Source organism: Terrimonas sp. (assembly GCF_003075435.1).
Lineage (GTDB): Bacteria > Bacteroidota > Bacteroidia > Chitinophagales > Chitinophagaceae > Agriterribacter.
Map to the genome: position 1 here is coordinate 1 of NZ_QCZJ01000002.1, position 57,671 is coordinate 57,671.

Genomic DNA, 57,671 nt, shown 5'->3' on the forward strand with positions numbered 1-57,671 from the left:
TAGCTGTAAATCAAATAAGTTTATAATAATCCACAATTAAAATGTGGATTGTAAAAAGAAAAAAAGTAACAAAAAAAAGAAAAAGGGTAATAGTAGTAATAGTGTCTACTTTTTTCAGGACATGACAATAAGGTCAAACGGTAAAACAGGCTGTATACCTTTTAACGAAGTATAAGGTGTAAGGTATCTTTGTCGTGTTAAACCTGCTAACGGCTGATACCTGACGGCTGATAGCTATCGGCTGGCCGCTATCTTTTCACAAATTTCAATACTACCGAACGTTCCGGTAAGTACAGTTTGAGAAAATACACTCCGGTTGGCAAAAAGCTCACATCAATCTTAGAGGAAAATAAATTGCCTGGTATTACACGGATTATCCGCCCGTTTATATCAATAATTTTACCTTGTGTAACACTATTGGCAGGTAAGCCGGGTTGTAAAAACAAATCGTTGCTTACAGGGTTTGGAAACAATTTAATTTGTAAGCTGTCAGCATTGCCCGCCATTACTGCCGATGGAGATGTACTGACAGCAGTACCTTTTAACTTTCCGTCTATTGAATTGGCAGTAATTTTAAACCAAATGCTATCATCATTGGAAAGGCTGGAATTATTCCATAGATAAAAAGTATCTTTTACCCCCTGTGCAATTGGTGTAAAGGTTACCTTGTTGTTTACACTGTATTCAATATCGTAGGTTACAGGGCGTCCTTCATCGGGATTCAGCAATTGCCACGAAATGGGCAAAGCAGCGTTAAATATTTCACCGGCGGGTTTTTTAATAGCAAGCGCCGGATGTTCATAAGGATGCAATAGTTCGGCAAAGCCAATGCCCGTAACGGCCTGTCCATTTACTGTTCCGGTAATGGTGGTGGCTCCTTCAAAAAACCTGAAAGGCAATGTAATTTCACTATTATTATTATTTGATGTGATCGTTAAATCGAGGTTGTTTTTCGCAGAAGTCAGCCTCCATTTAGCTGAGTAGCACATGGCGCTGTCGGGCATCCAGTTAAAAGCCAGTCGCTCAATTGTAAAATCGCTGATGGTGTATTGGGTAGATTCATCAACATAGGCTGCCAATATCCGGTATTTTTCATTATCGGGTATTGTATTTTCAACGGTAAAAATATTCCATAGATTTATATCCATGCCATTTGATAACTGCAACTGGAACCATTCATACTTTTCTCCCGTAAACGGGTTGAAATTTCCATATTGCCTGTCAATCCAGGAGGTCCCGGTCACGTCTTCGGTAATTCCGTTAAGGGTTAATTTCCCGGTAACCGTATTACGGGTTTGGGAATAATAGTAGGTGTAATTCTCGGCGCCCTGATCAAGATACCCATCATCACCAGGCAGTAAGGGACGTTTTAAACTTTTACAATCCAAATTCAATCCACCGCTTGCAGATGCTGCCTTGATAGTATATTCAAACGGAATTAAATTACCATTACCATCTGTTTTATTACTCCAGCTTTCATTAGCCCTGTTATAAACCGATGCCTGAATATCAAGGTGTGTGGTAGACAGTGTGGTGTAATGAAGCGGCCTTGTTTCTTCATAAACTTTTCCTGAAGCATCATCTTCGATATTCAATATCCTGAAACCATCAAAACCGCTTGCCGGAAAGTAAAAATAAGTCAGCATGTAACTGTAGGTCTTGCCGGAATTAACTCCTTTAAGCTGCCCTGAAGTATACCACCATTCCACAGGTTCTGTACTGTGCCGCCCCTCATCCTTAGGAAAAGAAACCTTACTTCCGGCAGGTGTATAAGGAAATGTTTTCCAGTCCTGTGAATAACTATATGAGCTTAAGAATGTTGTTGCAATTAAAAGGAGGTAAATACATTTCATTCAAAACAGTTTTCAGATAGTGCATTAATGGTAAAATAATTGCAATCATTTTACTATTCGTACGGCGGCACTAAGGTACTACGACTAAAGGAGATTTTATAGGATTACGGGTGTTTTATTCAAAGCTGTGGTGTATGTGTCATGTTTTCGTATTCAAAAATATGTGCTGGCATCGTCCAGTCCTCTCCTTAGGTCGGGGTAACAAGCTATAGTACAATGTTGAGCATTAGTACAAATATTAAACAATCGTACTAATGTTCAGCAGAATTTCTACAGCTTGACACCCCGACCTAAGGAGGGGGCTATACCCGGCACAGCCTTACATATGTTAAATTCTTAAACAGGCATTGCATAAATAGCCTGGCTATTATTATAGTGAGACAAGTAATGCTTAGGCAGCAGGTCAACCAACACATAACGCCAGTGCCGCAGACCATACTTGCCTTTTTAAAGAAAAGCTGGTTATATTTACATAACAACCTTACATATGATCAAAAATCCGATAATCACCGTAGTGTTTCTTTTATTAATCCTGATATCCTGCACGAAACAAAATGATGATCCTCCTCCTGTGCAAAATGTAGACTCCCTGGGGGTTGGATGGAAAAAAGTTGCAATTGGTGAGGGGAGACAAACAAGTGATATCTGGTTTTCTGGCAATACCGGATTTTTGGTTGGAGGACATGAAATTCTGAAGTCGGATGATTCCGGCGATACATGGAATGTTGTGCTGAATACAAAATCCCCGGTTTTTAATGTAAGCATGGGCGGTCCACAGAATATTATGGCCATTGGCTACCCCCAAACGATTTATTATTCCAACGATGCAGGGGCATCATTTGATAGTATAGCGTTACAGGACAAACAACTGAACGAAATATTTTGTATCAATTCAACGGTTGCATATGCAATTGGATATGATCTCTGGAAGACATCTGATGCCGGAAAGAATTGGCAAAAAATATATAGTTTTCCTATTTATAATGAAAGATTATACCGTACTGTTCATTTCATTAATGAACTTGAAGGATGGGCAATCGCCGGGAGAAATCTGACGGAAGTAGGAGTGTATAATACGCAGGATGGAGGAAATAGTTGGCAGTTCCTGGATAGCGGACTGGTAAAATTTGGTTTGAATAGCCTTTTCTTTACCGATAATATGATTGGCTATTCCGGTAATGGTTCACAGGTTTTGAAAACAATGGATGGTGGGTCAACCTGGGAAATTATAAAAGGCGGTGTAAGTGGATTCGTGGATACACATTTCTTTTCTTCGGAAAGTGGATATGTCTCCGGAGATAAAAAGATATACAAAACTATTGACGGAGGTCTGCATTTTACAACAGAAGTCAGTTTAAGTGCGACAAATGATGATGCAAAAGTAGTTGAAATATATTTTACTGATCCGGATAAGGGTTGGGCTTGCGGATACAAAGGGTATATACTGAAATATCAGAAGTAAGCATTATCAATAGCTTACCAACACTATGCATGGCGTCTTCACCACGCATAGTTGTCTCGTCGTCTCCGGGCGACATAGTATTACAAACCTGTCAACCGTTTAATATATTCTCTCGCTTTCAACGCATACTCAAAAGGATTCGCTTTTGCAGGATCCTGTTCTGCTTCTACCACCATCCAGCCGGTATAGCCGGAGGATTTTATGATTTCAAACAATGCGGGGAAATTGATGCATCCTTCCTCATCGCCGGGCACAGTAAATACCCCATCTCTTACTGCATCTAAAAAGCTCATGCGGTTATCTTTTACTTTCTGCAATACTTTCGGACGAATATCTTTAAGATGTATATGCGCTGTGCGTGAAATAAATTTCTCCAGGCAGGCAACAGGATCTTCTCCGGCAAAATAGAAATGGCCGCAATCGTAATTGAGCCATACATTTTCAGCATCGGTTTCATTCAACATTCTTTCTGTTTCTGCCGCCGTCTGTATGCAGGTACCCATGTGATGGTGGAAAGATAATTTCATACCCCGGTCTCTTGCTATTTTCCCGAGTTCATTCAGTCCGTACGTAAATTTCTTCCAGTCATTTTCTGTAGAAAGCATTCCTTTGCCTTCCAACACAGGCACATCTTTTTTACCCTGGCAGCTATTGCCTGTTTCACCGCCGCCAATTACTTTAGCGCCCATCGCCTCAAGAAAATCAAGAAGCTGGGTAAAGTCCTTTTTATTCTCTTCCAGCGATTTTGTGGTAAGTTCATAACTGTTCCACTGGTTGCATATACGCAGTCCGCGCAATACAAGCGCTTTTTTCAGCTCATGTACATTACGCGGAAATTTATTGCCTACTTCGCAGCCTGTATAGCCAGCCAGCGCCATCTCGCTGATGCATTGTTCAAAAGTATTTTCAGCGCCAAGCTCAGGCATGTCATCGTTGGTCCAGTTAATAGGAGCGATGCCGAGTTGTATGTTTTCGAAGTTCATGTGCTAATTAGAGATTTGAAATTTAATATTTGGATGAAATTGCAATCCGCGTTTGTGATTTATAGTTTTTTGTTGTGGTTTGTGCGCAACGGAAAACCACAAACTATAAACCACAAACTTTGTAACCTGCAACTATAAAAAGATTCTTTGCTGCTTCTTATTTTCCTTATAAGTTTCATACGCTTTTTGTACGGTTGCGGAAGTAGATACTTCTGCAACCGGCACTTCCCACCAGGCATGATAGCCTTTTACGGTGCGATGCAAATGCGTTTCTATATACACTATAGTTACTTTTTTCTGTTTGCTGGCTTGCAGTAACGCTTCCTGTAAGGATTTCGCATCTGTAGCTTTAATTACCACCGCGCCAAGGCTCTCCGCATTTTTTGCAAGGTCAACCGGCAATATATCTCCGGATAGTTGTCCAGTATTTTCTTCGCGATATAAGTATTTTGTACCGAATCTTTCGCTGCCGATGCTTTCACTTAAACCACCGATACTTGCAAAGCCATTATTGTTAAGTAATAATATAGTGAAGTGAATACCTTCCTGTACTGCGGTAACAATCTCACTGTTATTCATCAGGTAGCCGCCATCGCCACAAATTACATATACCTGCCTTTCAGGCGCGGCTATCTTAGCACCAAGACCGGCGGCTATTTCATATCCCATAGTAGAATAGCCATATTCCAAATGAAAGTTTTTAGGATTGGTAGCCCGCCATAGCTTATGCAAATCGCCGGGGGCGCTGCCGGAAGCATTGATCATAATATCTTCCTTATTCATAAAAGTATTGAGTGTGCCGATCACTACAGCCTGGTCAATCGGTGGTTTGCTGCCATTGCCTGTAGCATATATTTCAGTTACTTCATCATCCCATCGCTTATTTATTTCGGCTATACGTTTACGGTAGCTGTCAGCAACCTTGTATTCATTTAATAAAAACAGCAATTCATCCAGCGTGGTTTTGGCATCGCCGGTAAGTGGTAAGGCATTATGTTTGTATGCATCAAATTCATTTACATTGATATTGATGAATTTAACCTTAGGATTTTTGAACAATGATTTGGAGGCTGTAGTAAAATCGCTGTAGCGGGTTCCGATACCGATAATCAAATCTGCCTCATTCGCTACATCAATGGCATATTTGGTACCTGTTGCGCCGAGCCCTCCAATACTATAAGGTTCATTATACATTACAGCACCTTTGCCGGCAAATGTTTCACCAACAGGTATACCGGTTTGCGATGCAAAGCTGTGCAACACTTCTGTAGCACCGCTATATATTGTGCCGCCCCCCGCAATGATAACGGGCTGTTTGGAAGCCTTGATCCATTCCGCCGCTTTTTTCAGTAGGTTGGTATCAGGTCTTGAACGTGGTATATGCCATACCCGTTTTACAAACAGTTCAGCAGGAAAATCATACGCATGTGTCTGCACATCCTGCGGCATTGATAAAGTGACTGCGCCGGTTTCGGCAGGGGAGGTGAGTACCCTCATTACTTCCGGTAGCGCATATATCAACTGCTCCGGGCGATTTATCCTGTCCCAGTATTTTGATACCGGTTTGAAGCAATCATTTACAGAAATATCCTGTGTAGCAGCACTCTCTAACTGCTGCAATACAGGTGCCGGTTCACGGGTGGCGAAAATATCGCCCGGCAATAAAAGTACTGGTATACGGTTGATGGTTGCCAGCGCCGCACCGGTGATCATATTGGTTGCACCGGGGCCTATAGATGTTGTGCATGCAAATGTGCTGAGCCTGTTCTTTACTTTTGCATAAGCAACGGCGGTATGTACCATGCTTTGTTCATTGCGGCATTGATAGTAACGGAAGCCGGGATTTTCCTGCAAGGCTTGTCCCAAACCTGCAACATTACCATGACCAAATATACCAAAGCATCCTGCAAAAAATGGTTGTTCAACGCCATCGCGTTCTACGTATTGATTTTTCAGAAATGCGATTGTTGCCTGTGCAACGGTTAATCTTTTTTTCATCTGAAATTGTTTTTATGGCTATGAGCTGTCAGCTATCAGCTTTCAGCATTATATTTCAAACAAATGCCTCATCCTTTTATCCTTCTCCTCGCAGAGAAGGATAAAAGGATGATAAATCCAAGCTTTATAACTACCACATCATCTATTGAATAAATACAAACCTGGCGTTCCACATCTCCACATTTTCACATTCCTCCTAACATCTTCAAATTTTCAAATTCAGTATTCCTCCCCACAGCACCCGTTAACTCAAATTTTTTTATTATAAATTCTTTATAGGTTTCCATAAATATTTTACCCGGCGTAGTAGGTGCAAATTCTTCCGGCTTATCTCTGAAAAATTCACGATTTACCATTGTCCATACCAGGCGCATATCTGTTGCTATATTCACTTTGCATATACCTAAAGCTATTGCTTTTTTTAACTCATCATCCTGCACACCTTTGGCACCTGTTTTTATTTTGCCGCCGGCAGCATTTATTCTGGTTACTACTTCTTCGCTAACATTAGAGCCGCCGTGCAATACCAGCGGAAAGCGTGGTAGTCTTTCCTGTATTTCTTTTAATATCTGTAACTGCAATCCCTGTCCACCTGAAAATTTATATGCACCATGACTTGTGCCTACGGCAATGGCTAAACTATCACAACCGGTAAGCTGAACAAACCGTTCAACATCTGAAGGGTTGGTATAAAAAGAGTGACTTTCCTCAACCGTAAGGTCATCTTCCACGCCTGCCAATACACCTAATTCTGCTTCTACACTAATGCCTTTTTCATGTGCTTTTTGCACCACGGCTTTTGTTCTTTCAACATTTTTTTCAAAATCATCATGCGATGCATCAATCATTACAGAGGTATAGCCACCGCTTTCAACAGCATCCCATATATGTGATTCATAACCATGATCGAGATGAACGGCATATACCGTATCAGGGTAAATTTCTGCCGCGGTTTTTATCATTGCCAGCAGCATTTTTGCATTGGCGTAATCACGTGCAAAAGGTGTTGTTTGTACAATGAAAGGCGCTTTTGCTTCCTGCGCAGCAGCGAACAGTCCATGTATTTCTTCCATAAAAAATACATTCACTGCCGCTATTGCATAGCCGCCGTAGCATTTATTAAAAAGTTGTTTGGTTGTTAGTAACATCAAGTTTATGGTTTATAGTTTTTAGTTTAGGGTTTAAGGTTGTTGCAACTATAAACCATAAACATTAAACAGTTTTACCAAAACACCGAATACAGCGCTACCAATATTCCGCAAATAATTGTTGCGCCTATAACAAATGAGCGGCTGAGACTGAATGATGGTAATGCTATTCTCATTTCTTCTGTTGTTTCTTTACGTGGTGTAAGCAGACTGACAGCAATCATTACTACGCACAATACCAGGAATACAAAACCCATCCTGTTTAAGAAAGGCACTTCAGGTATCCAGAATTTAAACAACGTTGACAACGGTATTGTTAACAATGCCGTTATTAAAGCGGCATTGGCTGTTGCTCTTTTCCAGAACATACCAAAAACAAAAATTGCCAGAACCCCGGGAGTGATAAAGCTGGAATACTCCTGGATGAACTGGTATGCCTGTTCGAGTACGCGTAACTGTGGTGCGATGAGTGCAGCGATCAGCATAGCTATCCATACGGCGGCACGGCCTACGCGGATCAAATGTTTTTCCGAAGCTTTGGGATTGAAATAGAGCTTGTATATATCTAATGTAAAGATGGTGGAAATGCTGTTGGCTTTGCCCGCAAGCGATGCCACGATGGCGGCAGTTAATGCTGCGAAGGCAACTCCTTTCAGTCCACTGGGTAATAAATCAAGTAATACAGGGTAAGCACGGTCTGGCTTTACAATGCCTGCGGCATCAACCATTTCTTTCTGGAACATGCCGTTTTGATGCAGAACATAAGCGGCTATACCGGGAATAACAACAATAAGCGGTACGAGCAGTTTTAGAAACGCTGCAAATAAAATGCCTTTGCGGGCAGTATTGAGATCAGCGCCCAGCGTACGTTGAATGATATACTGGTTACATCCCCAGTAGGCGAGGTTATTGATCCACATGGCGCCAATAATTACACTTAACCCCGGCAGGTCTTTATAATATGGATTGTCTTCTTTGATCACCATATGGAAATGTGAATCTGCCTGTTTGGTTAGTGTAGAGAACGCACCTAACACGGAGCTGTTGCCGAATTGTTTGGCAACGAGATCGAGTGCGAGATAGGTAGTGAGCAAACCGCCAACTATTAATACTATTACCTGTATAACATCTGTATAGCCGATTACTTTCATGCCACCAATGGTAATGATAACGGCAAAGAGTGATAAGGCTATAACTGCTGCGGTGAAATTTATGCCTGCAGTTACTTCAAGTGCCAGGGCGCCGAGGTAAATAATGGAGGTAAGATTAACGAAGACATACAGCAGCAGCCAGAATACTGCCATAGTAGTTGCAACGCCACGGTTATACCGCTGCCTCAAAAATTGAGGCATGGTGTATATGTTATTTTTAAGGTATACCGGTAAAAAGAAAATAGCTACTACTATCAGCGCAGCAGCGGCCATCCATTCGTAAGAGGATATGGCAAGACCGATAGCGAAGCCTGAACCTGACATACCGATAAAATGCTCCGCGGAAATATTGGAGGCGATAAGTGATGCGCCTATAGCCCAGAATGTCAGTGAACCTTCTGCCAGGAAAAAGCCTGAAGCAGTATCTGATTTATTGGTTTTCTTTTTATATATCCAGTACCCATACAGCGCGATAATGATTAAATAAAAGGCGAAAACAATGTAGTCCAGTGTGTGCAGGCCTGATTGATTCATCGTTAGTTGTTTAGTTTTGGAGATGCTGTTCTAAATATTACAGGTTTGATTTTTATTTTTTCGCCTCACCCCAATCTCTCTCCGTTCGGAGGGGAATTCAAAGCCTCAATGATATTAAATTGCTGTTTCAATAATCACTATGCCTTATATACTTCTTCAATTTTAACCGGGCGTCCTTCTTTTAAAGATATACCCGCTGCAAGTCCAACCACGGTTGCCATTAATCCGTCATGTGCGTCAACAGGCGATGGTTTATCATTCAGCACACAATTCACAAAAGTTTGAATACAGGATTGATAAGCTTTTTCATATCGTTCCAAAAAGAAGTGTAATGGTAATGCAGACTGTCCACCCTTATCATCAAACTGAATTACGTTGTCGGGAGTATTGTTCTCGGCCTTTGCCATTCCTTTTGAACCGAATACTTCCAGCCGTTGATCGTAACCATATACCGCTTTGCGGCTGTTATCAATTACCCCGATTGCACCATTGGCAAAAGTGAGTACGATAACGGCAGTGTCAATATCATTATACTGTTTGATGCGCGGATCAATCAACGCATCTCCTTTTACATATACTTCGGTTACTTCGCTGCCGGTAATATATCGTGCCATATCAAAATCGTGAATGGTCATATCAAGAAATAATCCTCCTGAAACTTTTACATATTCCAATGGGGGAGGAGCAGGGTCGCGGCTGGTAACTTTTACTATATGCGGATCGCCAATGCTGCCATTGCCAACCAGAGATTGTACACGGGCAAAGTTTGGATCGAAACGACGGTTAAAGCCCAACATGAGTTTCACTCCGTTATCCTTCACGGCTTTTTGTGCTGAAAGAATAGCCGGTATGGTAACATCCAATGGTTTTTCACAAAACACATGCTTCTTCGCCTGTGCGGCAGCGATAGTGTAGGGCACATGCTGTGGAGTTGGTGCGCAAATAACCACGGCTTCAACATCCGGATGATTGATCACTTCTTCTGCACTATTGGTAGTGGCAACGCCTGCTTTTTTAGCAGCGGCATGCGCTGCTTCGGATACATCAGAAGCAATGATTACTTCTGCTTCGGGGGTGTGATAAAGTAAATTAGCCAGATGAATTTGCCCGATTCTTCCAAGACCGATAATGCCTGTTTTTAATTTGCGGGACATAGTTAGTTTATTGTTTATGGTTTGTAGTTAAAGCCTCAACTCATTTTCAAATTTTTAAATTCCCACATTCTCACATTAAAATTTCCTCGTCCACTCTTTCAGCCATCGTTCAATCACTACCTTGGTTTGTGTGAAGAATTCAACAGCATGCTTGCCCTGTCCGTGCAGGTCGCCGAAGAAGCTTTCCTTCCAGCCGCTGAATGGAAACTGAGCCACCGGCGCAGCCACACCTATATTGATACCGATATTACCTGCATCCGCTTCATTCCTGAATTTACGTGCATGCAAACCGCTGCTGGTAAATATGCAGGCCATATTGCCATATTTATTTCCGTTTACATACGCAATAGCATCATCAATGGTATTAATATGCGCAAGGCTCATTACCGGTCCAAAAATTTCTGTTCCGGCTAATTCACCATTGAGCGGTAATCCTTCAATAATGGTAGGCTGAACAAAATTACCTTTTTCGTAACCCGGTATTTTTGCATTACGGCCATCTACCAATACTTTTCCTCCTTCGCCAATACCTTTTTCTATTAAACCATTAATACGTGTTTTACTTTCTGGTGTAATAACCGGTCCCATCAATACATTTTCATCCAATCCAAAACCGGTTGTTCGTTTTTTTGCACTTTCCACCAGGCTTTCTGTAATGTTTTTATGTTCGCCAACGGTAATAATGGTTGATGCCGCCAAACAACGCTGACCAGCGCAGCCATATACACTGTCTATTATAATTTGCGTGGTAACATCTATATCTGCATCAGGCAGAATAATCACGGGGTTTTTAGCACCTCCTTGTGCCTGCACTCTTTTACCGTTTGCCGCGCCCCTGCTGTATACATAACGGGCAACATTAGACGAACCCACAAAGCTGATGGCCTTAATGCCCGGATGATTGAGTATACCATCCACAATCGCTTTTCCGCCATGTACCATATTAATTACACCGGCAGGAAGATCCAACTTATGCACCAGTTCCATTACTTTCGACATGGTGAGCGGAACTTTTTCAGAAGGCTTGATGATAAATGTATTGCCGCAGGCAATAGCATATGGCAGGAACCAAAAAGGTATCATGCCCGGAAAATTGAAAGGAGAGATACAGGCGCAAACACCCAGCGGCTGGCGAATCATGTATTCATCAATACCCGTGGCGATGTCTTCAGAAAAATCGCCCTGCATTAAGGCAGGTATGCCACAGGCATTTTCTACATTTTCTATAGCACGCACCCATTCAGCTTTTGCTTCTACATAAGTTTTACCTGATTCCAGCGTAATGGTACGCGACAGCTCATCAATATTTTCTTCGAGGAGTCTTTTTAGCTGAAAAAGGTATTGTATCCGCTTGCCCGCAGGTATTCTTTTCCATGTTGCATAAGCGGTTTCTGAAGATCTTACGGCAGCGTCAACATCTGCGGCCGTGCCTGCAGGTACCAATGCCATCACTTCCTGGCTGGCAGGGTTTACCACGTTCCAGTAATCCGTAGCGCTACTTGCTACCCACTGCCCGTTAATGTAGTTTTGTAATTTGTTCATTGTATTCAGGAGCTATGAGCAGTCAGCAGTCAGCTATCAGCTATCAGCCTTTTGCCCGGTTATTGATTTTTTTTAATATTCGCCTCATCATCTTATCCTTCTTCCCGCGGAGAAGGACGGTGCTGCAGAATAGAGCCCTCACCCTCCTTCTCCCTCTCCCTGCCTACCGGACAGGCAGGCATGCAATGGCGAGGGAGCGGTGCTGTAGTACAAAGCCAGTCAATATCACTACCATATCAGCTATAAAATATATCCAAACAAAGCATTTAAATATTTATCACACTTTTAGATTTTCAACCTCCCCCTCTTGCTGTTTTGTCAACCTGATTCAGATATAGGCTCCCCTCTACACGGAGTGGGGAGGGGCTGGGGGTGAGGGTATTTACAGCCCTCCTCTCTCATCCGTAAACGCCATTACTTCTTCCAGTGTTGGCATAAAGTTGGCACAGCCTTCTCTTGTTACAATAATTGCCCCGCAGGCATTGCCCATGCGCACGCTTTTGTATAAATCCCATCCGTTCAGGTAACCATAAGAAAATCCTCCCGCAAACGCATCGCCGGCACCTAAAACATTCAATACTTCTACAGGAAACCCGGGTACTTTTACTTCCGTTTTTCCTTTTTCAAAAATAGAAGCGCCTTCTTTTCCTCTCTTCACAATCAGCGTATCCACACCTGTATCAACAATGTGCTGAATAGCTTTTTCTATATTCCCCTTTATCTCAGGGGCAGATATCTGCTGGTGTTTAATGGATACCTGGTTGATATCGGTAAGATAAGCCGCCAGTATTTCTTCTTCGGTACCAATAACAATATTGAATTGCGGTAATAATGTTCTGATCACCACGCCAAATGAACGTGGATCATCCCATTGATCGGCACGGAAGTCAAGATCGAGTAATTTTGTTACACCGTTTTTTTGTGCAAGCTCCAATGCGTAAAACATAGCGGTACGGCTCGGATCTCTGCTGAACGCTGTTCCGGAAAACACCGCTGCTTTAAAATCAGCAAAGGGTATATTGTCTACATGATCAAGATTAAGATGAATATCCGCACAATTGTCGCGATAATATACCAGCGGAAATCTGTCGGGTGGTTCAATACCCAGTATTACCGCAGAGCTTCGGGTACCCGTGATAGTCGGTATAAAATCAGTTACTACTTTTTCCTGCAGCAGAAAGTTTTTGATGAATGCGCCTACCTGGTCGTTACCAACGCCTGTAAGGATAGCTGTTTTTAAACCAAGCCTTGTAGCGCCCACAGCTATATTGGTAGGACAACCACCAACAAAAGCGTTGAAGGCTTTAATATCAACAAACGGGCTTCCCACATTGGCGGAATATAGGTCAATGGAAGACCGTCCTATAGTAAGCAGATCGTATTTTTTAGCAGTCATTTTAAGTTATGTTTCGCACAAAGCCTGCAAAGGAGCAAAGTGTGCAGCGTGTTTGATTTTAAAGTATATTTTCTCTAAGCCTCATCCTCTTCTCCCTCTCCGCACGGAGATGGACGGTGCTACATAATTTATCCGATCTTAAGATCCTGCCACATTATCTAAAGAATGTATGCTGTCTTTAAACAAACGCATCCTTCATGCTTCCACATTCCCACATTTCCACATTTTCAAATTGCCCAATTTTCAAATTGTATTATTCATCCCCGCCGTCACCATCGGCAATCTCGGGTCCTGGCCTTTCCATGTGCCAAATATCCATTCCTGCTGCGGATCGGGTGTATTGGCAAGCGACTGATCACTTCCTGCCAGGAAATTCAGGTAATATACATTATAACCATGCCCTGCAACAACAGGATGATACCCTTCGGGCACAAGCACTGCTTCATTATTATGCACTTTAATCACTTCGTCTAAAGAGCGGTCATCATTGTATACCTGTTGTATGGCAAAGCCATTCGGCTTATCTGTCTTATAAAAATAAATTTCCTCCAGGTCAGCTTCCAGCAGGTCACCGTTGGCATCTATTTTTCTTACATCGTGTTTATGTGCGGGGTAAGAGCTCCAGTTACCGGATGGTGTATATACTTCTACACATACAATTTTATGACAGTCGAAACCTGGTTGCAGTAAACTATTGATCTGCCGGTTGGCATTATCGCCACCACGAAATTCAATCGCCGCTTCTTCCGGTTGTTTAAGATATGCAGGATGGTCTTCATCCGTAGCTACCCAACAGATAGCGATGTCGGTATTGTTTTTTGTAGCGGTTAAGGCAAAATTTGTTCTGCGGGGAAGATATAATGTATGCGCTATACCGCTGAAAACATCCTTTCTGCCATTGGTAGTCTCCCAATCTCCTTTGTCTGATGTTACTTTGAAGTTTCCGCCAAGCAGTACAATGCAATATTCATATTCCGCTGTGAATTGTGTAAATGATTCATTCAGGTTTAACGTTCGAGCCTCAAAATTCAGGTATTCCCAGCCGGCCTGCTCAGCGGTAAGATTGTGATAAATACCGCTGTTTATGGTAGGTTTAACAAGCAATGATCGTTGAGACATATATACCGTTTGTATCTGGTAAACTTAGCATTATAATTTTATTTAACAGGCATATACTACCTGCAAACGTTTGAAATTTTTTGAGTAAGAAAAAATAACGGAAATTGGGTAGGATTTCCACCCTTGAATTGTATGAATAAACCGGTTACGATAAAAGATATAGCAAAAAAATTTAAATGTTCTCCGTCTACCGTATCCAGAGCTTTAAATAACCATCCTTCTATTAATGAGGATACCCGGCGTAATTTGCAGGAGTATGCGCAGAAAGTAGGCTATCAGCGCAACCAGGTATCGTTGAGCCTCCTGAATAAAAAAACAGCCACCATAGGGGTGATTGTACCCACGATCAATAACTATCATGAATCTGCTATTATAGAAGGTATTGAATCCGGATTACAACCTTTGGGATACACGCTTAATATTTGTGTTACCAATGAGCAGTATCTTCTTGAATCAGAATATGTAGAAAAGCTGCTTTCCAACAGGGTAGAAGGTGTTTTTCTCTCCATATCGCAGGAAACTTATGACTCAGGGCACTACGAGCATCTTGAGCAAATAAAGAAAAGAAGTATACCACTGATTTTTATTGACAGGGAATATGAGGGCTTTGCAACCGGGAGTGTTACTATTGATGATTATCATGGCGCATTTAAAGCGGTGGAACATCTTATAAAAACAGGAAGAAAAAGAATAGCACACCTGAAAGGCCCGAATGGAATGGCTGTGGCGGAAGAAAGGCTACGTGGATATATAGAATGTTTGAAAAAACATGATTTGCCTGTAGACGAAGATTTGATATTGAATACCAATTTTAAGGTGGAGAGCGCTATAGAGCCGGTTACAAAACTGATGAATTTACCTGAATTGCCTGATGCTATTTTTGGCGTAAACGACCAGGTAGCTATCGGCGCAATGAAGGTTATTCGTGATAAAGGATTAAACATACCGGGAGACATAGCTGTGGCGGGGTTTGATAATGCGCCTATATCTGCGTATATACATCCTTCACTTACATCGGTTGCCCGCCCCGGGCGACAGATAGGTATTGAAGCGGCTAAAATATTTACGGATTATCTGCAATCGTCTGAAGCATTACCATCCAGGAATATTGTTCTGCCATCGGAGTTGATTGTGAGGGAGTCGACGGCGGGGTAGGAATAATATAATTTGAAAATTGGGCAATTTGAAAATTTGAAAATGTGTGAGTGTAGAAATGTGAGAATGTGAAAATATAAAACGTTAGGCCTGGAATTGCTCAATGTTGATGTGGACGATATACTGATTGGGATAGAATTACAGCACTACTCAGTTTTCCATGGAAAGGCAGGTTGGGACGATAGGCTTTAAGGGAGCCTGTTTTGCCTGAAACTTCCTATCTTAATGCAAATTCTTTTATGAGGCGGCTGTTGATCATATTTTCTGTTTACTGCTTTGCACAGCACTCAATAGCCCAGCAATCCTCTTTTCTCTTCAGAAATTTAACCATCAATGACGGACTTTCACAGAACAGTGTTGTTTCTATAATAGAAGACAAAACGGGTTTTTTATGGTTTGCCACACAGGATGGACTGAACAGGTACGATGGTAAAGATTTTTTTTCACTACCAAAAACATTTGATGATAAAACCACATCGTACGACAGGAAATTGGGCAAAATAATCTCTGTATCGGATAGAGCCCTGTGGCTGATAACCACTAATGGCAAGCTGGAAAGTTTTGACCTCTTTAATTACCAAACCATTCCCATTGAAATATTGCCGGGAACAGATTTTGTTCTTCCAAAGCTTAATACTATGCTGCGTGATTCAAAAGGTGATATCTGGCTTGGTACTGAAAATGAAGGTTTAATATTGTTTAAGTACAGTGCCCGGCAGGCCAGGCAATTAAAAGAGCCTGCACCAGGCAATAATGCTCTGCGATCTGTTAATAATATTTATGAAGATGCCCAGCATAATATATGGTGTGCAACAGGAGACGGATTGCTGTTCTATTCATCGAACGGGGAATTTAAGAAACATTTTTTGTCATCTGCTTCTGCTTCATCTCCGCATTTATCTTTTAGCTGTATAACTCAAGATAAAGCGGGAAATATATGGGCCGGAAGTTTTGGGAGCGGGCTTTTTGTAAAACAAAAAAATACCGGAGGTTTTACTGCTTTCAGGGGACTGAACAATTTTGAATTGCAATCACCTTCGCTTGTGGTTGAAGCCTTACTGGCTGATGAAAACAACATGTTATGGATCGGCACTTATGGAAAAGGGCTGTTTGTACATGATATTAATGATTCAGCCACGCAGCAATTTTTGAATAATAAGGCCAATGCATATTCTATAGGTTTTAATGATGTGCTTGAAATATACAGGGATAAGCAGGGAAGTATATGGCTCGGCACAGACGGAGGAGGCGTAAGTTATTACAGTCAGCAAATTAATAATTTCAACCTGGTTTCTAACAGTAATGTTCCCGGAGATGTTTCCGTTGCGCCAATACGTTCTATTACAGTTGATGAAGACGGGCTGGTTTGGGTTGGAACAAGCAGCGGTGGATTTACCAGTATTGATGTAAAAAAGAAAAAATATCAAACTTATTTTCTGCCTTCTTTTAGTAAAGAGATAAGCAATTCCAACAGGATTGTTTCTCTTTCGGCTGATGGAGATGATATATGGGTTGGTACGCAGGGCAACGGGCTATTGTTGTTTGATATAAAGACCCGGACCCATAAAAAATGGTTACACTCCCAGGCTGCATCTTCTTTGGATATCCCCGACAATACGATATGGTGTATTGCAGAAGAAGCCGATCATACAATATGGTGCGGAACACAGTCTGGATTTTTAATGTTGATAGATAAGAATAAAGGACTTTTAGAAAATATCCATCCGCCTGCAGATCATGATTCTGCTTATAATGGAGCTATCCGTGCTATTTCAAAAATGAACGACAGTATTTTATTGATCGGCCGCGAAAACGGAGCCATCAATTTTTTTAACCGGTTTGATCACTCTTTTTCAAAGACATCAGTAGATATAGCAGGGCAATTGGACGTTCCAATAATATTAAAAAGTATCTTGTTCAAATATCCAGATATATGGATTGGTACATTGGGTAACGGGTTATTGTCGTATAATATTAATACTACAAAATTATCTTCCTTTACCGAGCAGGAAGGATTACCGAACAGTACCGTATATGGGATACTGGATGATGAGTTTAATAATTTATGGATAAGTACAAATAAAGGTATCTGCAGTTTCAGTTTATCTGTGCCTGAAAAAGATCATAATCAATCATTGTTCCGGGTATTTAAAATGTCTGATGGATTGCAGGGAAATGAATTTAATACCGGTGCTTTTTTTAAAGCCGCTGACGGCACTTTGTTCTTTGGGGGGATAAACGGGTTGAATTTTTTTAAGCCGCGGGATTTTTCTGAAACAGCAAAGCATACAAATGTTGCCATAACAAATATTATTGTAGATAATGTTGGAATGGAGAGAGATACCACACTTACATTTAAAAAGCAACTGGTTTTATCCCATCAATATCGCTCTCTTACATTCCGGTTTTCGGTGCTTGATTTTGCTTCCTCCGGCAGGTATACTTATTATTATCAAATGACCGGGTATGACAAGCAGTGGATAAAAGCAAACGATCAAAACTTTGCCACATATACAAACCTGCCACCTGGGAAATATATTTTTAAGGTAAAAGCTGCTATTCCGGGGTCAGCTATAGAAAGCGACATTACCTCAATGCCTATCATTATCAATCCTCCGTTCTGGAAAACATGGTGGTTTATATTAATTATTGTTGCGGCATTATGCGCTGCGTTGTATGGGTTATACCGCTACAGAATCAACCAGTTGATGCAGGTTCAGTCGGTGCGTAACCGTATCGCAACAGATCTGCATGATGAGATAGGGTCGGCATTGTCTAATATTAATATGCTGGCAGCCATCGCTCAAAAAAAATTAGACCAGCCTTCAGAAGCAGATAAATACCTTGGTCGTATCAGTGAGGAAGTAACAGCATCAGGACAGGCGCTGGATGATATTATATGGAGTGTTGATACTAAGAATGATACCCTTGAAGAGATGATTGCACGAATGCGCCGTTACGCCGCAGAATTATTTGAAGCCAAAGATAATATTAAGTGCGAACTGGATTTTGAAGATGGATTTACATCGAGAAAAATAAACATTGAACAGCGAAGGGATATTTATCTGGTATATAAAGAAGCGTTGAATAATATTTGCAAGCACTCACAGGCTACTTACTTTACCGTAAAAGTTTTTTTAAGGGGGGATATGCTTCACCTGCAGGTTAAAGATAATGGCGTAGGGTTTGATACTACGAGGACCACACATAGAAACGGGTTGAAAAATATGAGAGCGCGTATTGAAAGGTGGAAAGGGAAAATAATAATCACGTCAGGTGCCGGGGGAAGCAGGATAGAAGCAGAAATACCTGTGCTAGCTTAACGAAACAGTGATATAATTTCAAGCCTGTGTGGCCTACTCAAATGAGTGATGATTTTTCTGAATAGTCTGTTTAAATTCGTCTTAATGAGCATCAGTGTTATAATATTTGAAGACAACGAACGCCTGAGGGAATCGCTTGTTTTTTTATTGGGTAATTCAGGAGAGTATAAAGTTGTTGCTGATTATAATAATTGTAATGACGCCTCTAATGTTGCACGGCTATATAAACCCGATGTTGTATTAATGGATATTGATATGCCCGGTGAAAGCGGCATTAAAGGCGTGAGTATGGTGAAAGAAGCCTCTCCGCACACTGCCGTAATTATGTATACTGTTTTTGAAGATGATGAAAAATTATTTAACTGTCTTTGTGCCGGCGCCAATGGTTACCTGCTAAAAAAAGTTTCACCGGAGCGCTTGTTTTCTGCCATAAAAGAAGTGGTAGAAGGCGGTGCGCCAATGTCGCCATCCATAGCCCGTAAAGTGTTAAACAGCTTTGATCGCAGTAAAATGAAAGCTAATCAATACCAGCTTACTGCAAGAGAACTGGAAGTGTTGCAATTTCTTACCAGGGGCTACAGCAGCAAAATGATAGGAGCGGAGCTGGGAATATCTTTTGATACAGCCCGTTCTCATCTCAAAAATATATACAACAAGCTGCATGTAAACTGTGGCAAGGAAGCAATAGTGAAAGCGTTGAGTGAACATATTCTCTCGTAACATATTTGACCTGTAAATTTTTTTTATGAAAAGTATAACCTCCGGCAGGCGTGAGTTTCTGCAAACTACGGTGAGGGCTACAGTTGCGTTCTCATCGCTTTCTATGCTACCTTTTATAACTGATGCCACACCCGTATTGCCTGGCGATAGTTTGCATATTGTTGGACCAAAGGAAGGCTATTCTCCGCAAATTGGCACACTGGTTTCAATGATGAACTGGATGAGGGAAACCATGCTATATTCAGTAAAAGGAATGGCGCAGGAACAGCTTGATTTCTTGCTTGATGAAAAAGCTAATACTATTGGTGCAATGCTTTTGCACCTTGCGGCAACAGAAACATTTTACCAGGCAAACACTTTTGAAGGAAGAACAGATTATAACGATGCAGAGAAAAAGCAATGGGAAGCTGCAATGAATCTTGGCGATGAAGGTCGTAAAAATATAAAAGGGCATAACCTGGATTTTTATCTTGCTATACTTAAAGAAACAAGAGAAAAAACATTAATGGAATTTCGCAAACGGGATGATAAATGGCTTATGCAGGTTGATCCACATTTTTTTGATGACAAGCCTACCAATAATTATTGCAAATGGTTCCATGTATGTGAACATGAATCTAACCATAATGGACAAATTAAATGGTTGAAAAGCAGGTTGCCCGGCTCCTGGAAAGGACAATAGCCCGCTTCACTTAGCCTCATAAATATATTTTCAACTCTGCTGAGTATCTACACCACTCTTCCCATCGCAGGGTCACTTATACTCGCTTTACCGGTTTCAACCCTTCCTGCATAGCGTTTTTCAAAATCATTATTGCCTTTTATTTTCACGCTGAAGTCGTACCAGCCCTGGTATTTGCCGGTATCAATGGTGATGGTTGCCTGGGCGCCTGCACCTAAAACCCTGGTTTGTGTTTTAGCTTTATAAGCATTATCCTGCACTTCAATAGTTAATGACTGCTTTGAATTATTTTTTAATCTCAGTGCAATTTTACCGGTGAGATTTTTTTTGCCGGAAGCTGCTGATTCGTATTCGCACAATACATCCAGTAACGGGTCATTTACGGTTCCTTTAAATTCCCGGAAGAAACCATTTGGCCCATATATCTGCAGGTGATAATCTTTATCAATAGTCCACTCATCCGTTAAGCTGTCTCCGGCAAGCACCGCGTAATTTCTGGGTAATATATTAGTGCCGGGCGCATAAATATTAAATGGTGAGCCGATAGCTTTCGTTCCAAAAACTTCATTTTTTGCGTCAAGCTTTATCTTAAATGATTTTTTATCGTTGCTTAATTTTCCTTCGGCATATAACTGGTAAGGCAAAGCGCAGGAAGAGCGCGTGCCTTTTTCCTGCTGTGGCATTACAGGCGAAGCAAACCTGTCTGTATTGATCTGCTTTACTTCTTCATTGGTCAGTAATTTATAACCGGAAGGCATAGCCTTAAACTGCGCTTTATGTATGCTTTCCAAAAAAGGAATTCTTTCGACCGGTGCTGGTGCAGGTATCTTTTCACCATTATATGGTCTGAATGCAGAAGTAAGATTGCCGCTCACTGCTCTCCTCCAACTGGTAACTTCTGCGGATTCGATTTTCTTTCCTGTTTTATGCGAAAGAAAATGCTCCATGAATTGTATTGGCGAAGTAAGATCAAAAACTTCTGAACAAACCCATCCGCCGCGCGTCCAGGGAGAGGCAATAACTAATGGAACCCTGAAACCTAGTCCAATAGGGCTTTCCCTGTCATCTTCATCCGCGGGTTTTGTTTTCATCCATGTTTGATCCTTACCTACATAATCTGTTTTTGTTACAATGCCTTCTGAAACTTTCCCGCTGTTGGGTTTATAAGGGTTTGGCGGCACAAATGGCGGTATATGATCAAAATAGCCGTCATTCTCATCATAATTCAAAATAAATATGGTTTTCTTCCACACTTCCGGATTTTGTGTAAGAATATCAATTACCTCGCTCAAATACCAGGCGCCATACCATGGCGATCCGGGGTGATCAGAAAAATTAGAAGGTGCTACAACCCATGATACCGTAGGCAATGTGCCATTTTTTACGTCTTCCCTGAATTGGAACAGCACATCACTTTTAGGTATCTGCATGGTTCTTTGCGTACCATTATCATCATAAGTAATAGATGTAAGCGACCGGTATTTGGGATCATTCCTGTTGTCAGAAAAAGCTTTATTGTGAAGGTTTTTTTCGCGGGTTGAAAGTTTCTCAAAATTTTCAGGCGTATATTTCTGCAGGGCATCTTTCACATACTCCCATTGCGCCTGTCTTTGCTTTAATTCGCGTTGCAGTTTTGGTAATTCACTGTTCCCTTCGGGAAGTGATTTTATCTTTTCTTCAAGCTTTGCAATTGCTTCAGGCAATATTTTGGCAGCTTTGGGCAAAAACTTCATATGTCCGTGCGAGAACCGGATGTTGAATTGTTTAAACCATTCAAGCGGATTGTCGGTGAAATTTGCCAGCCAGTCATCTTCTTCCCCTTCAAAGCCGGTTTCGATACTCACTTCATTCTGGTATACTTTCCAGGGAATATTATTTTCTTCAAGATATTCCGGAAAGGTTTTCCATGATGCTTCCCTGTTATAGGTAACATCAGAGTTGTATACATTTGCAATCACATTCTCGTCGTGTTTTTCGCGAATTGTACCGGTCCAGAAATACAACCTGTTCGGGGTAGTTCCTGTAAGTGAAGAACAAAAATGCTGATCACATACTGTAAATGCATCTGCCAGTGCGTAATAAAAAGGAATATCCTCCCGGTTGTAGAAACCCATGGTAAGCGGCATATCCTTACATTCTTTGCGGCCGGATCGTTTCGCGTCAAGCCATTTATCGTGTTTGCCTTCATTCCTTGCATCAACCATATTATCCCATGAATGGGGAAGGGAACCAAGCCATGTGGATTTGCTGTCTCTTATGTTCAACCTGAAAGGCGCATAAGTTTCGCCTTTTTCATTGGTTTGGGTCCATACTGTATTATTATTGGGGAGTGTTATAGCCCGTGGATCATTATATCCTCTTACGCCCTGCAGTGTTCCATAACAATGGTCGAACGAGCGGTTTTCCTGCATTAAAAAAACAATATGCTCTGCATCAAGATAGGTGGAGCCTGCTTTGGGATCAATAGCAAATGCTTTTTGAATGGATTCGGGTAAGCCTCCCAGTAATCCTGAACCTCCGGACAGGAGTGCTGCTTTTTTGATAAATGCTCTTCGGGTATCCATAAAATGAAGTGGTATATAATGTGAAATTATCGATTAATCAAACACAAAACCCTTGTGTAATATCAAGAGATCGTTATGAGCCGGCGATACTGTTTATTTGAATAACATAAATGCAATTATCAGCGTAATGATGATATTAAACAATTGTGCAATCAAAAAAGCACCAAATGCAATGGCATTATTCTTACGGAATAACTCTTTGAAATTGGTTTCAAGGCCAATACTTGTAAATGCAAGTACAAACCATAAGGTTTGCATATTTTTTAAAGGGTTTTTTACAGCAGCAATTGTTTCCTGGCTGATGAAAAAAGAGAAGAATACTGATGCGGCAACAAAACCGATTACAAATTTTGGAAACCGCTCCCATATAATAGATAGTGTAGGTTTTTGGTCAACGCCGGTTACGTTTTCTTTTTTCGTAATTGTCCAGTATACAGAAATAGCGAATGCGGCAATGCCCAATAATACATTTTGAGAAAACTTTACAATAGTACTAACCTTCAAAGCCTCATCGCCTACCAGGGTTCCTGATGCGGCAACAGCGCCGGTGGTATCTATGGTTCCGCCCAGCCACGCACCGGTTACGGCTTCCGGAAATTGAAACGCGTTTGCTATCACCGGCATAAATATCATCATAGGAATGGCAGTAAGTAAAACCATTGACACTACATAGCTCAGCTTTTTTGAGTCTCCTTTAATGGCGCCGGAGGTTGCAATAGCTGCGGAAACACCACAAATGGAAACGGCACTTGCCATCATAATACCCAATTCATCATCCACCTTCATTTTTTTGCTTATCCAATACGCGAAATACCAAACAGAAATAACAACTGCCACAGCTTGTATTAAACCTTTTGATCCGGTTTTGAGCACATCTGAAAATAGTACGGACGTACCTAAAAGCACCAATCCTATTTTTACAAACATTTCTGTTGTAAGCGTTTCCCTGAACCATCCGGGTAATTTCACAAGATTACCAACTATTAATCCCACCACCAGGCTGAATATTACTGCTTCAAGGTTATAATCTTTCGCAAAATTGCTTCCTGATATGATGAGGGCAAATATGCTTAGCATAAAAACCACGATGAATACAATAATCATTTTACGCATGTCCTTACCCGTTAGCCAGGTGCCAAGGATTACGGTAATAAAGGCAATCAGGAATTGAATGCCGATTTTAGAAAGATTGTCTGCTGATAATACAGTACCAAATAATTGTTCTGATGATGACCATCCATAAGAAGGCGCAGCGAAATGAAGTCCGGCAATAGCCGCGATAATAATCAGGAAACCGAGCACAACTACTGCCCAGTCTTCAACAAGTAAAGGTTTTTTTTGTAAAGACATTGAGTTATGGTTTAGAGCCTCTAATGTAAAATATTATTTTGTGTATTACTGAAGAGATGATATTTTGTTTTTGTACTTATACAAAACCGGCAAAATAATTTCTGTATCTTCGCGTTATCATATCGCAATTGTGCATTCAATCATACCCGGCACAATCTTCCGCTTGCTTATTTCTTGTCCTAACTTGTTTGTCCGGAATCATTATCGTTTGCTGCTGTTTATTATAAACTAAAATCTGGTATATGCAGAAAACAGGATTTTTAATTGATATGGATGGCGTGATTTACAAAGGAGCTGAACCCATTCCCGGTGCCGTGGAGTTTATTAATGGATTAAAAGAAAAAGGGTTCCCATTTTTATTTCTTACCAATAATAGCCAGCGCACAAGCAGGGATGTATGTTACAAGCTTTTGAAAATGGGCTTCAACGTTACGGATGAAGATATATTTACCTGCGCTATGGCAACAGCAAGATACCTTGCCTCAAAAACTCCGCAGGGAACAGCATATGTTATTGGCGAAGGCGGACTCTTGACTGAATTACATAAAGCCGGTTATTCTATTGTTGATGATCATCCTGACTACGTGGTGATAGGAGAGGGCAGAACAATTATGCTGGAGTCTGTTGATAAAGCAATCAACATGATCATGAAAGGATCAAAACTTATTGCTACCAATCTTGATCCCAATTGCCCTGTAGCTAACGGAAAATACAGGGCAGGATGTGGTGCTTTTGTGGCAATGATAGAAGTAGCAACTGGTAAAAAGGCCTTCAGTGTAGGAAAACCAAGCCCGGTAATGATGCGCATGGCAAGAAAGACGCTTGACCTTGCAACAGATGATACCGTTATGATCGGTGATACCATGAGCACAGATATTTTAGGCGCGGGCTCTATGGGCTTTACAACTGTATTAACATTATCGGGCGTTACGCAGGAAAATGATCTTGACGGATTTGGATATGCTCCTGATTTTATTGTAAAATCTATTAAGGATCTATTGAATGTAGAGCTATTTGAAAAAGTGATTGAAAAGCATAGTGAAAAGGAATTCATGTTTAATTAACCTTGCTTTTTATATCCGTCGCTTTGCTCAATAGCGTCCATGATTTGTGAAAGTATATCATCCAGGCTGTCATTGTAATTAATTTGCATTGGCGCTTTAATATTCACTGTAATGGTAGTGCCTTTTTGCAGCAGTTTGAGGCTTTTTTTGTGAAAAGCCTTGTTGAAGTTTTCTATAACAATAGGTATTACCAGGGCTTTACTTTGTTTCACTAAAAAAGCCGTTCCTTTTCTACCCGGTGCAAATGGAGTTGTAGTGCCTTGGGGAAATGTAATTACCCAATTGTTTTTAAGCGTGGTTAATATTTTTTTTGAGTCTGACAAATTCAGCCCCTTTCTGACGGCTTTATCTTCTTCAACCCAGGTACGCTTTACCGTAAGGGCTCCAGCCATTGCCATTAATTTAGTCATAAAGGTTTTTTTCATGGTATCTTCTGCAGAAACAAAATATACTTTGGTAAATGGATTGAGAAGATAATAAGGAATACCGAGTTTATTTTGCTTACGCCATTTTACCGCGCAGAAAATATGAAGGAAGGCAATCACATCCATAAAATAGGTTTGATGATTGCTTACAAAAAGTACATTTCGCGGAGGCAGGTTACTGATGTGTTCTGTTCCGGTTATTTTGATGCGATTAATAATGGCAAGCCCCGGATAAGATAAACTACCAATAATTACATACACGAACTTTCTAACAATATTTATACTTTTTAACCTTTCCTGCAAAGATGCCATATGATATTGTAACCTCAGTTTAAAGCACAATATAGGTTATTTGCAAAAACTTTGTTAAGTACTTTGTGTGTATGGGCTAATGCTGTGTAATGGTCATAAGCTTTGCATCAAACTCAAAAATTTATAGTCATGAAAAAATTACTTTTAACAGTTTTGAGCATATATATTATCTCTGGTATTGCTATCAGCCAAGCCAATACTCCTTCATATATAAATCCCTATCCTAAAACAATAGCTGTTACAGGCAGCGCGGAGATGGAAATAATTCCTGATGAAATTTTTGTGCAGGTAGATTTGCGTGAGTATGAAAAAAAGGGTGGACATAAAATAGATATAGAAACCATCAAGGATAAATTTTTGAATGCCTGCAAAGCTATAGGCATACCTGATACTTCAATAAGTACCGCATCTTACCAGGGAATGGATCGTTTATACTGGCTATATAAGAAACGTAAGACGCCTGATATGACATCAACGATAAGCTACCAGGTAAAATTCAGCAATACAAAAGCAATTGAATCATTAATAGAAAAGCTGGACGATGAGGCGACACAGCATTTTTTTATTGCCAGAATATCTCATAGCAGGATGGATGAATTCAGGAGGTTGCTTAAAATTCAGGCTGCAAAAGCTGCCCGTGATAAAGCCGGCTACCTGGCAGAAGCTATAGGAGAAAAAGTAGGAGAGGCTATATCGATCCGGGAACCATTGGAAAAAACCGAAATGCCATTTCAAAATTTTGATCTTGCTTCAAACACACTTATGAGAAAGCAGGTAAATGCAGGAGAAAGTTTTGAGAAAGGCGAAGGAACAGACTTCAAAAAAATTAAAATCAAGTTTGAAATAAGTACTGTTTTTGCCCTGAAATAAAAGGTGGAGATGAATTTATGATAGCGCTGCTAAAATTAACATCTCATGGCATATATTTTGAGATATTGTACAAAATAATTGAGTATATTGAACAAAATAATTTGGTATGAGAAAAATAAACAGGAATGATTTATTGATAGCTGCTGCGGTTGGCGCTGCAACAGGTATTCTGGTGTATCTTACAAGACGAATCAAGGAACATCGTATGCTAACAAAAGTGTCAGATGAAGGATATGAAACTGCACATGAGGTGCTTTATCCCCAAAAAAAACAAATGAGTGGCAAGCTGCATTACGGGCCTGTTTTACCTGAATAATATTTTTCAGGATTAAGAAAAAGCCGATCAACAAAAGATCGGCTTTTTTTATAATAAGCTCATTATCAATCAAAATCATTACATGTGCCAGGGAAAAAAGGGAAAAAAATATTTTAAAAATTAATTGTTTATGCAACCAATTCGTATTGGTATGCGTCAAATATACCCGAATGCTCGTTTTTAATCCTGTTATTGTTGAACAAACTTGTTTTAACGCTTGTAATTAAAAAGCCTTATCCGTTCCCATTTTAAATTTAGTGTAAATAAGAAAATGATTTTAAAGATTGAGGACCGGCTGGTCTTAATCTTTAGCCAGAACCATCATTTCCTTAGGCTGGTAATAAAACAGTCAATGAGTGCTATTTGATACAATGAAATAGTTCAGGGAAAATTATGCTACTACCGGAATCATCATGAGAGAACAACACCTGTTATTCAGTATTTATGTAAAGACCTAATTTTTATTCTCCCCAAAAAGGAAAATTCGCACACGATTCAGAAAATACCCCTTTGGAAATCAACCTTAGCCTTTAGAAGAACCCTTTATCTTTCCCTATTGAAAGAAGTATAACTAACACCTTTTGTAGATAAAAGTCCGGCCGGATTTTATCTGCTGATCTGGTATGAAGATTCCAGGAAAGCACCACTTCTAAGAAGCAGTTGTTTTGAATTAAGAAAAACAGTTCAGGTTGATTCATGCTTCTTTTGAAACCACATGAAACAACAGCCCAACCTATGTATTCAATATTTATGCAAAGACCTTTTTTTGTTTTTTGCAAACAGAAAACTCATCCTTTTTTATAATAAAGAAGGGATGGGTTTTTTTTATTGCAAATAAGCGGGAATAGTTTAAATAACTAAACTCGAATCAGAAATTTCATTTACTATTAATAATAGTCTTTCCAATTTTTGCTTCGGAAAAACTATACATTATTTGAAAGATATTTTCTCTGAGGGAAATTACAGAATCTCCGGGTTGAACATGAACAGCAGGAAGAAAATGCATTTCCATTTTTGCAGGCCATAAATAAAAAGGTTTACTGCTGCCAGGTAAAACCTTTTTGGTATTAAATAATAATACAGGAATAATTGGTTTCCCCGTATCAATAGCAAGTTTAAAAGCCCCGTCGTGAAATGATTTTAGAGGTTCATTAGTGCGGTTGCGGGTACCTTCGGGGTAAATACACATGTGCATACCGGCTCCAAGTACTGCCTTCATTTTACCAAAACTTTCTTTCCGGCTTCGTTCACTTTTTCTATCAACCAATATTGAGCCGCGTTTATATATTGTTCCGAATAAAGGAACTTTTGCCAACTCTGCCTTAGCAATAGTTTTATTAGGCCCGGGAATAAATGGTGTTGTGAGTGGAACATCCATATACGAGTTATGGTTACTTACAACAATGTAGTTTTGTCCTTTAATAAAATTTTCTTTGCCTTTAATAATTAACCTGCAGCCAATCAAAAAAATAAATACCTGCATCCATAGTTTGGATATACGGCGAAAAATTTCTGTACCTCCCGGTTCTTTTATATAATTAGTGAGCCAGATAGGTATAATAGCTATCAATAAGGTGGATATGAAAACGATAGCTCCCCACGTTGCCCATATCCTGCCAAAAATGTTTTTTATCATAGCTGTTCAAAAGCCGAATGTAAGAAGGAAAAAGAATATCAGGTAAATTGAATTGCACTGTAAGGTGCGGATCAGTTATTTATCTTATTACATCCGGGAAGTGAAAAAAGTGAACTTTTACTATACTTTTGCGAAATGAAATTAGATATACTTGCTATAGCCGTACATCCTGATGATGTGGAATTAGGTTGTTCAGGCGTATTAATGACAGAAAAGCAGAATGGTAAAAAAACAGGCGTTTTGGATTTAACCCGCGGCGAATTAGGGACGCGTGGCAGTGCGGAGACCCGCGATCTTGAAGCGGCTGCGGCTGCGGAAATTATGGGGCTCGATATCAGGGAAAACCTTGGAATGGCAGATGGTTTTTTTAAGAATGATGAAGCGCACCAGCGCCTGCTGATTAAGTATATTCGCAAATATCAACCTGAAATTGTTTTATCAAATGCGCTGGATGACCGCCATCCGGATCATGGGCGGGCAGGGCATCTTATTAAAGATGCTTGTTTTTTAAGCGGGTTAAGAAAAATTGAAACAAAGAACGAAAATGGAGACCCGCAGCAGCACTGGCGCCCAAAGTATATATTTCATTATATACAGGACAGGTATTATGAGCCGGATTTTGTGTATGATATTACAGAAGTTTTTGAAAGAAAAATCCAATCCATTAGAGCATATAGCTCCCAGTTTCATTCGCAGGAATATCATAGTAACGAGCCCCAAACATATATTTCAACGCCTGAGTTTTTAAATTCTATTATTGGCCGCCAGGCGATGTTCGGCAAAATGATAGGCGTGCCTTATGCGGAAGGGTTTAAAACGGAGAAGATGATTGGAATAAACAATTTTGACTCTTTTATACAACGGGATACCTGACCTGTCGGGCTGCCTGCTTTGATGATAAGTTTCTGCCATGGTTTATTGTTGATGCCAATCTTAAAGTTTAAAGACACAAAACTTAATATATGATACAAGTAAAAGGCTATGCTGCCCAAACACCCACAAGCGATCTGGCACCCTGGAGTTTTGAAAGACGTGAGGTAAGCCCGCATGATGTGCAGTTTGATATTATGTATTGTGGGGTATGCCATAGTGATCTCCATCAGATCCGTAATGATTGGTTTGAAGGGATTTTCCCTATGGTTCCTGGTCATGAAATTGTGGGCAGAGTGAAAAAAGTCGGAAGTAATGTAAAGAAATTTAAAGTGGGTGATCTGGCTGCTGTAGGTTGCCAGGTAGACAGCTGTCGTGAATGTGAAAATTGTAAAGATGGACTGGAAAATTATTGTCTCAATGGAAACTCACAAACTTATAATGGATTGGAGCAGGACAAAAAAACACCAACTTATGGAGGATATTCCAATACAATTGTAGTGCATGAACATTTTGTACTGCATGTAAATGAAAAGCTGAACCTTCCGGCAGTTGCTCCGTTATTGTGCGCAGGAATTACTACCTGGTCTCCGCTCCGCCACTGGAAAGTAGGTAAAGGACATAAACTGGCGGTATTGGGGCTGGGTGGTTTGGGACATATGGGTGTGAAATTTGGAGTAGCATTTGGTGCTGAAGTAACCGTGCTGAGTACTTCTGCAAAAAAAGAAGCTGACGCCAAAAAATTAGGCGCTCATCATTTTGTGGTAACTACCGACAAAGAGCAGGTAAAAAAAGCAAGGGGCTCATTTGATTTTATATTGGATACTGTAAGCGCCGAACACGATCTCGTGTTTTATCTTAATATGCTAAAAACAAATGGCGTGCATATTTGTGTAGGTGCTCCATCCAAACCATATAGTCTGTCGCCTTTTCCGCTGATTGTTGGCCGCAAAAGTGTAGTAGGCTCCGGCAACGGTGGTATACCCGAAACACAGGAAATGCTCGATTTTTGTGCTGAACATAATATTGTATCTGACATTGAGATGATTGATATCAAAAATATACATAACGCATACGAGAGAATGCTGAAAGGTGATGTTCGTTACAGGTTTGTAATTGATATGGCTACGCTTTAGTAATGAATTTCAAATTTCTTTTTATGCCCTGAAACTTTGACCGTTTTAAAGGGGAGTGCCTGAATATTTTTTTGAAGCTTTCTTCAGTTAATTCTTCCCAGTTTTCTTTGGTAAAATCAAGAATTTCGGGGATGGGCGTAAACCGGGTTTCTGTAGTTGGCGAGCTGAAACGATTCCAGGGGCAAACATCCTGGCAAACATCGCAGCCAAACATCCAGTTGTCAAATTTTCCTTTCATATTGTCGGGTATCAGGGCATCTTTCAGCTCTATGGTGTAATAAGAAATGCATTTGCTGCCATCTACCACGCGGTTATCAAGTATGGCATTTGTGGGGCAGGCATCAATACATTTGGTACATGTACCACAAAAATCTTTTGCGAGGGGGTCATCATATTCCAGTTCAATATCAACTATTAATGTTGCTATAAAAAAGAAAGAGCCTGATTGTTTATTAATAAGGTTACCGTTTTTACCAATCCAACCCAAACCGCTGCGTTGAGCCCATGCTCTTTCAAGAACAGGAGCTGAATCAACAAACCCTCTTCCATGCACATCACCTATGCGTAATTTTATTTCCTCAATAAAGGATCTGAGCTTAGCTTTTATTACTTCATGATAGTCGTTACCCCAGGCATATTTTGAAATTTTGGGAACATCTCTGCCGGCGGTCGGTATATCAGCTGGGTAATAATTTAATAATAATGTAATAACTGACTTTGCACCCGGTACCAGTTTCTGAGGGTTTATCCTTAGCTCAAAATGATTTTCCATATATTGCATATTGCCATTGTAACCTTTGTTAAGCCATGTTTCCAGGCGACGGGCATCTTCATCCAATGGCAACGCTCTGGCAATACCGCAATAATCAAAGCCGGATTGCGTTGCTATCTGTTTAATAATATGTGAATTTCCGAACGTATTCAATCAAAAAAAATAAGCAAAAAAATATTATCGGTTGCAAAAAATATATCTTCGTATTCACACAACCCTAAACTATTAATCATGAAGATTAAACACCTCCTGCCCCTGATTGTGCTGTTTAGCTTTGCACAAAATTACCTTATTGCCCAGGATAAACTGAATATAAAATTCGGTAAAATAACGCCTGCTGATTTTGACCTCTCAAAACAAAAGTACGACACCGGAGCTGCTGCAGTAATAATTGCAGATATCGGCAGCTCGGAGTTTGATGGAAACAATGATGGTTGGTTTTCGCTGGATTATAAAAGGCATACCCGTATTAAAATTATAAATAAAAACGGTATGGATGCTGCTAATGTAGAGATTCCATTATATTTCTCAGGGCAGAGAGAAGAGAAGGTTCAGAATATAAAAGCGGTTACTTATACATTAGAAGGGGGCAAAGTAATAGAAACTGAGCTTGATAAAAAATCCATTTTTAAGGATAAATATGATAAGAACTATATGAAGGTGAAGTTTACGCTTCCGGGAGTAAAAGAAGGCTGCATTATTGAGTATAGTTATAACTTGGTATCTGATTTTTTGCAAAACCTGCAGCCCTGGGAGTTTCAGGGTGATTATCCGGTATTATGGAGCCAGTATGAAGTGAAAATGCCTGAGTTTTTTAATTATGTTTTTTTGTCACAGGGACATTTTCCTTTGGAACATTCAGTAGAAACTTCGCGTAGCGCTTATAATATATCAAGAAGCAATACCGCGGGAAGTACAAGCCATACCAGCTTATCAGCAAGCGTTGCATGGCATAAATGGATAGCCCGGAATGTGCCGGTGCTTAAAGAAGAGAGCTTTACATCATCTATACATAATCATATTTCCAAAGTAGAATTTCAACTTTCACAATACAGGTTTCCGGAGCAACCTGTAGAAGATATAATGGGAACCTGGAGCAAATTAGCAACTTTACTGATGAAAAATGAAGACTTTGGGGCTTCGCTTACTAAAAGCAATAACTGGCTTGATGATGAACTGAAACCAATAACACAAGGTGTTAGCGATAAGCTTGAAAAGACACGTAAAATATATGCTTATGTAAGGGATAGATTTACCTGTACCGGCAAAAGGGGAATATTGTTATCCGCTTCTCTTAAAACAACTGATAAAAATAAGAACGGTTATGTTGCCGATATAAATATTTTACTGGCTGCCATGCTCAGGCACGAAGATATAGACGCTTATCCAGTGCTGTTGAGTACAAGGGGGCATGGTTATACTAATGAAATATACCCATTGGTTAACAGGTTTAATTATGTAATCTGCGGTGTTACTATAAATGATAAAACCTACACTCTTGATGCTACAGATCCGTCACTTGGTTTTAATCGACTTGCAGATGAATGTTATAATGGACATGCAAGAGCAATCTTCCCGGATATAGCACAAGCTGTATATTTTAATCCTGATTCCTTAAATGAAAAAAAGCTGGTTACGGTTTTTATAAGAAGCAATAAGCCAGGAGAGTGGGCCGGGCATTTTACGTCAAATATGGGCTATTACGAATCATTAAATACAAGATCGAAAATAAAAGATAAGGGAGAAGAAACTTTCTTTAAAAATATCCAAACTTCATATACTGGTGAGATGGAATTAGCGGATAAAAAAATTGAAAATCTTAAAGAACTCGATCAGACAATAAAAGTGGAATATGATTTTACAATGAAGCAGGATGAAGATATTATCTATTTCAGCCCGATGATGAATGAGGGGTATAAAGAAAATTATTTTAAAGCGGCTGAGCGTTCATATCCTGTAGAGATGCCTTACGTGTTTGATGAAACCTATATTTTCAATTTTGATATACCGGCTGATTACACTGTAGAAGACCTGCCGAAATCAACCAAGGTGAATTTTGGAGAAGCGGATGGTTTTTTTGAGTACATAATAGATAAAACACCGGAAGCTATCCGGTTGCGCTCCCGCCTGAAACTCAATCGTTCCTATTATGAACCTGAAGAGTATAATGATCTCCGTGAGTTTTTTAGTTATGTGGTAAAAAAGCATGCTGAACCTATTGTATTAAAAAAGAAAAAGTAATCAATGTTTACCAGAAAGTTTTTTATTCAGTTTATAGCAATTACAGTTACTGCTCTCAATTGTTTTGCCGGTGACGGGGATTATTCCGTAAGTAAAATACCGGAAGAGCTTATGAAGGATGCGAATGTTGTAATGAGGATGGATGAAACACGTTTTGAAGTAATTAATATTGGCAAAAGCATTATTAAAAGAAAATATGCTATTACTGTATTGAATGAAAATGGCGATGATTATGCTTATTTGTATTTATGGTACGATAAACTCCGCTCTGTTAATAGTATGGATGGTATATTATATGATGCAACCGGAAAAAAAATAAAGAGTTTAAAAAAAAGTGACGTAAAAGATTTAAGCGCCACAGATGAAGGAACACTTGCTGATGATAATCGCTATAAATGGTTTTCTTTCTTTCATAAGATTTATCCTTATACTGTTGAGTATGAATATGAGTTGCAAATGAAGGGGACATACAATTACCCACGCTGGCAGCCATTAAACAAAGAAAAATACGCGATAGAGCAGAGTGCACTTACGATTGTAATTCCCCAGGATATAACCTTTCGCTATAAGACGTTCAACTATAAGGGTCAACCGGTAAGCGGCACAGATAAATCCGGTAAAACCCTAAGGTGGGAGGTAAAGGCTTTACCGCCGGTAGAATTGGAATATGCCAGCCCATCATGGGATTATATTGTTCCAACAGTATATACAGCCCCTGATAATTTTAAACTGGATGATTATGAAGGCAACATGTCTACATGGGAAGAATTTGGAAAATTTGCAGCCCTCTTAAACAAAGGGAGAGATAAATTACCTGATGACATAAAACAAAAAGTGCACGCACTGGCTGATGGTTTAAAAAATGACAGAGAAAAAGTGAGGGTTTTATATGAATATATGCAGCAAAATACCCGCTATATAAGTATTCAGTTAGGTATTGGTGGCTTACAGCCTTTTGATGCATCTTTTGTTGCCACGAAAAAATATGGAGATTGCAAGGCGTTGTCTAATTACATGTATTCTTTATTAAAAGAAGCCGGTATAAAATCGCATTACACATTGGTAAGGGCAGGACAGGGCGCTAATTATATGTTGAAAGATTTTCCTTATGACCCCTTTAATCACATCATACTTTGTGTGCCACTGCAAAAAGATACTGTTTGGCTGGAATGCACCAGCCAGATTGAACCGGCAGGCTACCTTGGTAATTTTACCGATGACCGCTATGTATTACTGGTAGATGAAACAGGCGGTAAACTGGTTAAAACACCTAAATATACCAAACAGCAAAACCTCCAGATAAGAAGTATACAGGGGAAAATAGGAGAAGACGGATTGCTTACCATTAATGTTAACTCTTCGTACGGCGCCTTGCAGCAAGACAGAAGACATGGTGTTTTTAATTCGCTGTCACGTGATAAACAAATGGAGTATTTAAAAGAGCAGATTGATCTGCCCCATTACGATGTAGTGAATTTCAATTTCTCAGAAGATAAAGCTGCAATACCTACACTAAAAGAACATCTTGAAATTAAAGCATTGAATTATGCTTCGCAAACAGGAAAAAGATTATTTGTGACACCTAACATTATCAGCCGTACTTATTCCAGGTTAAAGCCAATTGAAAACAGGAAATATCCTGTTTCATTAGGCATGGATTTTATTGACATTGATACAACAGTGTTGGAAATGCCCGGCGGTTATATAGTAGAAGCACTTCCACAAGCCTTGAAGCTGGAAAGTAAATTCGGGAAATTTGAATGTTCCACCGAATTAAAAGAAAATAAACTGGTGTATCACCGGTATATTGAAAGAACAGGTGGCGAATATCCTGCCTCCGATTATAATGAGCTCGTAAAATTTTACGACCAGATATATAAAGCCGACCGCAGCAGGGTAGTACTGGTTAAAAAAGAATAACCAGTGACACCCTTTCTGCGTTCAGATTAAAACTTTACATTGAGCCCAAAGACAAAATTGGTGCCTGCTATCGGGAAATAGAAATTTTCATTTACCATTTTCCCTTCATAAATATACCCGTAGGTATAGCCATTGGGTTCATACTTTTTGTTGAAGATATTGTTGACCTGCGCCAGCAGGTTTATTTCTTTGAATAAAAATTTGGATATAGCGTACGTTAATCGTACATCCTGCACATAAAACGTGTTTAATTTTTTTTCATCGCTTGAAGTATTGTCAAGATATTGCTTACCCACATATTTGCTTAACAAGCTGAATTCAACATTTTTTGCAGGAATAAAATTCAACATTCCAGCCCCGACAATTGATGGTGAAAAAGAGATGTCAGTTTCTTTATAAGTTTCAGCTTTTTGCCCGCCGTTATCATAATCATCATAAAAGGCCGTATAGTCTTTTATTTTGTTTTTGCTGAAGGCAATATTGGCAGATGCATTGAGCCATTGCAGCGGTTGCCATTTAGCCTGCAGCTCAATACCTGCCCTGTAGCTGTTGGGAACATTGGTTCTGGTATAAGCGCCCACATCATTTATTTTCCCTGTTTGTACCAGTTGATTTTTATACTGCATATAATAGAAGTTGGCGCCCCAGCTAAAGCTGTAGCTTCTTTGTTCAATGCCAAGTTCAATATCCTGTAGTCTTTCCGGCTTGGGTTGTTGAGATGCGCCGGCTTCAAAATCATCCCTGTTAGGCTCTTTGGAAGCAATAGCATAAGAAGCAAATGCAGTCCAGTTATTATTGGTGTACGAAAGTCCGGCCTTAGGATTAATGAAATGATAGTTGTTGTTAATAAGCAAGTCTGGATTATCCCTGAAGCCATTTAACGTATAGCGGATATTCCTGTATTGAATATCTCCGAATATATCAAAATGCTCAGCAACACGTTGCTGCAATTTTGTATAAATATTAAAGTCTGTTTTCTTAGCGTTCAGGTTATACCATTCATAATTGTTGGGTACATCTGTTTGCGACCAAATGATCTTTCCATAATGTCCGCCATCATACCTGTTCCATCCGCCGCCGGTAAGCCATTGGGTTCCTTTATTTTTGTATTGCAGCGAGAAAATTCCGCCGTAATAATAATTGTCTAACCACAATTGCCTTATGAGGTCTGTTTCCGTGATTACCGAATCACCGATAATAATATCCTGCAGACCATATTTGGCTAACGATTCGCCTCCCTTATATTGTTCATAATATCCTTTTCCGCGGGAAAGAAATCCTGCAATATTAAAGCTCCAGTTATCATTGATGCCCTGGTTTAAAAATAACTGGTAATGTGTTTGCACATAGTTATCTGTTTCGTTGTCGTATGGCTCGCCGGGCTTATCAGTTCCGGCGGAATTATAGGTGCGGTTGATTTTCAACATACTTTCCGGTACGCCATTCCATGCCTGGTAAGTTTTTTCTTTGCCGGAAAAAACATTAAAACGCAGGGATGTTCTGTTGTTAATATATGCTGTAGAAACATAGAATGATTTCAGGTTGCTGCCGGCGCGGTCGATATAACCGTCACTGCTGAGTGAAGAAAGTCTTGCATCAATAGTAAAATGCCCGTTGATTAAACCTGTGCCTGCTTTCAGCGTATGCTTCCAGGTATTGAATGAGCCGAATGTGTTATTGCTTTCCGCATAAGCCTCTTCAATAAATTCGTTGGTGGTCATGTTGATGGTAGCACCAAACGCGCCGGCACCGTTGCTACTGGTACCAACGCCACGCTGTACCTGTATACTATTGACAGATGAAACAAAATCAGGCAGGTCAACAAAAAAGCTACCCTGCGATTCCGCATCATTATAGGGTATGCCATTCAGCGTAACATTTATCCTGGTAGCGTCGCTTCCCCTTATGCGCAAGCCTGTGTACCCCACACCGTTACCAGCATCGGAATTTACAACTACTGAGGGTAATTGATTGAGCACAAAAGGCAGATCCTGCCCGGTGTTTACTTTTTCAATTTCTTTTTTGGAGAGATTGCTTTTAGCGAAAGGCGCTCTTTCCCCTGCTCTTACAGCCCTGATCTCCACAGGTTGAAGCATCAGCGGAATACGCTCAAGTGCAATATTCAGTTCAGCGCCTGTTTGAACGGATTGGGTAACCGTACGATAACCAACACCTGACACGGTAACAGTGTATGTGCCCTGCCGTAAGCCGGTGATGCTGAAATTACCATAGCCATCGGAAACAGTGGCAAGATTGACTGAAATACTTACCGTAGCATTCGGAACAGGAAGATTACTTTCTTTTTCTGTAACCTTACCTTTAATAGTGGTTTGGGCCAATAACCCAATGTGCATGGCAATAGCCATGATAATCATTAAGGAACTTTTCATTCTGTTTTTGTTGTCGGCACGACAATGTGCAATTCACTGCACTCACTTATTATCTTGCCGGATTTACAAAAACAGGAAAGGAGAGATGTGAGGACTCGTCCTTCCCTGCGCAGGCATTACCCTGATCAGGTTCTACGGGTTTGATCTCAGCCCCCCGATATTAAATCGGGGAACACCCCGGGAATCACTGAGGTTAAATATGTTTTAACCGCGTTTGCTGGCGCAAAGGTAAAGGACTTTTCAAATATTTTCCAAATAGCGTAACTTTTAACTGCGTAGAACGTATTACAATTATTATTACTTAAATTTCAATATAAAAGAATGAAGCAATTACTACTATTTGCTGTATCCGCAGTTTTTGCATTAAGCGTTATGGCGCAGGATGATAAGGTGTTTGTTAAAGATGCCAATGCACGGCAGCGTACTATATCCGGCTCATTTTCGGGAATAACAGTTTCCGGGGCTATTGACCTGTATCTTTCTCAAAGTGATGAAGAAGTAGTAGTGGTGAGTGCTGCTGCGCCGGAATTCAGGGACAGGATTGTAACCGAAGTAAAAAATGGGGTGCTGGAAATTTCCTACAATGATAGGGGGATGAAGTGGACCCGCGACAGGAAGTTAAAAGCCTATGTTTCTTTTAAAACATTAAATAAGCTTGAGGCTTCCGGCGCATCTGATATATATGCTAACGGTGTAATTAAATCTTCCTCTTTAAAGATCACCCTCAGTGGTTCAAGTGATTTTAAAGGCGCTGTTGACCTGCAGGAATTATCACTCAACCAAAGCGGAAGTTCAGATTCACAGATCAGCGGCAGAGCTGATCGGGTAAATATTTCTGTAAGCGGGGCAAGTGATGTTAAGGGCTACGATCTTATTACTGAATATTGCGAGGCAAATGCTTCCGGTGCTTCAGATATACAGCTTACCGTTAATAAACAGATCAACGCGGTTGCCAGCGGCTCAAGCGATATTGTTTATAAGGGTAGTGCAACGGTATCAAATGTAAAAAGCAGCGGAGCAAGCTCGGTGAAGAGGAGTGGGAGATAGGGGAAACTCATAAAAAGAATAAGCCACGACAAAATCGTGGCTTATTCTTTTAGTTTCAACTTCTTTAATTTACTCTATTCATTATTGAGAACTTACCTGTATTACCAGGTTTTATATACGGATTATCAGTGTCCTGCCATGTTCCATCGGTCATCTTTCCTGAATCATCAAAAGTTAATATTCCTGATTGTTTTATGGGTAGTGGCTCAACATTAATAGTTGTTATATTAAATGAAAATTTATCTCCTGTTAATGTCCATGTGCCCTCACTATAATAAGAAATGCCATCACTTCCTTTTGATTCTGTTAAAAGAGTACCTCCGGGTTTAACAGAAAAACTATAGAATAAGGGTTGTTGATCAGGATAGCGATCTACAGTGTAGGTGCCAATCCATAAACCTTCTACCGGATATTTAATTGGTGGGTCTTTTTTGCAGGAGACAAAACTTAAAGTTAAACAAACAATCAGCAGAGTAAAAGCGAGCTTTAATTTCATAGATGTTAATTCAGTGGTAAATTGTATTCAGCAAACATAATCAAATAATCTTATTAATGCTTTCCCAAAGCAAGTCTGCCGTTTTATTCCAGGAAAAGAAGCCTTTTCGTACAGCTCCTTTAGCTATTAGTTCTTTTCTAAGTTGTTTATTTTCAGATACTTTTGCCATTGCGCTGGCAACCTCTAACAGGTTATAAGGATCAACAATTAAAGCGGCATCACCGCATATTTCAGGAACAGATGTTACATTAGATGCGATAACAGGCACGTTGCATTGCATTGCTTCTATAGGTGGAAGCCCAAAACCTTCAAACAAGGGAATAAATACCAGGGAAATAGCGGAAGCAAGGATTTTTTTTACGTTTTCATCGCCTTGCCTGCCGGTAAAAATGATATCTTTTGAATGAGAAAGTTTTGCTTTGAATTCCATCAATTCTCCTTCCTTATACATTCCTTTTCCTACAATCAATAATTTATGATCATTGCTCGAATTCGTCTTATAAATTTCAAAGGCTTCCATTAAACGTAGTATGTTTTTTCTTGGGCTTAATGTTCCAATGAAAACAAAGTATTCACAGCCTTCACTGAATTGTAACCTGGTTTTTTGTGCATCATCGTTGGTAACCGGTTGATAAAAGCTATTAATACCGCTATATACTATGTCTATTTTACTTTCAGGAATACCATAGGTTTTTATAATGTCATTTTTACTATATGCAGATACAGTGGCTAACCGGGCAGCTTTCTTTGCATACTTAGGAAAAAAGTAATTGTAGTATTTGCGGTTGCTGAATTTTAATGCCTCCGGCATATGCACAAAATTGATATCATGTATTACACCATACTGTTTTCCATTCCAGCCAAGGCAAAGACTTCCATCTGGAGAAAGGAAAAGATCAGGATTAATTTTCTGCAACATCCGTTTTACACTCCATTCAAACCACATAACATTAAGTAATGCATGTTTGGTTGGAGGAAAGAGATTATGTGGTATAATATTTTCACCAAATAAAAACGACGAATCAATGCCTGAATCAAAGAAGAAATAGAATTCAATATCTGGGTTGTCCGTAGTAATTTTTTGCAGGGTATTATAGGTAAACCAGCCAATGCCATCCATTTTACCTTTTCTCAGCAAACGGGTATTAACAGCTATTTTCATGAGTTCAATTTAGGGATAAAAACTTTTTTTGTAAATCTTTTTAAAGGATAGATAGCAATGTTGCAGAAAGAGATTATTGTCAATTAATTTTGACAACCGAATGCTGAATTGGTCAAGGGGCTGGAAATGATTTCCCGGAGAAAGTATATCGGCTTTTTGCTTACAATTCAAAATAAATGAAGCTACTGTTTTACCATCTCTTTGGTTAACAGGAGTTTTTAGCAGACGATGTGTTAAAGAAGTGCAGTAAAACTGAATATATCCCGGCACATGTTCTCTGATGATTTCTTTTAAATGTTCATTCTTTTTTTCAAGTATAGAGAGGAAATCTAAAAACATGTAAAAGGCATCAATATATTTTGAAGCACCGGATAGTTTTGATGTACTCTGATTAAGTCTGTAAGAGAAACATTCCTTTTCAGAAACTGCCATAAACGAAAGGCCTGTCAGTTGAATCCATAATGCATGATCCGCAAATAATAAATTCGGGTATGGAGGTATACCGGATAATTGATCATAATCTGCGGCTCTCATCATATAGCCAGTACCTGTACTGTCAAGTTTGTCTTCAAGGATAGCCTCTAAATATGCAGGTTGTATATATTTTTTAAGCATTCTTCGACATAGCTTTACCAAAGCACCCTCTGCATTGATAAATTTGAAATGTGTTTGGTAGAGGCTGGCATTTGGATAAAATTCAATCAGATTGCTCATTTCTTCCAAATAATCTGCATGTAGCAAATCATCATGTCCGATAAGTGTTATAAACTCATTTTTAGGAATATCTTTTATTCTTGACCAGTTTTCTTCAATTGTTAAAGGCCGGGTAGAAGGGAAAATTTTTATTTTTTCATTATCCAATGATTGTAGCCATTCGCTTGTTCCGTCTATGCTGCAATTATCAAGAATGAGTAAATCGAAATTTTGATTTGTCTGTGAAAGAATACTTTGAATACATCTCTTTACTAGTTCTCCTCCGTTTCTTACAGGAAGTATAATGCTAAATTTTTTTAACAAGCTCACTTTTTATGTATTACTATAATTTTGTAAAACTACAAAAGCATATATTGACTGGTTAAAGTACCAAACGTAGTTCACAAATCACCAAAGCAAATTATATTTTTCTCTTTTTTAACTTTAACAAATATTCAAAAGTATTTGGAAGATATGCGCTTATGTAGTATTTAAATCTCCATTTTGAAATATATTTAATTTGAAATATTTTTTTCAAAATTTTTTTAAGTTCATCTTGCGGTAATTGATTTGTGGATAAATGTTTTTTTATTGAAACTCCATACCCAACCATCCATCTGGCAATATATTTTTCTATTTCTGGCTTTAACACTTCCCAATCTTTCCTGAAATTCATTCTATCTTCAATCCACGAATGAAAGCCATTTGCCGTTTTATAATATCCTTCATATTTATCGTTCTGTGTGTACCCGAAGTTGTTGCCATGTACAACCTGTGCTCCAAGAGAGGTATTTATAACAACAGCTCCGGAATGAGAACAAATAAGTAATGTATAGGCAAGGTCACTCATAAATGGAGTTCCAAAATCAGGTATTCCACCTATATCAATAAGGATATCTTTTTTTACTACACCTACAGACCACAACATATAGTTATTAACTGAATTGTGCAGAAATGCTAAAGGAAAATCTTCTTTAGAAAAAATTCTGACATAACCTATAGGATAATCGTTTGATAAGCACGAATTAGTTCCAACCTTTCCCCGGCAGGAGAATGCCATTTCAGGCGTATAATATACTACATCACAACCGCCGTGATATACTCCATATCCTGGATATCTAAGAAATAGATCATGTAATGTTTCTAACATTTCGGGATATACCGGATCATCATCAGTAATCATTACTATGTATTCGGCCGATGCTCTTTCAATACTCTTGTTGAAGCTTTTAACCATACCGAGGTTAGTGCCATTATGAAAGTATTTAAACCTTGAATCATTGAAAGAGTTTACAACTTCCTGCGCACTTGCATCAGGATCATTGTCTGATATTACTACTTCAAAAGCTTTGAAAGTTTGTTCTTGTAGTGTCAATATAGCTTTTCTTAAAAATTCAGGGCGCTTATATGTACTCATACAAAAGCTTACCCAAGGTGTATTTGTGATATCGGGCATTTCATTCTTATTTTATTCTTTTCAAATATCCTTTAGGTGCTACGCTGATCAGTAATTTATTGTCAATTGACTTATCAATTATGAACTGATCATTGTCTTTTATAAATTCATCAACTGCTGTCATTGGATTGTTGCCAATTCCCCATGGTCTTTTTTGGGAAAAATAGCCCTCAGGTAAATTCTCAACAATAGTGTCAAATGCAATAATATATGACCCTAAACTTACAAAAGGTGAATACATTTTCAATTCCTCTAATACATGATCATGCGTATGGTTTGAGTCCAGGCAAACAATGATTTTTTCTTTTCCTGTGGCATATGCTATTACTTGCTGCAATGTATCGTTACTGATGGCGGATCCTTCAATCATTGTAATCCGCTTAAACATCGGGTGCTTTTCAATTTCAGCTTTATTGTGCTTTCTGATATCTATATCAATGCCAAGCACTTCTCCTTTCCCGATCAATTCCAATAGAGAAGCATAATATATTAAAGAACCTCCATGCGCTATACCTGTTTCAATAATCAAATCAGGTTTAATATCCCAAATAATTTCCTGCATGGCTATCATATCCTGCGGATATTGAATGATCGGTCTTCCCATCCATGAAAAATTATAGGAATATTGTGATCTGTTTGATTCTGTATTAAATGATCGGGCTGCTTCCTGTAAAGCTGTGTTTTCTCCATTCTTTTCTATGCGTTCAATACGCTCTTGTATAAATTCCTGAACAGGATTACTCATGAATTATTGTTTTTAATTTGCCATTATCTCCCCAAAAATGCATGGGCTCATAATCTGGATAGGGATAATAGCCGAGGTTTAATTTTATAGTTTTATGTTTTTGCTTTAGATAATTTAATACCAGGTGTTTAATGGTTACCGGAACGCCGCTGCAACAATTGATTATTCCTGTTACATTTGTCTGCGCTGCAATATTTACAATATATTTTGCTACTGTTTCTACAGGCAAAAAATCTCTTGTTTGCTCGCCTCCGCTCATATTAAAAACTTCTTCTTTCCGGTCAATTGCCTGTTGCAGTTGCGAAAGTAAGGATTTTGGATTTTGCCCCTTCCCAAACATATAAAACAGTCTTATCCATTTATAGTTAAAGTGATATTTCCCCTGGAGGGTCTCTATAAAAACCCTAAGGTCATTCTTGGCCAGTGCATAGGGATTTGAGGGATACACCACCCTATCTTCTTTTAACTTTCCTTCCTGCATACCATATTCAAAGCAGGTGCCTGTAATATTTATATTTTGTAACCCGTTGGCTATAATGTTTTCAAGAAAAGCTTTATGCCTGGGTAGATTTCTCCCGATATGAAAACTATCCTTATAATTAGGCAGTCCTTCCCAACTCAGGTGAATCATGATATCAGGCTTATCAAAATATTCAAAATAGTTTTGAACATCTGACAGGTATGCTAAATCTAGCGGACGATAATCAACCTGGGAAAACCATATTTTTTGCCTGGCATTGGTTTCATTGGCGGAACTTGCAATAATATGGTAATCGCGTTGCAGCAATTCCTGCACTACATAATCTCCAATAAATCCGGTTGCGCCTGTTACCAATACCTTTTGCATGTATTATTTTATAATTTGCAGATGAGGTATAGGTATTACAAATTGCCCGCCCCATTGCGAGATGTATGCAAGCTGTTTAATAACCTCGTCTTTTAAATTCCATGGGAGAATAATCACATAATCCGGCTTATTTTTTTTCAGATAATCTTCATTTACTACAGGTATATGACTTGCAGGTAACCATTTATTTTGCTTATATGGATTGGCGTCTGCTATATAATCTATCATGTCGTTTTTAATGCCGCAATAATTTAACAGCGTATTGCCTTTTGCCGCTGCACCATAAGCAGCAACTTTTTTGCCGTCTTTTTTACAATTAAGTAAAAAGGTGGTAAGGTCAATTTTAACCTTCATGGCTTTTGCCTGAAAGCCATTATAGTAGTTAAGATTATCTAATCCTTTATCTGCTTCTTTCTTTAATAATGCAGATACATTATGGGTAATTTGCTTTGTGATGTCTTCTTGGTGTTTCGCATAAATGCGCAGGGATCCTCCGTGTGTAGGAATTTCTTCCACATCAAACAACTCCAAACCCTGCGAGGCGAAGATTTTCTGTACTGTGGTAAAGGATAAATAGGAAAAATGTTCATGATAAATGGTATCGAACTGGTTATTGTCAACCAATTGCATCAGGTGGGGAAATTCCATTGTAATTACGCCCTGTGATGCAAGAACTATTTTCATTCCTCCCACAAAATCAATTATATCGGGTACATGTGCCAATACGTTGTTACCGAGGAGTAAATCAGCGAATATTTTTTTTTCGGCAAGTGCTTTTGCAAGCCTTACACCAAAGAAATCAACAACAGTTTCTATTCCCTTTTTTACTGCTACTTCCGCTGTATTTGCAGTAGGTTCAATACCTAATACAGGAATATTTTTTTCATGAAAATATTGTAATAAGTAACCATCGTTGGAAGCTATTTCTATGACTTTGGAACCAGTGTTTAAACCGAACCTCTCTGTCATTTTTTCGGTATAGACTTTTGCATGATTTAGCCAACTGGTTGAGTAAGATGAAAAATATACATAATCGCTGTTAAAGATGGCATCAGATTTTTTGTATTCATCCACCTGCACTAAAAAACAATTGTGACAGGTATATACTTTAAGCGGGTAGAAGGTTTCCGGCTCATTCAATTGCTCTTTGGTTAAGAAAGAGTTAGAGGCAGGAGAATTTATGAGATCAATAAAAACATGTTCAAGCTCCGTTTTGCAAAACCTGCATTGCATAATTTATATTCCTTTAAAATTGTTATCAATATATGGATAAGCGGCATCTCTGTCTGAAAGGATACTTACCGGTAATGGCCAGTGTATGTTAATACCGGCATCATCATACTTTATCCCACCCTCTGCGCCGGGAGTATAGTATTCAGAATGATGGTATAATAGTTCCGCATTATCAGTTAATGACTGAAAGCCATGTGCAAACCCTTCAGGAATGTAGATCATCTTTTTGGTTTCTGCAGACAATTCAACTCCAAACCATTGCAAAAATGTAGCAGAATCTTTTCTTATATCTACAATTACATCAAATACGGCGCCTGCAATGCACCTGATCATTTTAATTTCCCTGTAGGGTGCAACCTGGTAGTGCATACCCCTTATAGTTCCCCTGGACGCAGTAAACGAATGGTTCATCTGCACCCATTCCTTATCATGATTTATTTTGCTGAATTCTTTTTTACAAAAATATCTTGCAAACCAGCCCCGGTTATCTGTAAACTGTTCCGGCTCTATAATATAACTGCCTTTTAATGGAGTGGGGGAGAAGATCATAAAGCAAGATATGTATTGATTTGCTGTAGTGTGAATTCCTTTTTCTCCTTATCAGGTTGCTTGTACCAGTCAATTGCCCAATTAATGGATGATGCTGCATCCAGCTTTGGTATCCATTTTAACTCCTGTTGCGCTTTGGTTATATCTAATTGTAATAAACCTGCCTCATGCGGTTGACCAGGGTTTGAAGCATCTGTCCAGTTACCACTGCCCCAACTTTCAATGGCTTTTTTAACAAGATCTTTTACTGCCAGGTGATCACCTGGCAAAGGTCCAAAATTAAAAGCTGTTGAATATTTTTCATGATGTTGGTTAAGTAATCCGCCCAATAAAAGATAACCGGTTAAAGGTTCCAGTACATGTTGCCATGGGCGCACAGATGATGGATTGCGCACTATAATATTTTGTTTTGCTTGCAGCGAACGGATAATATCCGGGATAATTCTGTCTGTACTCCAATCTCCGCCACCAATTACATTACCTGCCCTTGCACTCGCAAGGGCCTTTTGGTGTTTATCAAATTGAGTGATATTAAAAAAGCTATTCCTGAATGAACTTACTACAAGCTCGGTACAGGCTTTACTGGCACTATAAGGATCATAGCCCCCCAAGGCATCATCTTCCTTATAAAGAATATGTTGTTCTTTATTTTCATATACTTTATCAGTTGTTATAACAACAATAGTACATTTATTGGATAATGCGCTGATGCTTTCAAGCAGGTTTGCTGTACCGGCAACGTTCACTTCAAACGTTTCAGCAGGAATATTGTAAGAACGGCGAACCAGCGGTTGTGCTGCCAGGTGAAAAACATAATCAGGCTGAAATATAGCTATTTCCTTTTTCAGGTGATTCATATCTCTTATATCTGCAATAACGCTTTCTGAAAGGGAACCGGCATTGATGATGCTGAATAATGAAGGTTCATATTCAGGTTGCAGCGCATATCCTTTAACAGTGGCGCCCAGCTCTTTTAAAAGCAACAATAGCCAGCTTCCTTTGAAACCTGTATGCCCTGTTACAAATACTTTTTTGTTATTGTAAAAATGTGCAAGCGATTGTTTACTTACCATTTTTTCCATTTTGCATTATTGTTTTGCCACATGGCTTCCAGCTCCAGCTTATCACGCATGGCATCCATACATTTCCAGAATCCCTCGTGCTTAAAAGCAACCAGTTCATTGTTTTTTGTAAGATTTTCCAATGGCTCGTCTTCCCACATCATTTCATTCATATTTCCCTGAAGGTATTTGAAAACTTCAGGCTTTAGTACAAAAAAACCGGCATTTATCCATTTGCTTTCATCTTTTGCTTTTTCACGAAATGATGCAACTGCATTATCCGGGCTAATGTCCATCCCTCCAAAGCGTGCCTCTAATTGCACAGCTGTAACGGTAGCTATTTTATCATGTGATTTATGAAATTTTAAAAGGTCAGCAATATTTATATCAGCTACTCCATCGCCATAAGTAAGCATAAAATCTTCGTTGCCGATATATTGCTGCACTTGTTTTAAACGTCCTGCAGTTTTGGTGGTGCTGCCGGTTTCTATCAAAGTAACTTTAAATGCTTCCGAGTGCGTTCCTAAAACCTCCATCCTGTTGTTGGCTATATCAATAGTAATATCAGAATTATGAAGAAAATAATTCACAAAATATTCTTTGATGACATAGCCTTTATAACCAAGACAAATAATAAAGTCGTTGAATCCGTAATGACTGTATATTTTCATAATATGCCACAGAATAGGCTTACCGCCGATTTCAACCATTGGTTTTGGCCTGGTATCTGTTTCTTCGGCTATTCTTGTTCCAAGCCCTCCGGCAAATATTACAACTTTCATGAGCGTATAAAATTGAGCAAAACTAAATGATTTAGAGGAACAATAACATCTTTATAAATGCTAGGGGAATTGAAAATTTAAAGAGATTAACTGTTCGATAAATGAAAAAACCCCGATGGAATATCACCGGGGCCTTATTACAAGAAATTCTGTTAACTATTAATTTGAATAGACTATAACTAATTTCGGATGTTTAGATGCGTCAGAATATTGGCTTGTCGCAAATATTCTTGAATTATAATATACTTCGTTCTGTAACCTTAGAAAGAAACCATAGTTGGTATTAGATCCGGTCATATCTTTTACCAGTTGTGTAACATCTACATCAAGCAAATCAAGAAACGCCTGATCGGTAGAAGGAATCACAACCTGATTATTAGTAGTAGAAGAAGGTTGATTATTGAATGTAAGCGTTTGAGGATCCCACGCGCCAGTTACCTTCTGAATAAGCATAGTGTTATTTGAACCATAATTTGCTCTCACTTCTTCATATTGATGACCATTAATGGGTGCTGGATGAGAGTACAAAGATAATTTTGCCGATTTAATGGTAGCACCTGAAGGTATGCTGCTGAAATTAAACTTAAGTATTCCGCGAATTGCTATAGGACTGCCGCCTTTTGTCCATGCTGCGGCTCCTATTTCTTTGGTATCAGCGCCGGTTTCGTTTATACTTGAATTACCGAAAATAATCGCTTCATCGGGATTGTCGGCAGGTTGCAGCGATAATGTAATATACTCAGGGCCTTTTACAATCACAGACACCGTATCAACTCCAGTAGCGCCATCATTATCAACCACCATTAATTGAAAAAGGTAGGACCCTGTAATTAATCCCTTTACTTCTGTAACTGGTGCACCTTCATTAACTATTTCTGAAGCACCTGGTCCGGAAACCTGGCTCCACATATAGGCTACTACATTGCCGTCGGCATCAGCACCGGTACCTGTTAATGTGGCCGTAGCAGTCCCTACTCCCTCCTGTATTTGTACTGTCTGGCTTTCACCGGCTTCTGCAACAGGTACTTTGTTATTAATGATTTCTTCTTTCTGACAACTTGTGAGAAATAAAAAACTTGCTAAGGCAAGTAATAAATAGGGTCTTAAGGTCATTTTCAGGTGTTTAAAAAGTTTAATATTAAACGAAGATAATATTTATTATAAATAATTCGCAATTGATTAACGAAATCTTGCCACAGCTTGTTGTACAATATTTTTCCATGAAAAATAATTAAAAAAATATATATGTATAATATTTTTTATTAACAGATTAGATAAAATATTTTGGCTAAATGTAAAGGCATCATCACGCTTACTTATTCTCAAGTTTTTTCCAGCTATATCTCCCGGTATTCCCCATGCGCCTTCCTCAAAAGATATAACCGTGCAATTTGCCGCCAGTGCCTCAACCACTTTTGTTTTTATACCGCCACCTTCCGAAATTGGGTTCAGGAAGATATCGGCTGCTGTAAAATATTCATCAATATTATCCACAAAGCCGGCGTAGGTAATATTAAGATTGGAATATGCTTTAAGATTATCGTATTCGCCCGGTAATCCGCTACCACAAATCAGTATGGAATATGGCAGGCCGGATTTCAGTAATAATGGATTTAATGCTGATAATATAAAATCCAATCCCTTCTGGTTCGGTGGATATTTTAAGGCGGCGCTATATAACAATAATGGCTTTCCTGCATCGAGCTGATGCCTTGCACTGATGATCTTTTTGGCAGCAGATTTTTCTTCTTTTGAAGGAGCAACCACTCTTTCTGTACCATAAGTAATAACTGCGCATTTATCTTTCTGCAATCCAAAATGGGCGATGGCATAGGATTCGTCTTCTGGCGTAATAAAAAAGCTTATATCCGCCGTGCGGTGAACCATCTTTTCATATTGCCATAATATCCGCCACCACCATTTGCCGATGCTTTTAAATCTTAACCCTTCAATATTATGTGAGTGAATAACAAGCTTAATACCTGTGAGCTTTTTCAGCAACCAGCCAAGCCAACCATAATATGGATGTTCAATTAATACATGGGTTATGCTTCTTTCCCGGATTATTTTTTTTAAAGAAAAAAAATAGAACAGATTGATATACCGGAGGGGGTTACTGGAAAAAATTGTCAACAAATCATAATTGCCATCATCGTTGGTTTTCGTTGTGCCTTTTACCGTTGCGCAGGTAAAGGATACCTGTGCCGAAAAATATTTATAGAATAAGGCAATGTTTTTTTGTCCGCCATTAATGGCGGGAAGAAAGCGATAAGGCGCGATAGCCAATACCTGTATCTGCTTATCATGACCTGTCATCAGGCAGTTGCAGTTTTTCTTTGTTTCCACAGTGCAAAAGCGGCACCTGCCAAAGCAAGGTAAAACAGCATATTTCCAAAATAAATCAGCTTTTGCCCGGTATAATAGGATGCAGGTTCAAATTTGAAAACAATTTCATGCTTTCCTGCCGGTACCGGCATGCCTCTTAAAACATAATTCACTTTAGCATAATTGACTTTCTTACCATCAAGATAGGCATTCCATCCTGCGGGATAATATATTTCGCTGAATACCGCGAACTGGGGCGAATTACTTGTGGAACTGTATTTTATCTCATCATTATCATAATCTTCCAGTTTAATAGTTGCCGTTGAATCATAAACAGGATCATTGCCGGCAATATTTTTCAGACTGTTATCAATAATAACAGTGTCTTTCGGTCCAAATTTGTCAAGCGCTGTAATTTCTTCTACCGGGCCGTTTACATATTTAATATGTTTTACAAACCATGCTGCACCCAGCGCACTGTCATTTTTATATACGCCGTATTGTCCTTGTTGTTCTTGCGGCGGGATGATCAAATATCTTGTATCCAGCATATTCAGTACATCCATGTTCATAGGATTCCTGGCAAGTTGGGTTTCAATCAAATCCTGGTATATGCGCAGTTTTGCCGGGTGATAACCACCAATGGAACGATGGAAATATGATGTAATGGCATCATTAAACCTGTCCTGTGAAAGATTGTACACCCTGTAATGAGCATCCTTATCCTGTAAAATTTGTGTGTTGGCAGCCGTTGGATTAAAGCTTTGAGATTGATAGCTATCCTCATCAAGATAATTGTCGGCGTTTAAATAACGGTTGCTGATCACCAAAAGATCAATTGTATTAATAACAGTGAATATGATGATGACCGGCAAAGGTTTTAATGCATTTTTGATATACAGGAATAATAATCCCACTACCAATCCTGCAAAAAAAAGAGCCCTGAAAATGCTTGAAAGGAACATGCTTTTACGTTCCGCTTTTAAAGCGTTTATAATAACGGTGCCTATTTCGTTAGAGCCATTTTGAGGATTAGAATAAGCCGCTAATATCTGTGTATCAACAGCAGTTCTGAAATCATTAAAAAAATAAATGAGCAAGGTTATCACAAAAAGCCCGCCCAGTGCATAGTAAATCTTTTTAAGTGATGCCTGCAGTTCTTCTTTTCCTTTTGCAGTGAAGAAGATTTCCTGCAAGCCCATTACAGCCAGCACCGGCAGCAGAAACTGCGGTATAATCAGCGCGGTATTGGGGGATCTGAATTTATTATACAGCGGAAAATAATCAAGCAAAAAAGCATTAAATCCTGAAAAATTTCTGCCCCATGCCATAAAGATAAACAATACGATAGCAGCGGCTATCCACCATTTGATGGGATTCTTTATCACTACCATTGCTATAATAGCGAGAAAACAAATGATAGCACCATAATATAATGTTCCTCCTGTTGCTTCCTGCATTCCGCCCCAATACCTGGGTAAAGATGCCGCCAGTTGGTTGGCCTGGTTTTCAGGGATGTTTCTTGCTACCAGCTCGCTTACCAGCTTTGAATCCTCATCGAAATGCATGAATGAGCTTTCACCAAAAACGCCCGGCATAAATGCGGTAAGGATCTCACTCTTTCCAATACTGTACTGAAAAGCATAGTCCTTATCAAGCCCTTTTGTATCAGCCTTTTTTATTTCCGTACCTGAAGTTTCAATTGTTTTACCACCGCGCATGGTATATTTTGCATATTCAGCAGTAGTGAGCAGGGTCATTGCTGAATTTGCTACAGAGGCAATGCCTGCAAGGGCTGCTAAAGCAATTGATATAGCTAAATGCTTCCATTCTTTTTCTTTTACCCATTTTACAATATAACCCAGTGTAATTATTCCCGCGGCAATTACAAAATAATAGGTAATCTGCGGATGGCTGAATGCCACTTCCCAATTGCCGGCTATAACTGCAACAGCTAATCCTATCCAGTATTTTTTTTGATAAATAAGCAACAGTCCTGCAAGCAGCGCGGGCATATAAGCCATTGTCCACATCTTGGTATCATGTCCTGCTGCAATTATCAGCGCGTTATAGGTGGCATAAGCAAAAGCCAGGCTGCCCAAAATGCCAATTGCCGGCCGGATTTTTAATGTGCAGCACAGTATATAAAAGCTGAGACAGGCTAAAAAGAAGAAGCCTATCGGTTTAGGCAGACCTAATGTAAATACAGCATGCAGGTTAGGTATGAAAGACTTTGCCTCCATTGCCACCTGGTAGTTTGGCATACCGCTGAAAAGGTGTGTATTCCAAAAGGGAAAATGTCCTTTCTGTGCTTTGTATTCAAAAGAGTTTTGTGCCATTCCTTTCCAGTGCACATTATCACTTTGAAATAAAACCTTACCCTCCAGTGCCGGGCGGCAATATATAACCGCTACAATTAAAAAAATGCCTATAGCAATAAGATGAGGTACAAGCGCTTTGAAATTGAAATTTTTCACCTGTTGAAATTTAAGGCGGCAAATTAATGCTATTTTTAATCTTCCCTTTAATTTTAAGACACTAATATGATATCAGCCATTCTTAAAGATAAGCCCACCAAACTATTCATTGCTATTACTGCTTTTTTTGTTGCTAACGCTTTAATAGCTGAATGTATAGGTGGTAAAATATTTTCTCTCGAGAAATTGTTTGGATTTGAACCTGTAAATTTTACCATATTAGGCTATGGCGGACTGTCTTTTTCTCTTACCTGCGGGGTATTGCTGTGGCCGCTTGAGTTTGTAATAACAGATATTGTGAATGAATATTACGGACCTAAAGCGGTGAAACGGATAAGTTATACAGCCGTAGCATTAATCAGCTACGCGTTTATTATGTTTTATGTAAGCATTCATATTCCGTCGGCAGACTGGTGGCCGGCTTCAAAAAAGCAGGATGGCATTGATGACCTGCAACTAGCTTTCAATGGTATATTCGGACAGGGTATGTGGATCATTTTCGGAAGCCTGGTTGCCTTTTTGGTGAGCCAGTTGGTTGATGTATTTGTATTTCATAAGATCAAGAAGATAACAGGAGAAAAAAAGATATGGCTGAGAGCAACAGGCTCAACATTGGTATCGCAGTTAATAGACAGTTTTATTGTGCTTACCATTGCTTTTAAATTCGGTAATAACTGGACATGGAAGCAGGTGATAGCAGTGTGCTGCATGAATTACATGTATAAAGCAACCGTAGCCATATTGCTTACCCCGGTTATTTATTGGGCAGAAAAACGAATTGAAAGGTATTTTGGCAGTGAATTAACCATGCAGATGAAGAAAGCGGCAATGGGGAAGATTTGAAATTTGAGATTGGATATTTGAGATTGGTGGATGAGGATGTGAGGGACGTTTATAGTTTGTAGTTTATGGTTTGTGGTTTCATACGGTAACCTGAAACGTGAACCTGGAACTTGAGACTTGTAACCTGCAACCAATGATTACTGACAGCTCATAGCCCATAGCTGCCAGCTTTCTTTACTAACTCAGCCACAACTTTATCTATAGGCAGCGTTACGCTGTCGCCAGAAAAATCATTCCGGTCAATAAAGCGGAAAGTTTCTGTTTCGCCGGTTTTGTTATAAACTTCCATTTGTTTTTCATCAAAGTCGAATGGTTTGGTACGAAGCGGCACCGTAATAGGCTCCAGCGCTTTGGCGGCATAGTATATGGCAATGATCTGGTGATCGGGCGTAAAGGCAGACATCTGGAAAAAATCGGTAGTATATAAATGATCGGTTATTTCTACATTAAGGTTCATCTCTTCCATGAATTCTCTCTTGAGGCAATCTCTTGTGCCTTCGCCAAACTCCAAACCACCACCCGGGAATTTGGTATAATAGCTGCCCCTGATATATTCATCACTTACCAGTACCTGTTTTTTATCGTTGATAAGAAGACCGTAAACCCTGACGTTGAACATTTTTTTGTTCAAATATAGTATATAAGGAGGAAGGTATAGGGTTTAAGGTGTAAGGTGGGAGATCTTGCTTTTAGAAAAAATCTAAGGCAAATTGCAACAGCTACAGGAGATTGCTGAAGACATCTTCATTATAAACGAGCAACACGGGAACTTACTATCATCGTTTTTGCGCGGGTGAGATACCAGCCTGCGGCAGGCAGGTCTGCCGGGCTTTTGTACTAATGCTCAACTTTTGTACTACTGACCAACAGATTGCTTCACCCGTCACAACATACATTTAATTCAGGCTTCATCCGGGCGGGTTCGCAAAAACCATAAACTACAAACCATAAACCACAAACTTCTAAAACCATTTCTTTCTCAAAAAATATGCAGCCATAATAATTGAAACGGAAAGCGCAAGAATTATAGGAATATAAAAAGCATGGGGTTGATGCTGGTAGGGGATAGGAACATTCATACCATAAATGCTGGCAATCAACACGGGAAACTGGAGTATGATAGTGATTGATGTCAACCTTTTTAAAACCATATTCTGGTTATTGGAAATAATACTGGCAAAAGCATCCAGCGTACTGCTGAGGATATTAGTATATATATTGGCCATTTCAAGCGCCTGCGACATATCTACCACAAGATCATCCAGTACTTCTTTCTCATCTTCATTTAATGCCAGGAAATTAGTACGGGATAATTTCAGCAATAACATTTCATTAGAGCGGAGTGCTGTAACAAAATACACGAGGCTTTTTTGTATACGCATCAATTCAAGCAACTCTTCATTACGGTTAGATGCATATAGCTTTTGCTCCAGGATATTGCGGCGATGGTTGATTTCTTTCAGGTATTCCATGAATGCCTGGGTTATCTTCTCAAAGATTTTTAACACCATCATGCTTTTTTTATCCGCATGCCTGTTTTGAAAAGTATTCAGGAATTTTTTTATAGCTCCGTTTTCAAAAGAATTAACAGTTACAATCTGGTTATGTGTCAGGATTATACAGATAGGAATCGTAATATAAAAGGCATCACTTTCGTTAAAGGAGTTATTTTCTGTAGGGGTTTTAATAACAATAAGCTTCACATTGTCTTCAATCTCAAACCTCGAACGTTCATCAATATCAAGTGAGTCCTGCAAAAATTCAATGGGCACTTCAAGGGTGTTGGCTACTTCAGCAAATTCCTCATGTTTTAACGGGGGTAAAATATTTACCCAAGTTTCATTATCCGCCTTTTCTACAGCTGTAGTTACTCCCTCAATATTTTTGAAGTATTGAATCATCGCGGCGAAGGTAGGTTTGCCAAAGCAAACATAAAAATCATTTCAGCCTGATTTGACCTTTAAAAACAAACTCAGCCGGGCCCCGGAGCCATATATTGGAGAATGAAGTATTATTGATAGTTTCAAATTCTACGCAAAGATTGCCACCGATTGTCTTTACATCTATTTCATTAAACCCGTTTTCATTATGAGCCGATACTAATGCTGCCGCTGTTACTCCTGTTCCGCAACTCAATGTTTCATCCTCAACACCACGTTCATATGTACGCACAAATATGGTATGTTCATCAAGTTCCTCTACAAAATTTACATTAATACCTTCTTCGCTAAATGGTTTGCTGTTGCGTATTTTACTGCCTTCTTCTTTTACAGGAGCTTCCTGCAGATTTTTAATAAATTTTACATAATGAGGCGAACCTGTGTTCAGCACAAAATGGTCTGCTTCTTCCTGTACAGAAACAACATCTTTCATTTTTAACCTTACTTCTCCATTAAAATCAATTTCAGCTTCGTGAGAGCCATCTGTAGCAATAAACTTATAATGACTTTTCTTAATGCCGGCATCAGAAGCAAACCTTACCAAACATCTTCCCCCATTCCCGCACATGCTTCCCTCATTGCCATCGGCGTTGTAATACACCATTTCAAAATCGTAATTACCATGCTCGTTGAGCAGCATTAAACCATCTCCGCCAATTCCAAATTTTCGATCGCATAAAAATTTTACCTGTTCATTGGTAAGTTCGTCATATTGATGTGCCCTGTTATCCAAAATCACAAAATCATTGCCTGTGCCCTGGTATTTATAGAAAATTATGTCCATTATGTATTTTATTAAACGCTGCAAAGTTATTGGTTTGTTGGCAATCATCGGTCAGGTATCAGGTGTCAGCTATCAGCCTTCAGCTTTCAGTTGCAAACGGTTATTAGTTAGGGCTCACAACTTTAAACTACAAACCACAAACAATAAACGCCCCTCACATCCTCATCCACCAATCTCAAATTTCAAATCCCCACCATTATTTCCAGTGTCTTTCGTATAAGCTCATCAACTGCGGCAGCACCATCTTTACTGAATGTTTTGTTCACCCTGTTTGCTACGATGGCGCTCAGGCTTAAACACTGATGTCCTAAAATTTTTCCCAATCCATAAATTCCTGATGTTTCCATTTCAAAATTGCAAATGCGGTGCTGCCCAAAACTAAATTCCGTTAAGCGGTCTATAAATCCCGGGTGGCTTACGCCCATTCGTAAAATTCTGCCCTGGGGTCCATAAAATCCGGGGCATGTTATGGTTATGCCATTAAAATAGTTTTGAGTGAAATGTTTGATAAGTCCAACGTTTGCACTGCTTATATATGGGATAGCAATATTGTCATGCAGTTGTGTTTGCGTTATGAAAGATTGCAGGAGTTCCTTTTCTTCCATGTTATAATCGTGCCGGTAAAAATGCAGCAAATTATCAATACCTATGCCATGCGAGCTGGCTACAAAACTGTCAACAGGAATATCTGCCTGTAATGATCCGGCAGTGCCGATCCTGATAACCTGCAGTGCTGTAAAATCATCTTTTACTGTTCTGGATGTTAAATCGATATTAACCAGTGCGTCCAGTTCATTCATTACAATATCAATATTGTCAGTACCAATACCTGTAGAAATAACCGAAATATTTTTGTTGCCGATGCGCCCGGTGTGTGTAACAAACTCCCTGTGCTGACGGCGGTATGCGATGGTATCAAAATATTTGCTTACAGCCGATACCCTGTCCGGATCACCTACGGTAATAATGGTATGGGCCAGTTCATGCGGTAATAAATCCAGGTGATAAATAGCGCCACGGCTGTTAAGGATTAATTCAGATGCTGCAATTTGATGCATATCAATATATTTGTTATTGTTCGTAAAAATATCCTATTTTCGCAACCCCGTAAAATGGTCCTGTGGCCGAGTGGCTAGGCAGAGCTC

The 57,671-nt window shown here is 39.4% G+C and carries 46 protein-coding genes, 1 tRNA gene and 1 riboswitch (1 of these 48 running past the window's edge); of the genes, 15 read left to right on the forward strand and 32 right to left on the reverse strand.

Annotation, left to right across the window (positions count from 1 at the left end):
- Window positions 1–248 precede the first annotated feature (248 nt).
- Window positions 249–1,853, reverse strand: a complete 1,605-nt coding sequence (locus DC498_RS02690) for a lipocalin-like domain-containing protein (protein WP_116872595.1) — start codon at window positions 1,851–1,853, stop codon at window positions 249–251.
- A gap of 487 nt (window positions 1,854–2,340) precedes the next feature.
- Between DC498_RS02690 and DC498_RS02695 the strand changes: the two genes are divergently transcribed.
- Window positions 2,341–3,315: a WD40/YVTN/BNR-like repeat-containing protein gene (locus tag DC498_RS02695; protein WP_116872596.1), complete on the forward strand. Its 975-nt coding sequence runs from the start codon at window positions 2,341–2,343 to the stop codon at window positions 3,313–3,315.
- Between the two features lie 80 nt (window positions 3,316–3,395).
- On the opposite strand, the gene iolE is transcribed toward DC498_RS02695, so the two are convergent.
- From iolE to iolB, 8 genes are all read right to left on the reverse strand, one after another.
- Window positions 3,396–4,298, reverse strand: coding sequence for a myo-inosose-2 dehydratase (gene iolE / locus DC498_RS02700; protein ID WP_116872597.1), 903 nt, complete (start codon window positions 4,296–4,298; stop codon window positions 3,396–3,398).
- Between the two features lie 132 nt (window positions 4,299–4,430).
- On the reverse strand, window positions 4,431–6,296 hold the full coding sequence (iolD, locus tag DC498_RS02705; protein ID WP_116872598.1) for a 3D-(3,5/4)-trihydroxycyclohexane-1,2-dione acylhydrolase (decyclizing): 1,866 nt from the start codon (window positions 6,294–6,296) through the stop codon (window positions 4,431–4,433).
- Window positions 6,297–6,481: 185 nt separating this feature from the next.
- A complete protein-coding gene (locus DC498_RS02710; RefSeq protein WP_116872599.1) occupies window positions 6,482–7,444 on the reverse strand; it encodes a class II fructose-bisphosphate aldolase in 963 nt (320 codons plus the stop codon).
- A 74-nt stretch (window positions 7,445–7,518) separates the two neighbouring features.
- Window positions 7,519–9,129: a sodium/sugar symporter gene (locus DC498_RS02715; protein ID WP_116872600.1), complete on the reverse strand. Its 1,611-nt coding sequence runs from the start codon at window positions 9,127–9,129 to the stop codon at window positions 7,519–7,521.
- A 137-nt stretch (window positions 9,130–9,266) separates the two neighbouring features.
- A complete protein-coding gene (iolG, locus tag DC498_RS02720) occupies window positions 9,267–10,283 on the reverse strand; it encodes an inositol 2-dehydrogenase (protein ID WP_116872601.1) in 1,017 nt (338 codons plus the stop codon).
- Between the two features lie 75 nt (window positions 10,284–10,358).
- Window positions 10,359–11,825, reverse strand: a complete 1,467-nt coding sequence (locus DC498_RS02725) for a CoA-acylating methylmalonate-semialdehyde dehydrogenase (protein ID WP_116872602.1) — start codon at window positions 11,823–11,825, stop codon at window positions 10,359–10,361.
- 382 nt (window positions 11,826–12,207) lie between these two features.
- Complete coding sequence (iolC, locus tag DC498_RS02730; RefSeq protein ID WP_116872603.1) at window positions 12,208–13,221, reverse strand: 5-dehydro-2-deoxygluconokinase; 1,014 nt, start codon at window positions 13,219–13,221, stop codon at window positions 12,208–12,210.
- Window positions 13,222–13,464: 243 nt separating this feature from the next.
- Window positions 13,465–14,340, reverse strand: coding sequence for a 5-deoxy-glucuronate isomerase (iolB, locus tag DC498_RS02735; protein WP_116872604.1), 876 nt, complete (start codon window positions 14,338–14,340; stop codon window positions 13,465–13,467).
- Window positions 14,341–14,472: 132 nt separating this feature from the next.
- Between iolB and DC498_RS02740 the strand changes: the two genes are divergently transcribed.
- From DC498_RS02740 to DC498_RS02755, 4 genes are all read left to right on the forward strand, one after another.
- Window positions 14,473–15,495: a LacI family DNA-binding transcriptional regulator gene (locus DC498_RS02740; RefSeq protein ID WP_116872605.1), complete on the forward strand. Its 1,023-nt coding sequence runs from the start codon at window positions 14,473–14,475 to the stop codon at window positions 15,493–15,495.
- 239 nt (window positions 15,496–15,734) lie between these two features.
- Window positions 15,735–18,818, forward strand: a complete 3,084-nt coding sequence (locus tag DC498_RS02745; RefSeq protein WP_116872606.1) for a sensor histidine kinase — start codon at window positions 15,735–15,737, stop codon at window positions 18,816–18,818.
- Window positions 18,819–18,902: 84 nt separating this feature from the next.
- Window positions 18,903–19,538: a response regulator gene (locus tag DC498_RS02750; RefSeq protein ID WP_116872607.1), complete on the forward strand. Its 636-nt coding sequence runs from the start codon at window positions 18,903–18,905 to the stop codon at window positions 19,536–19,538.
- A gap of 25 nt (window positions 19,539–19,563) precedes the next feature.
- Window positions 19,564–20,220 carry a DinB family protein gene (locus tag DC498_RS02755; protein WP_116872608.1) on the forward strand — a complete coding sequence of 219 codons (657 nt, stop codon included), beginning with the start codon at window positions 19,564–19,566 and terminating at the stop codon, window positions 20,218–20,220.
- Window positions 20,221–20,267: 47 nt separating this feature from the next.
- Here the strand turns inward: DC498_RS02755 and DC498_RS02760 are convergent, their stop codons facing one another.
- Entirely contained in the window at window positions 20,268–22,784 is a 2,517-nt protein-coding gene (locus DC498_RS02760; RefSeq protein WP_116872609.1) for a phosphocholine-specific phospholipase C, read from the reverse strand.
- A 93-nt stretch (window positions 22,785–22,877) separates the two neighbouring features.
- Window positions 22,878–24,134, reverse strand: a complete 1,257-nt coding sequence (locus DC498_RS02765; protein WP_116872610.1) for a YeiH family protein — start codon at window positions 24,132–24,134, stop codon at window positions 22,878–22,880.
- 242 nt (window positions 24,135–24,376) lie between these two features.
- On the opposite strand from DC498_RS02765, the gene DC498_RS02770 reads away from it, so the two are divergent.
- Window positions 24,377–25,198 carry an HAD-IIA family hydrolase gene (locus DC498_RS02770; RefSeq protein ID WP_116872611.1) on the forward strand — a complete coding sequence of 274 codons (822 nt, stop codon included), beginning with the start codon at window positions 24,377–24,379 and terminating at the stop codon, window positions 25,196–25,198.
- Here the strand turns inward: DC498_RS02770 and DC498_RS02775 are convergent.
- A complete protein-coding gene (locus tag DC498_RS02775) occupies window positions 25,195–25,935 on the reverse strand; it encodes a lysophospholipid acyltransferase family protein (RefSeq protein WP_116872612.1) in 741 nt (246 codons plus the stop codon). The genes DC498_RS02770 and DC498_RS02775 overlap by 4 nt on opposite strands.
- Before the next feature lie 129 nt (window positions 25,936–26,064).
- Here DC498_RS02775 and DC498_RS02780 point away from each other — a divergent pair, with 129 nt between their 5' ends.
- Together DC498_RS02780 and DC498_RS25965 are read left to right on the forward strand one after the other, a co-directional pair.
- A complete protein-coding gene (locus tag DC498_RS02780) occupies window positions 26,065–26,805 on the forward strand; it encodes an SIMPL domain-containing protein (protein WP_116872613.1) in 741 nt (246 codons plus the stop codon).
- A 106-nt stretch (window positions 26,806–26,911) separates the two neighbouring features.
- Window positions 26,912–27,121 (forward strand): hypothetical protein, encoded by a 210-nt coding sequence (locus tag DC498_RS25965; RefSeq protein ID WP_133176746.1) that lies wholly within the window; start codon window positions 26,912–26,914, stop codon window positions 27,119–27,121.
- Between the two features lie 877 nt (window positions 27,122–27,998).
- On the opposite strand, the gene DC498_RS02790 is transcribed toward DC498_RS25965, so the two are convergent.
- Window positions 27,999–28,757: a lysophospholipid acyltransferase family protein gene (locus tag DC498_RS02790; protein ID WP_116872615.1), complete on the reverse strand. Its 759-nt coding sequence runs from the start codon at window positions 28,755–28,757 to the stop codon at window positions 27,999–28,001.
- Between the two features lie 135 nt (window positions 28,758–28,892).
- Here DC498_RS02790 and bshB1 point away from each other — a divergent pair, with 135 nt between their 5' ends.
- Entirely contained in the window at window positions 28,893–29,630 is a 738-nt protein-coding gene (gene bshB1 / locus DC498_RS02795) for a bacillithiol biosynthesis deacetylase BshB1 (RefSeq protein WP_116872616.1), read from the forward strand.
- A gap of 89 nt (window positions 29,631–29,719) precedes the next feature.
- Window positions 29,720–30,763: an NAD(P)-dependent alcohol dehydrogenase gene (locus DC498_RS02800; RefSeq protein ID WP_116872617.1), complete on the forward strand. Its 1,044-nt coding sequence runs from the start codon at window positions 29,720–29,722 to the stop codon at window positions 30,761–30,763.
- Here DC498_RS02800 and queG read toward each other — a convergent pair.
- On the reverse strand, window positions 30,753–31,688 hold the full coding sequence (queG, locus tag DC498_RS02805) for a tRNA epoxyqueuosine(34) reductase QueG (protein ID WP_116872618.1): 936 nt from the start codon (window positions 31,686–31,688) through the stop codon (window positions 30,753–30,755). The two genes, DC498_RS02800 and queG, sit on opposite strands and share 11 nt — an antisense overlap.
- A 78-nt stretch (window positions 31,689–31,766) precedes the next feature.
- On the opposite strand from queG, the gene DC498_RS02810 reads away from it, so the two are divergent.
- Window positions 31,767–33,776, forward strand: a complete 2,010-nt coding sequence (locus DC498_RS02810; protein WP_116872619.1) for a DUF3857 domain-containing protein — start codon at window positions 31,767–31,769, stop codon at window positions 33,774–33,776.
- A gap of 3 nt (window positions 33,777–33,779) precedes the next feature.
- A complete protein-coding gene (locus DC498_RS02815) occupies window positions 33,780–35,696 on the forward strand; it encodes a DUF3857 domain-containing protein (protein WP_116872620.1) in 1,917 nt (638 codons plus the stop codon).
- Window positions 35,697–35,722: 26 nt separating this feature from the next.
- Here the strand turns inward: DC498_RS02815 and DC498_RS02820 are convergent, their stop codons facing one another.
- Window positions 35,723–38,086, reverse strand: a complete 2,364-nt coding sequence (locus DC498_RS02820; protein WP_116872621.1) for a TonB-dependent receptor — start codon at window positions 38,084–38,086, stop codon at window positions 35,723–35,725.
- An 85-nt stretch (window positions 38,087–38,171) separates the two neighbouring features.
- Window positions 38,172–38,276: riboswitch (TPP riboswitch) on the reverse strand.
- A 131-nt stretch (window positions 38,277–38,407) separates the two neighbouring features.
- On the opposite strand from DC498_RS02820, the gene DC498_RS02825 reads away from it, so the two are divergent.
- Window positions 38,408–39,133: a head GIN domain-containing protein gene (locus DC498_RS02825; protein ID WP_116872622.1), complete on the forward strand. Its 726-nt coding sequence runs from the start codon at window positions 38,408–38,410 to the stop codon at window positions 39,131–39,133.
- 64 nt (window positions 39,134–39,197) lie between these two features.
- Here DC498_RS02825 and DC498_RS02830 read toward each other — a convergent pair whose 3' ends face one another.
- From DC498_RS02830 to DC498_RS02885, 13 genes are all read right to left on the reverse strand, one after another.
- Window positions 39,198–39,629, reverse strand: coding sequence for a hypothetical protein (locus DC498_RS02830; RefSeq protein ID WP_116872623.1), 432 nt, complete (start codon window positions 39,627–39,629; stop codon window positions 39,198–39,200).
- A 40-nt stretch (window positions 39,630–39,669) separates the two neighbouring features.
- A complete protein-coding gene (locus DC498_RS02835) occupies window positions 39,670–40,791 on the reverse strand; it encodes a glycosyltransferase family 4 protein (protein ID WP_116872624.1) in 1,122 nt (373 codons plus the stop codon).
- A 9-nt stretch (window positions 40,792–40,800) separates the two neighbouring features.
- On the reverse strand, window positions 40,801–41,808 hold the full coding sequence (locus DC498_RS02840; protein WP_165813730.1) for a glycosyltransferase family 2 protein: 1,008 nt from the start codon (window positions 41,806–41,808) through the stop codon (window positions 40,801–40,803).
- Window positions 41,809–41,905: 97 nt separating this feature from the next.
- Window positions 41,906–42,940 carry a glycosyltransferase family 2 protein gene (locus tag DC498_RS02845; RefSeq protein ID WP_116872626.1) on the reverse strand — a complete coding sequence of 345 codons (1,035 nt, stop codon included), beginning with the start codon at window positions 42,938–42,940 and terminating at the stop codon, window positions 41,906–41,908.
- Window positions 42,941–42,947: 7 nt separating this feature from the next.
- Entirely contained in the window at window positions 42,948–43,685 is a 738-nt protein-coding gene (locus tag DC498_RS02850) for a cephalosporin hydroxylase family protein (RefSeq protein WP_116872627.1), read from the reverse strand.
- Window positions 43,678–44,532 carry an NAD-dependent epimerase/dehydratase family protein gene (locus tag DC498_RS02855; protein ID WP_116872628.1) on the reverse strand — a complete coding sequence of 285 codons (855 nt, stop codon included), beginning with the start codon at window positions 44,530–44,532 and terminating at the stop codon, window positions 43,678–43,680. Before DC498_RS02855 ends, DC498_RS02850 begins: the two co-directional genes overlap by 8 nt.
- 3 nt (window positions 44,533–44,535) lie before the next feature.
- The gene (locus DC498_RS02860; protein ID WP_206197512.1) at window positions 44,536–45,765 is read right to left on the reverse strand and encodes a class I SAM-dependent methyltransferase; all 1,230 of its coding nucleotides are present in this window, start codon (window positions 45,763–45,765) and stop codon (window positions 44,536–44,538) included.
- Window positions 45,766–45,768: 3 nt separating this feature from the next.
- Complete coding sequence (gene rfbC / locus DC498_RS26355) at window positions 45,769–46,314, reverse strand: dTDP-4-dehydrorhamnose 3,5-epimerase (RefSeq protein WP_206197513.1); 546 nt, start codon at window positions 46,312–46,314, stop codon at window positions 45,769–45,771.
- Window positions 46,311–47,387, reverse strand: a complete 1,077-nt coding sequence (gene rfbG / locus DC498_RS02865; protein WP_240627832.1) for a CDP-glucose 4,6-dehydratase — start codon at window positions 47,385–47,387, stop codon at window positions 46,311–46,313. Before rfbG ends, rfbC begins: the two co-directional genes overlap by 4 nt.
- Window positions 47,381–48,157: a glucose-1-phosphate cytidylyltransferase gene (gene rfbF / locus DC498_RS02870; protein WP_116872630.1), complete on the reverse strand. Its 777-nt coding sequence runs from the start codon at window positions 48,155–48,157 to the stop codon at window positions 47,381–47,383. Before rfbF ends, rfbG begins: the two co-directional genes overlap by 7 nt.
- Before the next feature lie 159 nt (window positions 48,158–48,316).
- The gene (locus DC498_RS02875; protein ID WP_116872631.1) at window positions 48,317–49,270 is read right to left on the reverse strand and encodes a DNRLRE domain-containing protein; all 954 of its coding nucleotides are present in this window, start codon (window positions 49,268–49,270) and stop codon (window positions 48,317–48,319) included.
- A gap of 66 nt (window positions 49,271–49,336) precedes the next feature.
- The gene (locus DC498_RS02880) at window positions 49,337–50,473 is read right to left on the reverse strand and encodes a glycosyltransferase (protein WP_116872632.1); all 1,137 of its coding nucleotides are present in this window, start codon (window positions 50,471–50,473) and stop codon (window positions 49,337–49,339) included.
- Window positions 50,473–52,959, reverse strand: a complete 2,487-nt coding sequence (locus tag DC498_RS02885; protein WP_116872633.1) for a YfhO family protein — start codon at window positions 52,957–52,959, stop codon at window positions 50,473–50,475. Before DC498_RS02885 ends, DC498_RS02880 begins: the two co-directional genes overlap by 1 nt.
- 66 nt (window positions 52,960–53,025) lie before the next feature.
- Here DC498_RS02885 and DC498_RS02890 point away from each other — a divergent pair, with 66 nt between their 5' ends.
- The gene (locus tag DC498_RS02890; RefSeq protein ID WP_116872634.1) at window positions 53,026–53,802 is read left to right on the forward strand and encodes a queuosine precursor transporter; all 777 of its coding nucleotides are present in this window, start codon (window positions 53,026–53,028) and stop codon (window positions 53,800–53,802) included.
- A 148-nt stretch (window positions 53,803–53,950) separates the two neighbouring features.
- On the opposite strand, the gene DC498_RS02895 is transcribed toward DC498_RS02890, so the two are convergent.
- The 4 genes from DC498_RS02895 to DC498_RS02910 form a co-directional block, all read right to left on the reverse strand.
- Window positions 53,951–54,421 (reverse strand): NUDIX domain-containing protein, encoded by a 471-nt coding sequence (locus DC498_RS02895; protein ID WP_116872635.1) that lies wholly within the window; start codon window positions 54,419–54,421, stop codon window positions 53,951–53,953.
- A 343-nt stretch (window positions 54,422–54,764) separates the two neighbouring features.
- A complete protein-coding gene (locus DC498_RS02900; protein WP_116872636.1) occupies window positions 54,765–55,703 on the reverse strand; it encodes a magnesium transporter CorA family protein in 939 nt (312 codons plus the stop codon).
- A gap of 37 nt (window positions 55,704–55,740) precedes the next feature.
- The gene (gene dapF / locus DC498_RS02905) at window positions 55,741–56,526 is read right to left on the reverse strand and encodes a diaminopimelate epimerase (RefSeq protein ID WP_116872950.1); all 786 of its coding nucleotides are present in this window, start codon (window positions 56,524–56,526) and stop codon (window positions 55,741–55,743) included.
- A 182-nt stretch (window positions 56,527–56,708) separates the two neighbouring features.
- Window positions 56,709–57,584 (reverse strand): nucleoside phosphorylase, encoded by an 876-nt coding sequence (locus DC498_RS02910; RefSeq protein ID WP_116872637.1) that lies wholly within the window; start codon window positions 57,582–57,584, stop codon window positions 56,709–56,711.
- 56 nt (window positions 57,585–57,640) lie between these two features.
- Between DC498_RS02910 and DC498_RS02915 the strand changes: the two genes are divergently transcribed.
- Window positions 57,641–57,671: transfer RNA gene (locus tag DC498_RS02915), tRNA-Cys, on the forward strand (it continues 40 nt past the right edge of the window).

What these genes read in the sequence shown, in the direction of transcription:
- DC498_RS02740 (WP_116872605.1), top strand. Translation starts at nt 14,473, where the DNA reads ATGAATAAACCGGTTACGATAAAAGATATAGCAAAAAAATTTAAATGT.
- DC498_RS25965 (WP_133176746.1), top strand. Translation starts at nt 26,912, where the DNA reads ATGAGAAAAATAAACAGGAATGATTTATTGATAGCTGCTGCGGTTGGC.
- DC498_RS02790 (WP_116872615.1), bottom strand. Translation starts at nt 28,757, where the DNA reads ATGATAAAAAACATTTTTGGCAGGATATGGGCAACGTGGGGAGCTATC.
- iolE (WP_116872597.1), bottom strand. Translation starts at nt 4,298, where the DNA reads ATGAACTTCGAAAACATACAACTCGGCATCGCTCCTATTAACTGGACC.
- DC498_RS02695 (WP_116872596.1), top strand. Translation starts at nt 2,341, where the DNA reads ATGATCAAAAATCCGATAATCACCGTAGTGTTTCTTTTATTAATCCTG.
- DC498_RS02830 (WP_116872623.1), bottom strand. Translation starts at nt 39,629, where the DNA reads ATGAAATTAAAGCTCGCTTTTACTCTGCTGATTGTTTGTTTAACTTTA.
- DC498_RS02800 (WP_116872617.1), top strand. Translation starts at nt 29,720, where the DNA reads ATGATACAAGTAAAAGGCTATGCTGCCCAAACACCCACAAGCGATCTG.
- rfbC (WP_206197513.1), bottom strand. Translation starts at nt 46,314, where the DNA reads ATGATCTTCTCCCCCACTCCATTAAAAGGCAGTTATATTATAGAGCCG.
- DC498_RS02770 (WP_116872611.1), top strand. Translation starts at nt 24,377, where the DNA reads ATGCAGAAAACAGGATTTTTAATTGATATGGATGGCGTGATTTACAAA.
- DC498_RS02850 (WP_116872627.1), bottom strand. Translation starts at nt 43,685, where the DNA reads ATGAGTAATCCTGTTCAGGAATTTATACAAGAGCGTATTGAACGCATA.
- iolC (WP_116872603.1), bottom strand. Translation starts at nt 13,221, where the DNA reads ATGACTGCTAAAAAATACGATCTGCTTACTATAGGACGGTCTTCCATT.
- DC498_RS02900 (WP_116872636.1), bottom strand. Translation starts at nt 55,703, where the DNA reads ATGATTCAATACTTCAAAAATATTGAGGGAGTAACTACAGCTGTAGAA.
- DC498_RS02855 (WP_116872628.1), bottom strand. Translation starts at nt 44,532, where the DNA reads ATGCAAAAGGTATTGGTAACAGGCGCAACCGGATTTATTGGAGATTAT.
- DC498_RS02765 (WP_116872610.1), bottom strand. Translation starts at nt 24,134, where the DNA reads ATGTCTTTACAAAAAAAACCTTTACTTGTTGAAGACTGGGCAGTAGTT.
- DC498_RS02890 (WP_116872634.1), top strand. Translation starts at nt 53,026, where the DNA reads ATGATATCAGCCATTCTTAAAGATAAGCCCACCAAACTATTCATTGCT.
- DC498_RS02880 (WP_116872632.1), bottom strand. Translation starts at nt 50,473, where the DNA reads ATGACAGGTCATGATAAGCAGATACAGGTATTGGCTATCGCGCCTTAT.
- DC498_RS02815 (WP_116872620.1), top strand. Translation starts at nt 33,780, where the DNA reads ATGTTTACCAGAAAGTTTTTTATTCAGTTTATAGCAATTACAGTTACT.
- DC498_RS02760 (WP_116872609.1), bottom strand. Translation starts at nt 22,784, where the DNA reads ATGGATACCCGAAGAGCATTTATCAAAAAAGCAGCACTCCTGTCCGGA.
- DC498_RS02725 (WP_116872602.1), bottom strand. Translation starts at nt 11,825, where the DNA reads ATGAACAAATTACAAAACTACATTAACGGGCAGTGGGTAGCAAGTAGC.
- DC498_RS02860 (WP_206197512.1), bottom strand. Translation starts at nt 45,765, where the DNA reads ATGCAATGCAGGTTTTGCAAAACGGAGCTTGAACATGTTTTTATTGAT.
- DC498_RS02895 (WP_116872635.1), bottom strand. Translation starts at nt 54,421, where the DNA reads ATGTTCAACGTCAGGGTTTACGGTCTTCTTATCAACGATAAAAAACAG.
- DC498_RS02750 (WP_116872607.1), top strand. Translation starts at nt 18,903, where the DNA reads ATGAGCATCAGTGTTATAATATTTGAAGACAACGAACGCCTGAGGGAA.
- DC498_RS02755 (WP_116872608.1), top strand. Translation starts at nt 19,564, where the DNA reads ATGAAAAGTATAACCTCCGGCAGGCGTGAGTTTCTGCAAACTACGGTG.
- DC498_RS02710 (WP_116872599.1), bottom strand. Translation starts at nt 7,444, where the DNA reads ATGTTACTAACAACCAAACAACTTTTTAATAAATGCTACGGCGGCTAT.
- DC498_RS02745 (WP_116872606.1), top strand. Translation starts at nt 15,735, where the DNA reads ATGAGGCGGCTGTTGATCATATTTTCTGTTTACTGCTTTGCACAGCAC.
- DC498_RS02810 (WP_116872619.1), top strand. Translation starts at nt 31,767, where the DNA reads ATGAAGATTAAACACCTCCTGCCCCTGATTGTGCTGTTTAGCTTTGCA.
- iolB (WP_116872604.1), bottom strand. Translation starts at nt 14,340, where the DNA reads ATGTCTCAACGATCATTGCTTGTTAAACCTACCATAAACAGCGGTATT.
- dapF (WP_116872950.1), bottom strand. Translation starts at nt 56,526, where the DNA reads ATGGACATAATTTTCTATAAATACCAGGGCACAGGCAATGATTTTGTG.
- DC498_RS02845 (WP_116872626.1), bottom strand. Translation starts at nt 42,940, where the DNA reads ATGCCCGATATCACAAATACACCTTGGGTAAGCTTTTGTATGAGTACA.
- rfbF (WP_116872630.1), bottom strand. Translation starts at nt 48,157, where the DNA reads ATGAAAGTTGTAATATTTGCCGGAGGGCTTGGAACAAGAATAGCCGAA.
- DC498_RS02775 (WP_116872612.1), bottom strand. Translation starts at nt 25,935, where the DNA reads ATGGCATCTTTGCAGGAAAGGTTAAAAAGTATAAATATTGTTAGAAAG.
- DC498_RS02910 (WP_116872637.1), bottom strand. Translation starts at nt 57,584, where the DNA reads ATGCATCAAATTGCAGCATCTGAATTAATCCTTAACAGCCGTGGCGCT.
- DC498_RS02690 (WP_116872595.1), bottom strand. Translation starts at nt 1,853, where the DNA reads ATGAAATGTATTTACCTCCTTTTAATTGCAACAACATTCTTAAGCTCA.
- iolD (WP_116872598.1), bottom strand. Translation starts at nt 6,296, where the DNA reads ATGAAAAAAAGATTAACCGTTGCACAGGCAACAATCGCATTTCTGAAA.
- iolG (WP_116872601.1), bottom strand. Translation starts at nt 10,283, where the DNA reads ATGTCCCGCAAATTAAAAACAGGCATTATCGGTCTTGGAAGAATCGGG.
- DC498_RS02780 (WP_116872613.1), top strand. Translation starts at nt 26,065, where the DNA reads ATGAAAAAATTACTTTTAACAGTTTTGAGCATATATATTATCTCTGGT.
- bshB1 (WP_116872616.1), top strand. Translation starts at nt 28,893, where the DNA reads ATGAAATTAGATATACTTGCTATAGCCGTACATCCTGATGATGTGGAA.
- DC498_RS02825 (WP_116872622.1), top strand. Translation starts at nt 38,408, where the DNA reads ATGAAGCAATTACTACTATTTGCTGTATCCGCAGTTTTTGCATTAAGC.
- rfbG (WP_240627832.1), bottom strand. Translation starts at nt 47,387, where the DNA reads ATGGTAAGTAAACAATCGCTTGCACATTTTTACAATAACAAAAAAGTA.
- DC498_RS02875 (WP_116872631.1), bottom strand. Translation starts at nt 49,270, where the DNA reads ATGACCTTAAGACCCTATTTATTACTTGCCTTAGCAAGTTTTTTATTT.
- DC498_RS02715 (WP_116872600.1), bottom strand. Translation starts at nt 9,129, where the DNA reads ATGAATCAATCAGGCCTGCACACACTGGACTACATTGTTTTCGCCTTT.
- DC498_RS02820 (WP_116872621.1), bottom strand. Translation starts at nt 38,086, where the DNA reads ATGAAAAGTTCCTTAATGATTATCATGGCTATTGCCATGCACATTGGG.
- DC498_RS02835 (WP_116872624.1), bottom strand. Translation starts at nt 40,791, where the DNA reads ATGAAAATAGCTGTTAATACCCGTTTGCTGAGAAAAGGTAAAATGGAT.